Origin of the sequence: Sphaerotilus sp. FB-3, from assembly GCF_023706025.1 — a bacterium.
In the GTDB taxonomy this organism is placed as follows: domain Bacteria; phylum Pseudomonadota; class Gammaproteobacteria; order Burkholderiales; family Burkholderiaceae_C; genus Sphaerotilus; species Sphaerotilus sulfidivorans.
The window spans coordinates 56,718-100,216 of record NZ_BQWE01000060.1 but is presented as its reverse complement, the minus strand read 5'-3'; the positions used below and the strand labels follow the sequence as shown (position 1 = coordinate 100,216).

34 protein-coding genes (1 of these 34 only partly in view) are annotated in these 43,499 nt (G+C 71.1%); 17 read left to right on the top strand and 17 right to left on the bottom strand.

Going from position 1 to position 43,499, the window contains the following annotated elements:
- The 7 genes from NFT33_RS19025 to NFT33_RS18990 form a co-directional block, all read right to left on the bottom strand.
- Positions 1-190 (bottom strand): hypothetical protein (locus tag NFT33_RS19025; protein ID WP_251677713.1); only part of this gene is annotated, 190 nt, incomplete at its 3' end.
- A 242-nt stretch (positions 191-432) separates the two neighbouring features.
- Entirely contained in the window at positions 433-1,869 is a 1,437-nt protein-coding gene (locus NFT33_RS19020) for a GGDEF domain-containing protein (RefSeq protein WP_251677712.1), read from the bottom strand.
- Positions 1,870-1,991: 122 nt separating this feature from the next.
- Complete coding sequence (locus NFT33_RS19015; RefSeq protein ID WP_149503989.1) at positions 1,992-3,041, bottom strand: patatin-like phospholipase family protein; 1,050 nt, start codon at positions 3,039-3,041, stop codon at positions 1,992-1,994.
- 65 nt (positions 3,042-3,106) lie between these two features.
- Positions 3,107-4,150, bottom strand: coding sequence for an OmpA family protein (locus NFT33_RS19010; protein WP_251677711.1), 1,044 nt, complete (start codon positions 4,148-4,150; stop codon positions 3,107-3,109).
- Between the two features lie 6 nt (positions 4,151-4,156).
- A complete protein-coding gene (locus NFT33_RS19005; RefSeq protein WP_251677710.1) occupies positions 4,157-7,513 on the bottom strand; it encodes a hypothetical protein in 3,357 nt (1,118 codons plus the stop codon).
- A 50-nt stretch (positions 7,514-7,563) separates the two neighbouring features.
- Positions 7,564-12,255, bottom strand: a complete 4,692-nt coding sequence (locus tag NFT33_RS19180; RefSeq protein WP_259373352.1) for an SdrD B-like domain-containing protein — start codon at positions 12,253-12,255, stop codon at positions 7,564-7,566.
- A gap of 417 nt (positions 12,256-12,672) precedes the next feature.
- On the bottom strand, positions 12,673-13,122 hold the full coding sequence (locus NFT33_RS18990) for a hypothetical protein (protein ID WP_251677709.1): 450 nt from the start codon (positions 13,120-13,122) through the stop codon (positions 12,673-12,675).
- A 229-nt stretch (positions 13,123-13,351) separates the two neighbouring features.
- Between NFT33_RS18990 and NFT33_RS18985 the strand changes: the two genes are divergently transcribed.
- Entirely contained in the window at positions 13,352-15,748 is a 2,397-nt protein-coding gene (locus NFT33_RS18985) for a UvrD-helicase domain-containing protein (RefSeq protein WP_251677708.1), read from the top strand.
- A 17-nt stretch (positions 15,749-15,765) separates the two neighbouring features.
- Here NFT33_RS18985 and NFT33_RS18980 read toward each other — a convergent pair whose 3' ends face one another.
- Positions 15,766-16,086 (bottom strand): hypothetical protein, encoded by a 321-nt coding sequence (locus tag NFT33_RS18980; RefSeq protein ID WP_251677707.1) that lies wholly within the window; start codon positions 16,084-16,086, stop codon positions 15,766-15,768.
- 188 nt (positions 16,087-16,274) lie between these two features.
- Here NFT33_RS18980 and NFT33_RS18975 point away from each other — a divergent pair, with 188 nt between their 5' ends.
- Positions 16,275-18,509, top strand: a complete 2,235-nt coding sequence (locus NFT33_RS18975) for a PhoX family protein (protein WP_251677706.1) — start codon at positions 16,275-16,277, stop codon at positions 18,507-18,509.
- Positions 18,510-18,527: 18 nt separating this feature from the next.
- On the opposite strand, the gene NFT33_RS18970 is transcribed toward NFT33_RS18975, so the two are convergent.
- The gene (locus NFT33_RS18970; protein WP_251677705.1) at positions 18,528-19,262 is read right to left on the bottom strand and encodes a retropepsin-like aspartic protease family protein; all 735 of its coding nucleotides are present in this window, start codon (positions 19,260-19,262) and stop codon (positions 18,528-18,530) included.
- A gap of 204 nt (positions 19,263-19,466) precedes the next feature.
- On the opposite strand from NFT33_RS18970, the gene NFT33_RS18965 reads away from it, so the two are divergent.
- The 7 genes from NFT33_RS18965 to NFT33_RS18935 are packed head-to-tail and all read left to right on the top strand — an operon-like array spanning position 19,467 to position 27,549.
- Positions 19,467-19,916, top strand: a complete 450-nt coding sequence (locus tag NFT33_RS18965; protein WP_149503998.1) for a type IV pilin protein — start codon at positions 19,467-19,469, stop codon at positions 19,914-19,916.
- The gene (locus NFT33_RS18960) at positions 19,910-20,533 is read left to right on the top strand and encodes a prepilin-type N-terminal cleavage/methylation domain-containing protein (RefSeq protein ID WP_251677704.1); all 624 of its coding nucleotides are present in this window, start codon (positions 19,910-19,912) and stop codon (positions 20,531-20,533) included. Before NFT33_RS18965 ends, NFT33_RS18960 begins: the two co-directional genes overlap by 7 nt.
- Before the next feature lie 22 nt (positions 20,534-20,555).
- Entirely contained in the window at positions 20,556-20,984 is a 429-nt protein-coding gene (gene pilV / locus NFT33_RS18955; protein WP_251677703.1) for a type IV pilus modification protein PilV, read from the top strand.
- Positions 20,981-22,207 (top strand): PilW family protein, encoded by a 1,227-nt coding sequence (locus NFT33_RS18950; protein ID WP_251677702.1) that lies wholly within the window; start codon positions 20,981-20,983, stop codon positions 22,205-22,207. Before pilV ends, NFT33_RS18950 begins: the two co-directional genes overlap by 4 nt.
- Positions 22,204-22,797 (top strand): hypothetical protein, encoded by a 594-nt coding sequence (locus NFT33_RS18945; protein WP_139330729.1) that lies wholly within the window; start codon positions 22,204-22,206, stop codon positions 22,795-22,797. Before NFT33_RS18950 ends, NFT33_RS18945 begins: the two co-directional genes overlap by 4 nt.
- A gap of 37 nt (positions 22,798-22,834) precedes the next feature.
- Positions 22,835-26,917, top strand: a complete 4,083-nt coding sequence (locus NFT33_RS18940; RefSeq protein WP_251677701.1) for a pilus assembly protein — start codon at positions 22,835-22,837, stop codon at positions 26,915-26,917.
- On the top strand, positions 26,914-27,549 hold the full coding sequence (locus NFT33_RS18935) for a hypothetical protein (protein WP_251677700.1): 636 nt from the start codon (positions 26,914-26,916) through the stop codon (positions 27,547-27,549). Before NFT33_RS18940 ends, NFT33_RS18935 begins: the two co-directional genes overlap by 4 nt.
- Here NFT33_RS18935 and NFT33_RS18930 read toward each other — a convergent pair.
- Complete coding sequence (locus NFT33_RS18930) at positions 27,504-27,992, bottom strand: hypothetical protein (RefSeq protein WP_251677699.1); 489 nt, start codon at positions 27,990-27,992, stop codon at positions 27,504-27,506. The two genes, NFT33_RS18935 and NFT33_RS18930, sit on opposite strands and share 46 nt — an antisense overlap.
- A gap of 80 nt (positions 27,993-28,072) precedes the next feature.
- On the opposite strand from NFT33_RS18930, the gene NFT33_RS18925 reads away from it, so the two are divergent.
- From NFT33_RS18925 to NFT33_RS18910, 4 genes are all read left to right on the top strand, one after another.
- Positions 28,073-29,047 (top strand): MBL fold metallo-hydrolase, encoded by a 975-nt coding sequence (locus NFT33_RS18925; RefSeq protein ID WP_251677698.1) that lies wholly within the window; start codon positions 28,073-28,075, stop codon positions 29,045-29,047.
- Positions 29,048-29,353: 306 nt separating this feature from the next.
- Positions 29,354-30,436 carry an acyltransferase family protein gene (locus NFT33_RS18920; RefSeq protein WP_251677697.1) on the top strand — a complete coding sequence of 361 codons (1,083 nt, stop codon included), beginning with the start codon at positions 29,354-29,356 and terminating at the stop codon, positions 30,434-30,436.
- A gap of 45 nt (positions 30,437-30,481) precedes the next feature.
- On the top strand, positions 30,482-31,864 hold the full coding sequence (gene trhP, locus NFT33_RS18915) for a prephenate-dependent tRNA uridine(34) hydroxylase TrhP (protein ID WP_259373351.1): 1,383 nt from the start codon (positions 30,482-30,484) through the stop codon (positions 31,862-31,864).
- A gap of 25 nt (positions 31,865-31,889) precedes the next feature.
- Positions 31,890-32,996 carry an MBL fold metallo-hydrolase gene (locus NFT33_RS18910; protein WP_220786161.1) on the top strand — a complete coding sequence of 369 codons (1,107 nt, stop codon included), beginning with the start codon at positions 31,890-31,892 and terminating at the stop codon, positions 32,994-32,996.
- Between the two features lie 7 nt (positions 32,997-33,003).
- Here NFT33_RS18910 and NFT33_RS18905 read toward each other — a convergent pair whose 3' ends face one another.
- The 7 genes from NFT33_RS18905 to NFT33_RS18875 form a co-directional block, all read right to left on the bottom strand.
- On the bottom strand, positions 33,004-33,768 hold the full coding sequence (locus NFT33_RS18905; protein WP_251677696.1) for a LamB/YcsF family protein: 765 nt from the start codon (positions 33,766-33,768) through the stop codon (positions 33,004-33,006).
- A gap of 28 nt (positions 33,769-33,796) precedes the next feature.
- On the bottom strand, positions 33,797-34,852 hold the full coding sequence (locus tag NFT33_RS18900) for a 5-oxoprolinase subunit C family protein (protein WP_251677695.1): 1,056 nt from the start codon (positions 34,850-34,852) through the stop codon (positions 33,797-33,799).
- Entirely contained in the window at positions 34,849-35,631 is a 783-nt protein-coding gene (locus tag NFT33_RS18895; RefSeq protein WP_251677694.1) for a 5-oxoprolinase subunit B family protein, read from the bottom strand. The genes NFT33_RS18900 and NFT33_RS18895 overlap by 4 nt, the downstream gene beginning before the upstream one ends.
- 79 nt (positions 35,632-35,710) lie before the next feature.
- Positions 35,711-38,302 carry a bifunctional aconitate hydratase 2/2-methylisocitrate dehydratase gene (gene acnB / locus NFT33_RS18890; RefSeq protein ID WP_251677693.1) on the bottom strand — a complete coding sequence of 864 codons (2,592 nt, stop codon included), beginning with the start codon at positions 38,300-38,302 and terminating at the stop codon, positions 35,711-35,713.
- Positions 38,303-38,452: 150 nt separating this feature from the next.
- Complete coding sequence (locus NFT33_RS18885) at positions 38,453-38,968, bottom strand: hypothetical protein (protein ID WP_251677692.1); 516 nt, start codon at positions 38,966-38,968, stop codon at positions 38,453-38,455.
- A gap of 124 nt (positions 38,969-39,092) precedes the next feature.
- Positions 39,093-40,112: an HpcH/HpaI aldolase/citrate lyase family protein gene (locus tag NFT33_RS18880; protein WP_220786233.1), complete on the bottom strand. Its 1,020-nt coding sequence runs from the start codon at positions 40,110-40,112 to the stop codon at positions 39,093-39,095.
- Positions 40,113-40,264: 152 nt separating this feature from the next.
- Positions 40,265-41,251 carry a malate dehydrogenase gene (locus NFT33_RS18875; protein ID WP_149504013.1) on the bottom strand — a complete coding sequence of 329 codons (987 nt, stop codon included), beginning with the start codon at positions 41,249-41,251 and terminating at the stop codon, positions 40,265-40,267.
- A gap of 176 nt (positions 41,252-41,427) precedes the next feature.
- Here NFT33_RS18875 and NFT33_RS18870 point away from each other — a divergent pair, with 176 nt between their 5' ends.
- The 4 genes from NFT33_RS18870 to sdhA all read left to right on the top strand — a co-directional run.
- Positions 41,428-42,213 carry a GntR family transcriptional regulator gene (locus NFT33_RS18870; RefSeq protein ID WP_375139013.1) on the top strand — a complete coding sequence of 262 codons (786 nt, stop codon included), beginning with the start codon at positions 41,428-41,430 and terminating at the stop codon, positions 42,211-42,213.
- Between the two features lie 94 nt (positions 42,214-42,307).
- Positions 42,308-42,730 (top strand): succinate dehydrogenase, cytochrome b556 subunit, encoded by a 423-nt coding sequence (sdhC, locus tag NFT33_RS18865; RefSeq protein WP_220786150.1) that lies wholly within the window; start codon positions 42,308-42,310, stop codon positions 42,728-42,730.
- Between the two features lie 41 nt (positions 42,731-42,771).
- Positions 42,772-43,137 carry a succinate dehydrogenase, hydrophobic membrane anchor protein gene (sdhD, locus tag NFT33_RS18860; protein ID WP_037482624.1) on the top strand — a complete coding sequence of 122 codons (366 nt, stop codon included), beginning with the start codon at positions 42,772-42,774 and terminating at the stop codon, positions 43,135-43,137.
- Positions 43,137-43,499 carry the 5' portion of a succinate dehydrogenase flavoprotein subunit gene (gene sdhA, locus NFT33_RS18855; RefSeq protein WP_251677691.1) on the top strand. Its footprint extends 1,464 nt past the window's final position, so only the first 363 of its 1,827 coding nucleotides appear in the window; its start codon is at positions 43,137-43,139; its stop codon lies off the right edge, out of view. Before sdhD ends, sdhA begins: the two co-directional genes overlap by 1 nt.

The following is a 43,499-nucleotide window of genomic DNA, read 5'->3' as shown; positions in this document are numbered from 1 at the left end:
TTGATGCCCTCAAGTCCTGGCGGGCCAAGTCACCCGACTTGTTCAAGAAGCGGCCAAAGAATCTCCCGGGTCTTGACACATAGGCACCTGCGCTGTCGGTCACCGCCGACTTCTCGCCGGCGTCGAGCACGCCATTGCTGTTGTCGTCGCAGAAGACGGTCGCACCGGCGATCAGGTCATCGACCAGCACGCCGGACGAGGCCGAGGCGACCGGCACACGGCCGGCGCGCTGGTGCTGTCGCTGCCACCGCAGGCAGACAGCCCGAAGGCCAGGACAAGGGAGGCGGAGAGAAGGCGCATCTGGTGCATGACGGGAACTCCTGCATCTGGGGGGATCCAGTCGATGCTATCGATGCGTACCACGGCCTGATCGCGTGAAAGGCCGGCGTTCCACGGCCAATTCAGGGGGTATCTGCGCCTGCAGGCAGCGTGTCAGCGTGTCGGCGTGCCGTCGGTGCTGACCACGCAGAGCCGGTCGCGACCGGTCTGCTTGGCCTGGTAGAGCGCACTGTCGGCCCGCCGCAGCAGGCTAAGCTCGTCATGGTCGCGCGCCGGATCGAAGGCCGCAGCGCCGAAGCTGGCCGTCACATGCCCGGCCACCGGCGAGGCGGCATGCGGCAGCCGGCGCTGATGCAGCAGCTCGATCAGCCGCTCGACCAGCGCGGTGGCGCCCTCCAGGCCGGTGCCGGGCAGCAGCACCGCGAATTCCTCGCCGCCGTAGCGCGCGGCCAGATCGCTCTGGCGGGTGAAGACCGCCTTGAACAGCAGCGCGAACTGGCGCAGGCAGTCATCGCCGGCCGAGTGCCCATAACGGTCGTTGTAGGCCTTGAAGGCATCGATGTCGGCCATCACCAGCACCAGCGGCTGGCCGCTGGCGCGGGCCTGCTCGACCTGGTCGCGCAGCTGCTCGTCGAACAGGCGGCGGTTGGCCAGCGTGGTCAGCGCATCGGTGGCGGCCAGATGGCGCAGCCGGTTGCGGTCCTCATGCAGATCGGTCTCGTCGGACAGGCTCAGCAGCACCCCGCCGCTCATCGGTGCGATCTGCACCTGCAGGTAGCGCAGCCGGCCATCAGCGGCCATCAGCACCCGGGTGATGCGGCCGACCCGGCCGCTGCGCATCACCTGCAGGCATTCCTCCTCGGCATGCAGCAGCCGCCAGTCCGGCAGCACCCGGTGCACCAGCCGACCGGCCAGCGAATCGCGGTCGATCTCGAACAGCTCGGCCAGACGCGGATTGGCCATCAGCACCAGCCAGCCACCGCCCTCGTCCTGCGGTTCGCCGGCATCGGGCGTGTCGACCCGACGCAGCGCCAGCAGCGCATCGCCGCTGGCGTCGACCACGTCGGCATACAGCTCATGGCGCATCTGCAGCGGCCGGCAGTAGACCAGCACCCACTCGGCGCCATCGGACGGCGCCAGCGGCAGGATCAGCCGCTCCCAGGTGAAGACCGGCTGACCCCGCTCGGCGACATGGACCGCGTAGATCGGCTGGCCGCGCTGCAGCGCCTCGGTCTGCAGCGCGCCCAGCAGCGCGGCACGCTGCGGCCCGAGCTCCGACAACCGCGTGCCGGTGCGATCGATGCCGGTATGGCGGCAGATCTCGCTGCCGTAGTGTCCATAGACGAAGTCATCGCCCGCCCCGTCCGCGGGGTCGGACGCAGGCTCGCGCCGCAGCAGCATCAGCCGGCCATGCAGGCGATGCCACAGGCCATCGGCAAAGGCCGCCAGCGGCGCTCGCCCCTGCGCATCGCGGCTCTGGCGCCAGCGATCGCACAGCACCGCGATGTCCGGGCTGCCGGCCCTCGCCTCGATGTGCTCGCGGACCACCTGGTGCCAGCGGCCCGTACCGGTCTCGACACCCTCGACCATTGCTTGTGCCTGCGTCCTCTCCAGCGCCCCGACCGGAGCGCCACACCCTGGGACCACCCGGTTAGGGCGGGTATTTTTCACGAATCCCATGCCTGCCCGAAATGATACGGGAGGCTGCAGCCTCAGCCGAAGGCTTCGGTCAGATCGACCGTCGAACGTCGCCCGATCGCCTCACGGTGCTGCGCCAGCCAGTCCTGGGCGCGCTGTCGGCCCAGATCGCGCAGATGGGTCAGAAAGGGCTGATGCGCGATCAGACGGGACTCGCCAGGCAGTTCGGCCAGCTGCTGGCGCTCGTCGATCAGATGCAGCCGCAGTCCACGCAAGCGACGTGCCATCGGCCCGGCGGACCAGCCGCTGCCGGCGCGGGCATCCTGCCAGGCGCGCCCCAGCAGCCAGGCCTCGCGCTGGAAGGCCGCGCCGAAGGCGATGTCGAGCGAGCGCTCGCGGATGGCGCCAGCCCCGCCGGGCAGCTCGGCGAAGCGCAGCGGCATCAGCATCAGGATCAGCAGATCGGCCTCGGCCGGTCCGTGCTCGACCAGCGGCCACAGCGGCGGATTGGCGCTGAAGCCGCCGTCCCAGTGCGGCAGGCCGTCGATCATGACGGTGCGGTGCAGCGTCGGCAGGCAGGCCGAGGCCAGCGCCACCTCCACCGACAGCCGGCGGTTGTCGAACAGCCGCAGCCGGCCGGTGTCGGCCCGGGTGGTGGCGATGAACAGGCGCGGCGCATCCGCCTGGCGCAGCCGCTCGAAGTCGATGCGCTCGAGCAGCAGGTCGCGCAGCGGATTGAGGTCGAGCGGATTGAGCTGCTGCGGCGCGAACAGCAGCCGGCTCCACTGCATCGCCAGGCGCACGCCGCCGTGCAGGCTGGGCCGGCGCTCGTCACCGACGACGAACCAGTGGGTGGGCAGCAGCTCGCCGAGCCGGTGCCAGAAGGCGTCGAGCGCCTCGCGCGCACCGTCGGGGCCGTCGCGCAGCCAGCCATCGGCCAGCACCAGCGCGTTCATCGCCCCGGCGCTGGCACCGCTGATCGCCTGCGGCACGAAGCGGCCGCTCTCGAGCAGCGCATCGAGCACGCCCCAGGCATAGGCGCCGTGTGCGCCGCCGCCCTGCAGCGCCAGGCTCAGCGGCAGCGGTGTCCGGACACGCCGGCGCAGGATCGGGAGGTCGAACATCGCGCACAGACCGCGGGCAGCAGCCAAGTCATGCTGCACCGCAGTATGCACGCGGCCGGATGACCTCAGCGCGGCACGCCGGTGATGTCCAGCTCGACGCGGCGGTTCGGCTGCAGGCAGGCCCGCAGCGCCGCCGGACTCTTCTGGCTGCACTCGACCAGCGGCTGCTCGCTGCCGCGGCCGGTGGCGATCATCGACACCGCAACGCCGCGGCTGGCCAGATAGGCGCGGATCGTCTCGGCGCGATCCTGCGAGAGCTGGCGGTTGTAGGCCTCGCCGCCGAGCCGGTCGGTGTGGCCGATCAGCTCGAGGCGGTCGATGCGCGCATAGACCTTGTCCAGGCGCACCGCCAGCTGGTCGAGCTGGGCGCGGCCGCCCGGCAGCAGGTCGTCGATGCCGCGGCGGTCGAAGCCGAACAGCACGCTGGCGCTCAGCACGATGCGCTCGTTGACCACCGGCGGGGGCACCGGCGGGGCCGGCGGCGCAGGCGGAGCCGGAGGGGTCGGCGGTGCGGGCGGCGGATCGACCGGGCACAGCTCGGCCGCGCGCACCGCATCGCCGACCTGGTCCTCGGCGATCTGGATGTAGGGCCGGGCATGACGCCAGCCGAGCTGGTTGTGCTCGTTGCCGGCATGCACCAGCTCGACCTCGGCGCAGGCGGCGAGCTGCTGCGCGCAGGCCCAGCCGCGGTGCTCGCGCAGCGCGCCCAGCCGGGTCCACAGGTCCTCGCGCAGCCGCGCCGCGCCGTTGACCCGCGGCGTCTGGCGCGACGGATCGGCCTCGGCGCCAGGCATGCCGCCGCCGGCCAGGTAGCCGGTGATGCGGCGCGACTCGTGCAGCGCCTCGGCCGGGAAGGCCGAACGGTCGTTGCGGGTGTATTCGTGGAAGCTGACGTCGAGCCAGCACTGCGCCTTGGCCAGCGGATGGCTGCGCAGCGGGTGGCGGCCGGTGGCGTTCAGGTCGGCGATCGCCTGCTGCTGCGCGCGGTAGGCGGCATGGTCGGCGGCGAGCTGGCCGTCGGTGGCGGCATCGGCGCGGGCTGCCGCCGGTGCGAGCGTCAGCAGCGACGCCGCCGCCAGCGTGGAGAGGGAAACGCGGAGGTTCTTCATGATGGATCAGCGCGGCAGCGCGCGGTTCACGACCGGGTCGGCCCCGGCAAACAGGTCGGCGTCGAACTTGAAGCGCAGCCGCAGGTAGGCACCGCGTGCGGTGTAGTCGCTCGAGAGATCGCGGTCGCGGAAGCCGCTGGCGTTGTACCCGGCCGACAGCCACAGGTTGGACTGCACCAGATAGCCCACCTCCACCCCGACCGAGCGCTGCCAGGACGCGCCGCTCTGGCCGCTGGCCTGGCCTCGCATCAGGCTGAGCTGCAGCCCGAGGTCCCAGCGCTCGCTCAGGTCATGGATCAGCCGCCCGCTCGCCAGCCAGGCGCGGTAGCGGTCCTGAACCCCGCCCTCGGCGACCGGGAAGCGCTCGGACACCGTCTTGCCGGCCAGCCGCCCAGAGGCCCACCAGGCCCGCGCGGGATGCACATTGGCCTGCACCGCGCCGACATGCACCCGGCGCCACTCCTCGGTGGCGTTGATGTTGTCCTCGACCTTGTATTCGTACTTGCCCAGCACGTCGATGCGGTTGTGGTCGACCGGGCGCCAGGCCAGACCGACCTGGAAGCGGTCCTGCCAGCCGTTCGGCCGTGCGCCGTGGTTGTCGGTCGCCAGGTGGTAGTTGCGCGCCAGCGCGGTCCAGTCGCGGTCGAGGCGGCGCACCGCGGTCAGCGTCGTCAGCCAGCTGTCCTGCGCGGTCAGCGCCGAGCTGGTGGTCGTCGACGCGCCGCTGGCCTCCAGCCGGCGCCACTCCAGGCGGCCGGAGAGCTTCCACCACTCGCTGTCGGTCCAGTCGGAGCCCAGCGTCGCGGCGGTGGCGTTCTGGCCCGTGCCGTCGAGGATGCGCAGCCGCTCCAGCCCGGTGCTCATCGCCCAGCCCGGGCGCAGCTGCCAGACATTGCGCACGCCGGTGGCGACCTGCGAGGCGCGGCCGTCGCTGGCGTCGCGCAGGCGGTATTCGCTGAAGACATCGCCGCCGTGCATGTAGCGGCCGTCGATGCCCAGCGCGATCGCCTGGCCGCGGCTGCTGGCACCGTCGAGCGCATAGCGCGAGGACAGGCCGTCCTGGTGCTCGGCACGCGCATACAGGCGCGCCCGCTCGGCCAGCTGGTAGCTCGCCGCCAGCTCGACACGGTGGCGGTCCTGGCCATCGACCGCGGCCTCGGCCAGGCCCTTGAGCGTCCAGCGGTCGCTGGCCCGCCAGCTCGCGCCGGCAAAGGCGGTGGTGGTTTCCAGGTCGGGCACCGTGCCCGGCGCCGCGCCGCTGCCGTAGGACGCCAGCGCGCTGTTGGCATTGAGCAGCGTGGTGCTGCCGGCGCCGCTGAAGCCGCCGTCCGAGCCCGGCGCGTAATGGCTGCCCGCCGACGGATTGGCCGCCAGCCCGGCCAGCGCGCCGCGCAGGCGGCCGCTCTCCTCGATGCGGCGCAGGCCGACGCCGAGGGTCAGCGCCGGGCTCAGGCGGTAGTCGGCGCCGAGGCTGGCGCCGCTGGCCCGGGCCTCGGTGGCGGTGTCGCGGTCGCGCTGCAGATCGACGCGCAGCGCCCAGTCCTCGCCGGCCTGCCAGCGCACCGAGCCGCCCAGCTGCTCGCTGCCGGGCTGCACGCCGGCGGCGGTGTTGGCAAAGGCCGCACCGGTGCGCGCCGCACGCAGCCGCGCCTCCAGGCGCTCGCCACGGTGCTGGATCTCGACGCGGGCGGCCCGGCCGGTGGCGGTGCCGCTCTCCGGCAGCACCGGCGCGCCGACCAGCGAGGTGCCGACCGCCGACAGCGCCGCCTCGGTCTGCGCCGCCTCGACGACCAGCTCGGTGGCCGCACCCAGCTTCACGCCCGCATGCACGCTGGCGAGCCGGAACGGCGCCTGCGGATTGCGGTCCTCGATGATCGCGCCGCCCAGGCTGGCCCGCTCGCCCAGGTTGATCTGGCCATCGGCCCCGGCCAGCCAGAAGGCGTCTCCGCCCTGGTCGACCTCGTAGCTGATGCGCAGGTGGATCGGATTGCCGTCGGCATCCTGGCTCGGGATCGGGCGGGTCAGCAGGATGCGGCCGCTGAAGGGCTCGAAGCTGTAGTCGCTCAGCCGCACCAGCGTCGTCACCGACAGCACGGTGTTCAGGTTGTTGCGGTCGCGCACGATCAGCTGGACCTGCTCGCTGTTCTCGAGCGCCTGCGTGCCGCCGACCGCAAACGGACCGCTGGTGCCGTTGGCGGCGATCTCCTCGGTGACATGGCGCAGCGTGTCGCGGCTGGCGAAGAGGTTGACGAAGCCGTCCGCGCTCTCGCGGTGCAGCTTCACGCCGGTGAGCGTGCGCTGGTAGCTGCCGAGCTGGCGCAGCCGGGTGCCGGCCACCACGCCGCCGCCTGCGGCCGGCGTCACGCCCTCGCCGGAGGCGAAGTCGCCGTACATCACGAAGCTGCGGCCCTGGTCGACCCGCACATAGAGCTTCGAGGCGCTGCGCGCGTCGAAGCCCTTGACGCTGGCGTCGCCGTAGACCGGATACCAGGCCTCGGGGCGGATGTCGCGCAGCAGCCGGGCGCGGGTGTCCTTGTCGGAGTCGTAGGCCAGCGTCAGCAGCCGGTCGCCGCGGATCCTGCCCTTCAGGAAGACGCTGGCCCGCAGCGCCGCGCGGCTGCGGCCACTGTCGAAGTCGCGGCTCCAGTGGCGCAGCTCGGTCTCGAAGCCGTCGTCGACACGCGCCGGCGACACCGCGCCGTCGTAGCGCCGCGAGCTGCGGCCGATGACGCCCTCGATCAGGCCGGCGGCGATCATCTCGCGCACATCGGGATCGAAGCCGATGGTGCCGGCCACCTCGGCCTCGCCGGCGCTCAGGCGCAGCAGCACATCCTCGGGCTGGGCCGGCGCGATCAGGCTGAAGCGCGCCTCGCCGCCGCTGACCCGCAGCTGCGTGCCGGGCACACTGCGGTCAGCGTCGCGGCGGTCGGCACCGCCCTCGTCGGTGCGGGCCTCGGGCAGCAGCAGCCGGGCGCCGCCGCGGTGCTCGACGGTGACCAGCACCGGCTCGCGCAGCGGCCGGCCTTCGCGGTCGAAGACCCGCACGACGATCTCGACCGGCGTCACCCCGTCGGCCGGCGCACCGGCACCATGCACCTCGACCGCCAGCCGGCCGACGCGGGCATTGGCCGCGTACTGGCCGTCGAGCAGGATGCGCGGCGCGCCAGCCGGCTCGGGCAGCGTGAACAGCGGGCGGTAGCGGCCCGGGGCCTCGCCGAGCGGCTGCGCCGGATCGACATCGACCTGGGCGCGGGCCAGGCCGGCGCTCAGGGCCAGGCCGGCGGCCAGCGCGGGCAGCGCATGCCGCACGGCAAGATGCAGCGGCTTCGGCAGCAGCGCGGGCGACGACAGGTTCGGAAGCATCGTGGCAGTCGTGACAGATCGGTTCGTTCGGTCGGCGGGCAGCAGGCGGCTCATCGCACGTCCTCCTCGGCCGACGGCACGGTGGCGCCGGAGGACGCCGGATTGACCGAGACCGGCTCGCGCAGCGTCTCGCGGGTCTCGGTGCGGGCGCCGGCGGCGCCGGCGGTGCCGACCGCCTGACGCGGCTTGACCGCACCGGCCTCGCCCTGGCCGGCGGCGCGGCCGCGCTGGCGGGCGCTGTCGGTGGCCTGGGCCGGCGCGGTGACCGGCTTGCCATCGAACTTCAGCACCCGGCCGCCCTTCTTCTCGGTCTCGAGCGTCTGCGTCTCGCCGCGCGCGCGGCGGGCCTTGACCTGCTCGAGCACGGTGTTGGAGCAGCTGCCCTCGATGAAGTCGGCGCGGTGCAGCTCGCCGTTCTTCAGGTCGAGGAAAAGGCTGAAGGCGTCGCCCGCATTGCGGTTCGAGCTGGTGGTGAGCCGGCTGCCGCGCGGCAGCGTCGAGCCGTCGACCACCATGACGGTGGTGCGCGGCGCCAGGCCGCAGACGCTGTACTTGCCCTCGACATCGCTGATCAGCGAGGTGCCGTCGTTCAGGTAGAAGCGCACGCCCGGAATGCCCGGCTCCTCAGGCCCCTGCACATGGTCATGGTTGCAGTCGACGAAGACACGCCCGACCACGCAGGCCTCCGCGCCGAACACGCCGCCGGTGACCGTCACCCGGAACTGGCTGATGTTGGAGCACAGCGCATCGGCGCTGCTGCCGCAGACCGCGCCCGGCGTGCCGGTGGCCTGGGCCCGGTTGATGCCCGTGCCCTGCTGCGCGCCCACGCCGATGCGCACCCGGTAGCTCAGCGTGCTGCTGGCGCCGGCCGCCAGCGCGCCGATCCGGAAGCGCAGCACCGGGCCCGACGCACCGCTCGGATCGGCGATCTTCACGCCGCCCACCATCGCGGTGCCAGCGATGTAGCGGAAGCCCGCCGGCAACGTGTCGATGATCTCGACCGCCGGCAGCGTCGCGCCGCCGCTGTCGGTGCGGCGAACCGCGATGCTGTAGCGCACCGAGTCGCCGATCTCCGCCTGCGTGCGGTCGCCGGTCTTGACCACCAGCAGCGTGCCGCTGCTCGAGGGATCCAGGGGAATGTGGTTGTTGATCACGTCCGGACCGCTGGCCGGATCCAGCCGGATCGACAGATAGTAGGCGGTCGACTCGCTGCCCGAGGGCGGCAGCGCCTGCGACTGCACCGCACACACGCCGGCGCCGACCCCGCCGACGCAGCCGGCAGGCGGCACCAGCACGCCGGCCTGCGCCGGGATGCTGGTGCTGGCCAGGTAGCCGGCCGGCGGCGTGACCTGCAGCTGGTAGCTGCCCGCGCCCGGACAGCCTTCGGGTGCCGGACTGAGCAGCAGGAAGCTGTAGGCGCCGGCCAGCGCGCCGCTGGCGACGGTGGTCAGGCGGTTGATGCCGCCGACCACGCAGCTGGAGGGCACCAGCGCGCCGCCCGCATCGAGCAGCGCGACCGTGGCGCCGCCGAGCGCGGCGCGGCTGGCGCTGTCGTAGACCACGCCGGACGGATCCAGCGGCAGGCTCTGGTTGATGCGGGTCGCGCCCAGCGGCACGCTGACGCCCTGCAGCACGCCGGCCGCCACGACGCCGGTGGTGCCGTCGGCCGTCGGGTCGTTGCCACCGGCCGGATCGTTCGAGACCGGCCGGCCGTAGTAGGCGCCGCTGCCCGCGTCGCGGAAGCGGATCGTGTAGCTGCCGACCGGAATGTCGCGCACGATGTAGTCGCCCTGCGCATCGGTGAGCGCGCTGCCGACCAGCGTGCCGGCCGCGTTGATCACCTCGACGGTCACGCCGCTGGCGCCGCGCTCGCTGCTGCCCTGGCGACGGTCATGGTCGGCATCGATCCAGACCCGGCCGCTGACCGAGCCGGCCAGGCGCACCGGCGTGGCATCGCTGCCCTGGTTGTCGGACTGGCGCGAGGCGTGCTCGCCGCCGCCGGAGACGGTGGCGGTGTTGACGGTGGTGCACTGGCCGTTGGCATCGGGCGAGGCGCAGGCCGCGGCCGCCACGTTCACCACCAGCGTGATCGCCGGCGCGCTCTGGCCGACCGCCAGCACCTCGGCACGGCTGCAGCTCAGGCGGCTGGAGCCGACGACGGTGGCACTGCAGTCCCAGCCGCTGCCGCCGGGCAGCGCGGCGACCGTCATGCCGGCCGGCAGCGGATCCTCGACGCTGTAGGCGGCGCTGGTCGGCGCATCGCCCTCGTTGCGCACCACCAGCAGGTAGCGGCCGGTCTGGCCGCCGATGAACAGCGCCGGCTCATGCGACTTGGCCAGCCGCAGGTCCGGGCCGACCAGCACCACCACCTCGACCGAGGTGCTGTTGTTGCTGGCGTTGGTGTCGTTGGACGCGCCGGTGGTGGCCGGCACGGTCAGCCGGCCGCTGGCCGGCGTGGTGGCACTGATGTCGCAGACGATCGCCTGACCCGCGGCCAGGCTGGCCAGCGGCAGCGTGACCGCCGCGCCGCCGACCCGGCAGTTCGAGGTGCTGGTGCCGGCGCCGCCGGCACAGGTGGCCTGCAGCGCGGCATCCGGGCCGGCATTGGTGCAGGTCAGCGTGCCGGTGACGACAGTGCCCGGTGCGGCGGTCGGCGGCACGCCGATGATCGCGACCGACAGGTCGGCGGAAGTGGTCGACGGCGTGACCGTCAGCGTGGCGGTGTCGCAGGACGTCGCGTTCGGCGCCGGCGCGCAGACCCGGTAGAGCACGGTGCAGCTGCCGCTGGCCGGCACATCGAAGGTGGCGGTGCCATCGGCCGAGACCGAGGCATTGGTGCAGCTGCCGCCGATGCGGGAAAAGCTGCTGCCCGTCGGCCACTGGTCGTTGCCGCCGACCGGGCTGGTCTGGCCGGGCTGGCCCGGCGTGCGCGCGACCGCATCGTCGACCGCGTCGATCATCACCGCGTCCGCGGTGGTGGTGTTGTTGCTGGCGTTGCCGTCATTGGTGGCGCCGGTGGTGCCGGTGAAGGTGACCGGCGTGGCCACATCGTCGCTGCCGCCCTGGGTGAAGGGCGCGGTGTAGTCGAAGGTGCAGCGGATGGCGGCACCGGCGGCCAGCGTCGTCGCGCCTGCCGGGCTGCAGACGATGTTGCCGACGCTGCCGGCCGAGGCCGAGGGCAGGCAGACCGGCGCCTGCGCGGTGGTCGCGCTGGCGGCATTGGTGCAGGTCAGCGTCAGGCCGGTATAGGTCTGGCCGGGACCGAGCACCGTCGGCAGGCCGGTGAAGACCGGTGACAGATCGGCTGCGGCCACCGTGATGGTGGCGACCGCGGTGTCGCAGACCGCCGGCACCACCGCCGGATGGGCACAGACCTGGTAGGTGACGCTGTAGACGCCCGGCGCGGCGCCGGCCGGCACGCTGAACAGGCCGGTCGACGGATCGAAGCTGGAGCCTGCGGTGGGCGGGCTGACCGCGGCCAGCGAGACGGTGGCCAGGGTGGCCGCGCCACTGCCCCGGGCGTCGTTGCTCAGCACCTGCAGCGAGGCAGCACTGCCGACCGGTGTCGTCAGGCTCTCGTCGAGCGCGTCGATCAGCGGCGCGCTGGCGGTGGTGACATCGTTGGTCTTGTTGATGTCGCTGACCGAGCCGGTGGTGCCGGTGAAGACGACCTGGGTGGCCGCCTCGTCGGTGCCACCCTGCGTGCCGGGTGCGGTGTAGCTGAAGGTGCAGGTGATCGCACCGTCCGGCGCCACCGTGGCCGGCACCGCCGGGCTGCAGCTCAGCGCGCTGATGCTGCCGGTCGAGACCGTCGGCGCACAGCCGGTGGCCAGGGCCGATGCCGTGGCCCCCGGATTGGAGCAAGTCAGCGTCAGGCCGGTATAGGTCTGGCCCGGGCGGATGACGGTGGGCAGGTTCGAGAAGACCGGCTGCACATCCGGATCGGGAATGCCGACCTGGATGCCGAACTGGCGCGACTCGATGAAGTTGCCCGGGCCGGCCGCCGACACCTCGATGCCGAAGCTGAACTCCAGCGAAGTCTGGCCGGCCGGATAGATCGCCGACACCTGCACCGCCATGGTGTTGTTGAAGCCGGGATAGAAGGCATAGCCGCCGGCGCCGAAGGCGGTGCAGCCCGCCTCGGTGCCGTTGGTGCAGACCACCGGGCGGAAGGCCTGCCCGCCGCCCAGGCTGGTGCTGGGCTCGAGCTGTGAGCCAGGCAGCAGGGCTGCCGGCGTGCCGTGGAACTCGATGCGCTCGCGGAAGCCGCCGGTGGCGTGGTAGTTGAACCCGTCAGTGTCCAGGCTGGTCATGTAGACCGGCACCGGCAGCGCCAGCGGCGTGCTGGTGCCGGGCGCGACGAAGGTCAGGCGGTAGCGCACCTGCGACACCGCGCCGGCCGTCATGTCGCCTCGCACTTCGCCGCCGAGATGGTCCTGCGGCCCGGTGGAATTGCTGCCGAAGCCGCTGCGCGGCGTGTCCGGCGTGGCGCTGCCCTCCGCCGACACCCGGGTGAACAGGATGTCGCGCATGTTCGAGCCCGAGCCGATGCCGGGAAAGCGCCGGGTGCCGTTGGTGAGGCAGCCGTCGGTCGAGCCCTCGCAGGTGGAGGTGGCCCAGTTCCACTCGAAGGCCGCCGCCCGCACGGGCAGCGAAGCCAGCAGCAGCGCGGCCAGCAGCAGTGCGCCACCCGACAGGAGTCGCAGGAAAGAGCGGCGCCAGCCGCAGAAAGTCGCCAGCATGAGGTCAGCCTTGATTTCTGTTTCTTCTGATCCGGATCCGCCCTGCAGACCGTCCCGACAACGCATCGGGCAGGAACAGGTGAAAACCCTTGACGCACAGAGAAAGCCCGAGATTCCTTTCAAGGGGTATCTCAGTCCGCGAGCCAGTCATTGCGCCGGGGCTCCACAGGAGCGGCATGGCGCGAAGGCTAGCGTCTTCACCCGCACGCGGCATGTCGGCCGCGAACTTGAGGCCCGATTCTGCTAAGAAATCACGCTTTCATGCAACCTGATTCGACAACCAGCAACAGGCACAAGCACGGTACCCAGCCGCATAAAACCTGTTACATCGGCATCGGATATACGACCACTCCCACTTTGGAATGAACCGTACCTAGGTATCGTGAAATTCCCGAAATCCTGTTGTCGAGATATTCGTCAGCGCATCGGCGCGGCCAGATGCATCCACAGGGCGGCGCAGTCGGATTCGGTCGCGTCATAGCGCGGCATGGCGGGCGCGATGCGGCTGCCGTCGGCGCGAGCCCCCTCGCGCAGCAGCCGGCACAGGCCGGCCTGGCTGTCGACACGGGTCAGCAGGGCGCGCGGCAGCGCGGTGCCGCCATGGCAGCGCACGCAGCGCGAGGCCTGACCGTCGAGGCCGCGGGCCGCACCGGGCAGCCGGGCCTGCATCGCCCAGTCGCCCTGCCACAGCGCCCGGCCCTCGGCCTGCAGACGCTCGGTGCGGGCCTGCTCCGGCAGGGCCGCACCCTCCAGCGGCACCGGCAGGTCCGGCGTCGGCAGATCCAGATGCAGCACGGTCATCAGCAGCATCATGAGGCTGCCCAGCAGCGTGAACAGCAGCAGGCGGCGCAGGTCGGAGGTGTTCATGGGCGAAAAGGCTCGGGCGGCTCAGGCGGTTGTTCGTGACCGATCGCACGGATCGGCCGATGGCAGGCATGCTCTCAGCCCTCAGCCCACCCGCCATCCCCCCGGCCGGGTCGCGCGGCCACACGGGAATCCGGGGCCGCGCGACCGGGAACGCCGGCGTTCTTCGCCCTCGTTCAGCTCGGGCGGCGCACGGTGCCGGCGGCCTGGGGGCTCCCCGTAGAATTCCGCGATGCTTCCGTCGTCCTCGCCCGTCCCGGCCACGCTGCCGCCCGAATCCCGCCTGCTGGCGAACCTCAACCCGGAACAGCTCGCCGCGGTGACGCTGCCAGCCGAGCCCGCGCTGATCCTGGCCGGCGCCGGCTCCGGCAAGACCCGGGTGCTGACCACCCGCATCGCCTGGCTGCTGCAGACCGGCCAGGTCTCGCCCGGCGGCCTGATGGCGGTGACCTTCACGAACAAGGCCGCCAAGGAGATGCTCACGCGCCTGTCGGCGATGCTGCCCTTCAACGTGCGCGGCATGTGGATCGGCACCTTCCACGGCCTGTGCAACCGCTTCCTGCGCGCGCACTGGAAGCAGGCGAATCTGCCGCAGACCTTCCAGATCCTCGACGCGGGCGACGCGGTGAGCGCCGTCAAGCGGGTGATCCGCGCGATGCAGCTCGACGAGGAGCGCTTCGTGCCCAAGCAGGTCGCCTGGTTCATCGCCGGCGCCAAGGAGGACGGCCTGCGCCCGAAGGACATCGAGGTGCGCGACGCCCAGACGCAGAAGCTCGCCGAGATCTACCAGGCCTACGAGGACCAGTGCCAGCGCGAGGGCGTGGTCGACTTCGCCGAGCTGATGCTGCGCAGCTTCGAGCTGCTGCGCGACGACCCGCACCTGCGCGCGCACTACCGCGCGCGCTTCCGCCACATCCTGGTCGACGAGTTCCAGGACACCAACCGGCTGCAGTACGCCTGGCTGAAGATGTTCGCGGCGCAGCCGGGCGAGCGCGACGCGCTGGGCGAGGCGGCCACCGGCGCCCTCTTCGCCGTCGGCGACGACGACCAGAGCATCTACGCCTTCCGGGGCGCGCGCGTGGGCAACATGGCCGACTTCGAGCGCGAGTACCGGGTGCGCCATCGGATCAAGCTCGAGCGCAACTACCGCTCCTTCGGCAACATCCTGGATTCGGCCAATGCGCTGATCGAGCACAACACCGGCCGGCTGGGCAAGAACCTGCGCACCGAGGCGGGCCCGGGCGAGCCGGTGCGGGTGCACGAGTCGCCCAGCGACTTCGCCGAGGCGCAGTGGGTGCTCGAGCAGGCCGAGCAGCTGCACCGCGCCGGCACCGCGCGCGCCGAGATCGCCATCCTCTACCGCAGCAACGCGCAGTCGCGCGTCATCGAGACGGCGCTGTTCAACGCCGGCGTGCCCTACCGCGTCCACGGCGGGCTGCGCTTCTTCGAGCGCGCCGAGATCAAGCACGCGCTGGCCTATCTGCGCCTGATCGAGAACCCGGACGACGACACCAGCTTCCTGCGGGTGGTGAACTTCCCCGCGCGCGGCATCGGCGCGCGCTCGGTCGAGCAGCTGCAGGACATCGCGCGCGCCACCGGGCGCAGCCTGCACCAGTCGGTCGGGGCGCTGGGCGGCGCGGCGGGCACGAAGATGGCGAACTTCGTGCGCCTGGTCGCCGGCCTGCGCGAGGACACCCGCGGGCGCACGCTGCGCGAGATCATCGAGCATGTGCTCGACACCAGCGGCCTGATCGACTTCTACCGCGCCGAGCGCGAAGGCCAGGACCGGGTGGAGAACCTGGAGGAACTGGTCAACGCCGCCGAATCCTTCGTGACGGTCGAGGGCTTCGGCCGCGAGGTGGTGGCGCTGCCGGTCGACGAGACCGCCGGCCTGCTGCCGGATGCCGACACCGGCGAGATCATCTCGCCGCTGGCCGCCTTCCTGACCCACGCCGCGCTGGAGGCCGGCGACAACCAGGCCCAGGCCGGCCAGGACGCGATCCAGATGATGACGGTGCACGCAGCCAAGGGGCTGGAGTTCGACGCGGTCTTCATCACCGGGCTGGAGGAGAGCCTGTTTCCCCATGAGAACGCCGCCGCCGAGCCCGACGGGCTGGAGGAAGAGCGCCGGCTGATGTATGTGGCCATCACCCGCGCGCGCCAGCGCCTGTACCTGAGCTTCAGCCAGACACGCATGCTGCACGGCCAGACCCGCTACCACGCGCGCAGCCGCTTCCTGGCCGAGCTGCCTGAGGGCGCGCTGAAATGGCTGACGCCGAAGGAAGGCGGCTTCTCGGGTGGATTTGGCGGCGGGTTCGGCTCAGGCTTCGGGGGCGGGTCCGGCCGGGGCAGCAGCTACGGCGGCAGCCATGGCGGCGGCTCATCGGGCTTCGCCCGCAGCGCGGCCCCGACGCCCGCGCCCGCCCCGCTGCCGCCGAAGCGCGAGCCCGACCCCAGCGGCCAGGGCCTGCGCAAGGGCCTGCGCGTGTTCCACAACAAGTTCGGCGAGGGCGTGGTGCTGGCGCTGGAGGGCAGCGGCGCCGACGCGCGCGCCCAGGTCAGCTTCGGCCGTCACGGCACCAAGTGGCTGGCGCTGTCGGTGGCCAAGCTCACGCCGATCGACGACTGACGCCCGCCACGCCAGACTCAGCGCGCCGGCACGCTGGCGCCGGGCTCGCCCGGCAGCGGCGCCACGACGATGCCGCCCCCCTCGGCCGCGGCGGCAGCCGGCTCGCCGCTGACCGCGTCGATGGTCTTGCCGATCGCCTTGCCGGTCACCTTGACGCCGGTGGTGACCACGGTGGCGCCGACCGACACCGCCGCGCTGCCGACGGTGATCGCCGCGCCCGCCACCGAGCCGGCCACCGCCACCACGCCGCAGCCGGCCAGCGTCAGCGGCAGCAGAGCGAGCGCGGTCACGGGCAGCAGACGGCGCAGGTCAGGAGAGGTCAACAAGGCGAGGTTCATGGCGGACTCGGTCGGCAGGGAGCACACAGGGAGCACAAGGGACAAAGGGTGATTGTCGCGGGTGAAGCCACGGTGTTCACGCCGAGATCAGTCACTCAGCCGTCGTGAATCCGTCACGGATTTTTCACGCAAGCCGCACACCATCGCGCCGTCCGTTACCTCTCTTCACCCGACAGCAACCCTCCGCCATGAACAAGCCCGTCGATCTCAGCCACCTCGCCGCCCGCGCCGAAGAGGACAGCAACACCAGCGACAACCCGCATTTCGCCACGGTGCTCGATGCGCGTCTGAGCCGCCGCGGCCTGCTGCGCGGCAGCGTCGGCACCGCGGCCACCGCCCTGTTCGGCAGCGTCGCGCTGGCCGGCTGCGGCGGCGGCGACGACGACACCCCGGCCCCGACCACGCCGGACGCCGGCGCCCTGTCGAAGCTCGGCTTCACCGCCGTGCCCAAGAGCCTGGAAGACAAGGTGACGCTGGCCGCCGGCTACACCGCCACCGTCGTCTACGCGCTGGGCGATCCGCTGACCGCCACGACCGCCGCCTACAAGAACGACGGCACCGACACCGACTACGGCAACCGCGCCGGCGACCACCACGACGGCATGGAGTGGTTCAGCCTGGGCAGCGATGGCTCGGCCTCGACCACCGCCTCGGACCGTGGCCTGCTCGCCATCAACCACGAAGCCACGACCGATGAGACCCGGTCGTCGTTCTTCCTGCACGCCGACGGCGGCACCGCCACCCTGCCCCGCCCGGCCACCGAAGTGGACAAGGAAACCGCCATCCACGGCGTCTCGGTCGTCGAGATGAAGAAGACCGGCAGCACCTGGGCCTATGTCCAGAACTCGGCCTTCAACCGCCGCGTCACCGCGCTGACCGAAGTCGACATCAGCGGCCCGGCCAAGGGCCACGCGCTGCTGAAGACCAAGTACTCGATCGACGGCACCCGCACCCGCGGCACGCTGAACAACTGCGGCACCGGCAAGACGCCGTGGGGCAGCTTCCTGACCGGCGAGGAGAACTGGTTCGGCTACTTCACCCGCCCGGCCGGCGACGACCTGGCCCGCGGCAACGACAAGTCGGTCGTCGCGCTCAAGCGCTACGGCCGCGCCGAAGGCGCCGCCTCGCGCCACGGCTGGGAATCGGCCGGCACCGCCGACATCTACGCCCGCTGGATCAATGCCAAGACCGGCACCTCGACCGACGGCACCGACGACTACCGCAACGAGATGAACGGCATGGGCTACATCGTCGAGATGGACCCCTACAAGCCGACCAGCCGCATGGTCAAGCGCACCGGCCTGGGCCGCTTCGCGCATGAAAGCGCCGCGTTCTCGCTGCCGAAGGCCGGCGAGAAGCTGGCCGTCTACATGGGCGACGACGCGCGCAACGAATACATCTACAAGTTCGTCTCCGACACCGCCTGGTCCGCCGCCGACGCCAACCCGAGCGACCGCCTGGCCACCGGCGCCAAGTACCTCGACAGCGGCAAGCTCTACGTCGCCAAGTTCGCCGCCGACGGCACCGGCCAGTGGATCGAGCTGAACAAGGCCGCGATCCCGAGCACCTACACCGCCTACGCCTTCGCCGACGAGGCCGACATCCGCGTCAACTGCCGCCTGGCCGCCGATGCGGTCGGCGCCACGAAGATGGACCGCCCGGAGTGGTGCGCCACCCACCCGACCAGCGGCGAGATCTACTTCACGCTGACCAACAACAGCAACCGCCGCGTCGCCCCGACCACCGGCAGCGCCACCCAGCTGCAGCCCGACAGCGCCAACCCGCGCGCCTACACCGACATGAAGGGCACGACGGCGCAGCAGGGCAACCCCAACGGCCACATCCTGCGCGTGAAGGAAGCCGCCGGCAGCGCCGCCGCCACCACCTTCACCTGGGACATCTACCTGTTCGGCGCGCAGGCCGATGCCGACACCGGCCTGGTCAACCTCTCCAGCCTGACCGCCGACCAGGACTTCTCCAGCCCGGACGGCCTGGTGTTCAGCAAGTCCACCGGCATCTGCTGGATCCAGACCGACGACGGCGCCTACACCGACGTGACCAACTGCATGATGCTGGCCGGCATTCCCGGCACGGTCGGCGACGGCGCGAAGAAGACGCTGCCGCACAGCAGCGCGCTGAGCGTCGACACCTTCATCGGCAAGGCCCCGACCGCCGACACGCTCAAGCGCTTCCTGGTCGGCCCGAAGGACTGCGAGATCACCGGCCTGGCCGAGACGCCGGACGGCAAGACGATGTTCATCAACATCCAGCACCCGGGCGAAGGCACGAAGATGGCCGATGTCGCCGACCCGACGAAGTACACCAGCCAGTGGCCGTCGAACGCCGGCTACGGCGCCGGCCAGCGCCCGCGCTCGGCCACCATCGTCATCACGAAGAACGACGGCGGGCGCATCGGCAGCTGAGCGGCCTCAGGCCCGCTCTCACGGCGGCGGCGCCACCGACAGCGTCAGCCGCCCCTGTCCCCACTGCAGGTGAAAGTCCTGCAGGAAGCTGTTGCCGTACAGCACATAGGGCAGATCGACATCGATGACGACCGCGTCGACATCGCGCGCCTCCAGCGGCCCGAGCCGCACGCGGTCGATCCTCACCCGCCGCCCGACACTGCGTCCGGCAGCGGTCTGCACGTCGACCTCGCGGCCGCCCTGCTCCGGCAGGCCGAGCCGGCGCGCCTGCGCCGCCGGCACCACCATCACGCTCGCGCCGGTGTCGACCACGCCGCTGATCGCGCGGCCGTTGATCTCGCCCTCGCCGCGGTAGAGCCGGTCGCCGCCGGCCTGCAGCACCAGCCGCTCCGGCATCGGCATGCCGCGCGCGGGCGAGCCGACCCGCACCGGCGTGCTGCCCAGCCGCTGCGGCGCCCGGCCCGGGCCGGTCTCGAGCAGCAGCGCACCGCCGGGCGCGCGGCGCACCACCATGCCGTCGACCGCCTCGCCCACCCGGACCACCCGGGTGCGGCCGTCGATGATCAGCACCACCTGCTCGCCCATCGACCCGCCCAGCGCGACCGAGGCCCCGGCGCCATCGCCACCGCTCGACAGCACCCGCGCGCCAGAGGGCGCGGGCTGTGCGGACAGCACCCAGGGCTGGGCCGCGACGGCCAGCGCGAGCCAGCGCCAGCCATGCAGCCAGCGCCCGCGGGGGGGCTTCGGGTTCATCCAGGAGGCTCCGCTGAAGGCAGACGAAAAGTGAAGGCGGGACGATGAGACGAGAAAACGGCCCGAGGCTAAGCGCCACGCCGGGCGGGCACCGCCGGGATAAGCGCGGCACGCAGGCGTTTTCTTCCGCTCAAGTTCGGGGCCCGGACGGCCGTAAACCCGGGACGAGCCCCGCGCTCGCAGCCTGCCCGGAGAGCCGTGATCGTGAGCCCTGTTCCTTCCCGTCCCGATGCGCCCGAGGGGGTGCCGCGCGGCTTCACCCTGGTGGAGCTGATGATCGTCATCACCGTGATCGGCATCCTCGCGGCCTTCGCCTACCCGAGCTACCGCCGCCATGTGCAGCGCGGCGAGGTGGCCCAGGCCACCCGGGCGCTGTCCGAGGTGCGTGCGGCGATGGAGCAGCATTTCCTCAGCAACGGCAGCTACGCCGGCGGCCCCTGCACCGAGAGCCGCACGGTCGCCAGCTTCACGGTGGTCTGCGCCAGCGCGCCCAGCGCCTCGAGCTACACCCTCACCGCCACCGGCAGCGGCCCGACCGCCGGCTTTGCCTACACCCTCGACCAGAACGGCCGCGAGCGCAGCACCGCGCTGCCCGCCGACTGGGGCACCGCCCCGGCGGGCTGCTGGATCCTGCGCGCCGGGAGAACATGCTGAAGCCTGAGCCCTCCGTGCATCGGCGCGGGCCCGCCCGGCCCGGCGGCTTCACGCTGGTGGAGCTGCTGGTGACGCTGGGCGTGCTCGCGCTGCTGCTGCTGGCCGCCACCCCGCCGCTGGCCACCTGGGCGGCCAATGCACGGGTGCGGGGCGTGGCCGAGCGGATCGGCAACGATCTGCGCCTGACCCAGGCCGAGGCGCTGCGACGCCACCGGCTGACGGTGTTCGCGCTGACCACCAGCGCACCCGACCTCGGCTCCGCGCCCGGCGCGAACGGCAGCGCCTGGTTCGCTCAGGCCCTGCCCCGCCTGGCCGGCGAGGCGACCGGCGACAGCACGCTCTTCATCCTGGGCAGCTCGAAGGCCCGGCAGGAGCAGGTCACGCTGAGCGGTCCGGCGCTGCTGTGCTTCAACATGATCGGCCGGCCGGTCAGCAGCAGCAGCACCGGGCTGGGCGCGAACTGCAGCGCGCCGACCACGCTGACCCGCCCGATCGTCTATCGCGCCAGCGCCGCCGGCGCCGATCGACCGCTCGAGGTGCATGTCTTCGCCGGCGGGCGGGTGCGCGTCTGCGACCCGGCGCGCTCCCTGGCGGCCGGCCAGACCGACGGCTGCTGAGCCGGCCGGAAGGAGCAGGACGATGTCTTCCGCGATGCATTCCCCTCGCCCCGGCGCGGAACGCCGCCGCCCGGCCCGGGGCGTCTCGCTGATCGAAGTGCTGGTGGCGCTGCTGGTGCTGTCGATCGGCGTGCTCGGGCTGGCCGCGCTGCATGGCCGGGCGCTGCAGCATGCGGTCGATGCCGAGGACCGGCTGCGCGCGGCGCTGCTGGCCGAGCGCCTCGGCAGCGAGATGTGGCTGCGCGGCAGCGTCAGCCTGCCGGCCAGCGTGATCGCCACCTGGCAGGCCCAGGTGCAGGACACGGCCACCCACGGCCTGCCCAATGCGATCGGCACGGTAGGCACGCCCGACAGCGGCGGCGGCGTCACCATCACCGTGCGCTGGCGTCCGCCCTCGCGCGATGCGGCGCTGGCCAGCCACCAGTACCAGACCCGGGTGGTGCTGCCATGAGTGCAGGAACATCACGTCCGGGACAGCGGCCTCGGCGCGGGCATCAGGCCGGCCTGACGCTGGTCGAACTGCTGGTCGCGCTGCTGATCGGCGCCTTCATCACGCTGGCGGTGGTGGGCGTGCTGGGCGCCGGCGAGACCAGCCGTCGGCGCACGCTCGACGGCGGCGACACCCTGCAGGTCGGCGCGCATGCGATGTCGCAGCTCGACCGGATGCTGCGCAGCGCCGGCTCGGGCTATGCGCAGTCGGCCTCGCACCTGTTCGGCTGCCGGCTGCATGCGGTGCGATCGGGCACCCAGATCCTGCCGCGGCCGGCGGGCTCGCCGCTGCCGGCGCCCTTCGCCGCGGTCAGCACCGGCAGCAGCGGGGTGTTCCGGCTCGCGCCGGCGCTGATCGCCGCCGGCCAGACCACGCCCGATCTCAGCGGGCGCGCCTCCGATGTGCTGATCCTGATGAGCGGCCAGAGCGGGCAGTCCGAGATGCCGATGGGCTTCGCCGGCGATGCCAGCGCCACCACCCTGAACCTCGACAGCACCGTGGGCCTGAGCGGCGGCGCGCTGCTGCTGATCGGCGACCGCCAGCCTGCAGCCACCGGCACCGCGCCCTGCCTGATCAGCGAGGTCTCCGCCAGCTTCGACGCCAGCGCCGGGCGCGGCAGCGTGCCGCTGGCCGGCACCTACTACGCCGCCACCGTCGACAGCGCGGCGCTGACCGGCTTCTCGGTCTCGGCGACCGCGCATGCGATCGGCCATGTCGGCAACGGCAACCCGCCGCTGATGCAGCTCGTCGGCGTCGGCGACGGCGGGCTGCTGGCCACCTACGACCTGCTGCAGACCAGCACGCCGGCGCTGCAGGCCCTGGCCGACGGCGTGTTCGCGCTGCATGCCCGCTACGGCATCGACACCGATGGCGACCGGGTGCTCGACCGCTGGACCACCGCCGGCGGCGACTACGCCATCGCCGCGCTGATGGACGGCTCGGCTGCCGCCAACGCACGGCTTCGCACCATCGTGGCGATGCGCGTCGGCCTGGTGATGCGCTCGGCCCGACCCGACCCGGATGCCGACGAGAACAAGCCGCCCACCGACGCCACGCTGACCCTGTTCGCCGATCTGGGCAGTAGCCTGCGCCAGACGCTCTCGCTGACGAAGGCCGAGCGGCTCTTCCGCTACCGCACGCTGGAGATCACCGTGCCGATGCGCAACCTGCTGATGCTGCAATGAAGGCCCGCCCCCGTCTTCCCGGCCGCCGCATGCGGGGCCTGGCGCTGCTGTTCACGCTGATCGCGCTGGCGGTCATGCTGGCGGGCGCGCTGTCGCTGATCCGCGCGCTGGATGTCGGGCTGCTGCAGGCCGGTCAGTACGGCCAGCGCCGCGACCTGATCAACCAGGCCGAGCGCGGCTTCGCGCAGGCGCGGCTGCTGCTGGCCAGCGGCGCGCTGTCGACCGAGGCGGCCCGGCAGAGTTCGCTGGGCTCGGCCAACTACTCCGCCCGCCGCCTGGCCAGCAATGCCCAGGGCATTCCGACGCTGCTGCTGAGCGACGCGGCCTTCGCCGCGGCCGGCATGACCGGCGCCGATCTGGTCGACAGCGCCAGCGGCGTGACGGTGCGCTGGGTCATCGACCGGCTCTGCCTGGCCGAAGGCGAGGTGCTGGCCACCGCCTGCGCGATCGACAGCAGCCTGCTCGACAGCGCCGCCGACGACCGCTACCGCCTGGTCAAGTCCGAGGTGCGGCCGGTGCTGCGGGTGAGCGTGCGCGCCACCGGCCCGCGCGGCACCCAGGCCTTCTTCCAGACCACCCTGACACGATGACCCCGCCGAGCCTGCACGACCTTTCCGGAGCCGCCCCATGATGTCCGCCGAACGATCCCCGCGCTGGTGGCGCCGCATCGCGCCGGCCCTGCTCGCGCCGCTGCAGATGCTGGCCCTGCTCGCGCTGGCCCCTGCCCCGGCGCGTGCCATCGATCTGGCCGACGCACCGCTGTTCTCCGCAACCAGCGTGCCGGGCAACCTGCTGCTGGCGCTGTCGGTCGAATTCCCGACCGCCAGCACGCCGGCCTACCTCAACACCAGCGCCTACAGCAGCGCCACCAGCTACATCGGCTACTTCGATCCGGACAAGTGCTACCGCTACATGCACAACGCGACGACGCCGACCGACAGCCACTTCGCCCCCTACAGCCTGACGGCCACCCGCACCTGCGTCTCGACCGCGCTGCTGCCGCTGTGGAGCGGCAACTGGCTGAACTGGGCCTCGACCCAGACGCTCGACGCCTTCCGCTGGGCCATGACCGGCGGCACGCGCAAGGTCGACACCACCACGCAGACCATCCTGCAGAAGACCCGCCATCCCGGCTTGGGCTACTTCCCCGACAAGGTCACGCCCACCGCGGCCACCGTCAGCGGCGCCACGCCCTTCACCTCGGCCGCGGTCGTCACCGCGATCAACGGCCAGGGCGTGGCGATGACGGTCAGCACCGATGCGGCGCTGGAGTGCACCTTCACGCTCAATGCCGACGGCACCGGCTCGGCCTCGTGCACCACCAGCATGCGCACGCTGAGCTGCAGCATGGGCAGCCTGACCAGCTGCAGCAGCAGCGTGAGCACGCCCCAGCACAGCCTGTCATGCACGCGCAGCACCAGCAACGGCGGGTCTTCATACAGCTACAGCTGCACCAACACCCAGGGCAGCGCGGTGAGCTGCGCCACCAGCAGTCCGATCAGCCGCCCCTCGAGCGGATCGGCGACCGGCAGCTGCAGCGCCCCGCTGGCCGCGATCGTCGACTACAGCAACCAGTCAGGGCTGGGCGGCACGATCGCCAGCCGCACGCCCTACCGGATCTACATCCAGCCCCAGGTCTGCGATCCGCTGATCGGGCTGGAGAGCAACTGCACGAAGTACGGCACCACCGCCAGCCCCATCCACAAGCCCGAAGGCCTGATGCAGAAGTACGCCTCGAAGCTGCGCTACTCGGCCTTCGGCTACCTGAACGACAACAGCAGCGCCCGCGACGGCGGCGTGATGCGCGCGCGCATGAAGTACATCGGCCCGACCCAGCCGGTGCCCGGCTCGAGCGCGATCGGCAACAGCCGGGCCGAGTGGGACGGCAGCACCGGCATCATGCTGGCCAATCCCGACACCGCCGACACCAGCGCCACCATCGCCTTCGCGCAGGCGCAGACCGGGCTGACGCCGACGCTGCAGTACAGCGGCGTCATGAACTACCTCAACCGCTTCGGCTCGGCCACCGGCCTCTACAAGAGCTACGACCCGCTCGGCGAGCTGTACTACGCCGGGCTGCGCTACTACCGCAAGCTCGGCCCGGTGGCGTCCTACAGCAGCCTGAGCGGCATCGGCTCGACCGCGGCGCTGAACAACGTGATCGACGGCTTCCCGGTCATCACCCGCTGGGACGATCCGATCGTCTACAGCTGCCAGAAGAACTTCATCATCGGCATCGGCGACGTCAACACCTGGAACGATGCCAACCTGCAGGGCAGCACCATCCGCACCAGCGCCGAGCCGGCCCTGCCTGCCGAGGTCGCCGCCGACACCGGCATCGACGTCAAGAAGGCCACCGACATGGTCGGCCAGCTCGAGGGCATCGCCAACCTGGGCAGCTACTCGTCCGGACGCAACAACAGCTACTTCATCGCCGGCCTGGCCTACCACGCGCACACCAATGACCTGCGCAGCGACCTGAGCGGCGCGCAGACGGTCAACACCTTCTGGGTCGACGTGCTGGAGAACCAGTACTACCTGCCCAGGAACCAGTTCTGGCTGGCCGCGAAGTACGGCGGCTTCGAGGTGCCCGGCGGCTTCCAGCCCTACGCCAGCACCAATTCGAGCTCGACGCTCCCGCAGAGCGCCTGGTACACCAACACCGACACCGTCGGCTCGAACCTGCGCCCGGACAACTACTACACCGGCGGCCTGGCCGCGCAGATGGTCTCCGGCCTGACCAAGGCCTTCGCGAAGATCGCCCAGCAGGCCTCGGCCGCCACCTCGACCGCCTTCGCGTCGACCTCGCTGAACGAGGCGACCAGCGGCAACGCCAGCTACGCGGCCAGCTACGATCCGAGCACCTGGACCGGCACGCTGCTGGGGCTGTCGGTCAGCTACGCCAGCGATGGCACGCCCTCGTCCACCGAGGTCTGGAACGCGCGCACGCGGCTGGCCTCGACCCTGCCGACGAACCGCAGGATCGTGACCTGCTGCACCGTCACCGGCACCGCCCTGCCCTTTCGCAGCGCCAGCCTGGGCGCGGCGGCCCTGTCGCCGCGCACCTACTACGCCTCGTTCTCCGCGGTGCCGGGGGTGGAGGCCACCGCGCAGTCGGCGGCGAACTTCCTGGACTATCTGCGCGGCGACCGCACCCGCGAGCAGTCCGCCGGCGGCGTGTACCGCAGCCGCAGCGCGGTGCTGGGCGACATCGTCAACTCGAAGGTCAACGCGGTCGGCGCGCCCTCGGCGCCCTACTTCGACGCCACCAATCCGGGCTACAACACCTTCCGGCGCAGCCTCTCGGCAAGGCGCACCGTCGTCTATGTCGGCGCCAACGACGGCATGATGCATGCCTTCGACGGCAGCCTGAGCGGCACCACCGCCGGCACCGAGCTGTTCGCCTATGTGCCCAGCTTCGTCTACGGCAGCAGCAGCACCGCCGCGACCCGCGGCCTGGCCGCGCTGGGCAATCCGTCCTACGAGCACCGCCCGTATGTCGACGCCACGCCGCTGGCCTTCGACGTCGACTTCGCCCGCGTCGGCGGCGCCTCGCCGGCGGCGACCACCTCGGACTGGCGCACCATCCTGATCGGCGGCCTGGGCAGCGGCGGCCGCGGCTACTACGCGATCGACGTGACCCAGCCCGACAGCTGGACCAGCGAGGAGGTGGTCGCCTCCAAGGTGCTGTGGGAATACACCGACGCCTCGCTGGGCTACGGTCACGGCGACGCGCGGGTGGTCAAGACCGCCAAGTACGGCTGGACCGTGGTCATCGCCTCCGGCTACAACACGCCCGACGGCAGCGCCTCGATCCACCTGCTCAACCCGAAGACCGGTGCGCTCTACGAGAAGATCACGCTCTCGGGCAGCACGCTGGCCGCGCCCTACGACGTCGCGCATGTCACCGCCTTCATCCCGGACCTGACCGACTACACCGCCACCGCGCTCTACGCCGGCGACCTGCAGGGCAACCTCTGGCGCATCGATGTCAGCCGTGCCAGCGGCAGCTATCCCGCGGCGCTGAAGTTCGCGCGGCTGACCGATGCCTCGGGCATCGGCCAGCCGGTGACCACGCCGGTGCGGGTGATGGTCGAGCCGAATTCCGGCAAGCGCTACCTGCTGGTCGGCACCGGCCGGCTGCTGGCCGACAGCGACATCGCCAGCACCCAGACCCAGACCTTCTACGCGATCATCGACGGCACCGCCAGCGCGATGTACACCGACTCGACCCTGCCGGCCGGCGTGAGCTTCCCCGTGACCCGCGCCAAGCTGGCGGCCAACACCGACCTGCTCGTCGGCATCGGCAGTGCGCCGACCGCGCCGATGGGCTGGTACCGCGACCTGGGCAGCGGCCCGACCGGCATCGCCGAGCGCGTGACCCTCGCGCCGACCGTCACCCAGGGCCTGGTCGGCGTGGCGCTGAACCTGCCCGGCGGCGATGCCTGCACGCCTTCCGGCACCAGCCGGGTGCTGGCGGTCAGCTTCGCCGACGGCAGGAGCATGCTGACCGACAGCAGCGGCAACGCGGTCGCGCTGAGCGCCTCCAGCGACGGACTGGCCTCGGACATCAGCTTCAAGAACATCGGCGGCAAGGTGCGGCTGGTGGCCGGACGCAGCGGCGGCGGCGTGAGCAACCAGCCCGGCACCTTCGGCCGCGGCGGCACGCTGCGCCGGCTGAACTGGCGCGAAGTGCCGATGCAGCAATGAGGCCGTCCGGCCTGCTGCTGGGCGCGCCGGTGCTGCTGCTGCACCTGCTGGTGCTGCAGCTGGTCCCTCATCCGATGCCACCGCCGCCAGAGCAGCCGCGGCCGGCGGGGCCGGACACCGCGTCCCGGCCGCTGCAGATCCGGCTGGCAGCGACGCCCCCACAGCCATCCGAGAGGCCAGCGGATCGGCCAGCGGATCGGCCAGCGGAGATGCCCGCGACGGCCACGCCGCCGAGCACGCGGCCAGAAGCCCCGCCACCACGCCACGCCGCGCCGGAAACCGCCGTCGCCGGGCTCGATCTGCCGCCGCGGCCGGTCTCGGCGCCCGACACCACGCTGCTCGAGGCGCTGGCCGCTCAGCCGCTCAGCGGACTGCCCTTGCGCCTGGCGCTGGACATCGATGCCTCGGGCCGGCTGGTCGGCCTGGAGGTGCTGCAGATCGAGCCGATCGACACGGTCGCGCTGCCGGCGCTGCAGCGCATGTTCGAGGCCACCCGCTTCCTGCCGGCCCGGCGGGACGGCCGCGATGTGGCGGCACGGCTGGAGATCGAGCTGCAGCTCGGGCCGGTGCCCGCGGCCGGCGAGGATCAGGGCAGCGCGCCCGGGCCGGCCGCCGGCGCCGCCTCGTCCTGAGATCCCGGCCAGTGCAGATGCAGCCGTGCCAGCGCAGCGGTGCCGATCTGCACCACCGCCTGGCGGCTGTGGCCACCGCTGCGGGCCTGCACGGTGTAGCGCCCGGCCGGCAGGCGCACATCGACATAGGGGCCGGCATCCGCCAGGCGCAGCCGCTCCTGCCCACGCGCATCGACGATGGACAGCTCGGCCCCCGCGACATAGGAAGAGCGCCGCCCCTCCGAGAGCAGGATGCGCAGATTGAACTGGCGCAGCCGGCGATCGAGCACCATGCGCGACTCGGCGCCGTCGCCGCCGCTCTGGTAGGGCGTGCCCTGCCAGTCCTTCACGCCAGCATCCGCGCCGACCTCGGCGGCATGCGGCACGTCGCCCGGCGGCGCGGCCACGGCGGCACCGGCCACCAGCATCAGGATCGACAGGACAGGACCGGGAAACAGCGTCATGCCGGCAGCTTAGCGAGAGTGACAGCCGCGCCGGCGCGTGCGTGGCATGCTGTTTCAACAGTCACCTCCGCCGCCCACCCATGAACCTGCCCACGCACACCACCGACCTCGGCCACGGCATCTTCGCGATCGACACCGGCTTCGAGCGCGAGGACTTCGATGCCGCCTACCTGATCGTCGACACCGGCCGCGCCGCCTTCATCGACACCGGCCACAACGCCGCGGTGCCGCGGCTGCTCGAGGCGCTCGACGCCATCGGCCTGCCGCGCGAGGCGGTCGACTGGGTCATCCCGACCCATGTGCATCTGGACCATGCCGGCGGCGCCGGCCTGCTGATGCGCCATCTGCCCGGCGCCCGTGCGCTGATCCATCCGCGCGGCGCCCGGCACCTGATCGACCCGGCCGCGCTGGTCGAGGGCGCACGCGCCGTCTACGGCGTCGAGGTGGTGCGCCAGACCTACGGCACGATCGAGCCGATCGAGGCCGCACGCGTCGTCGAGAGCCATGACGGCCAGCGCATCCCGCTCGGCTCGCGCGAGCTGCTGCTGATCGACACGCCCGGGCATGCGCGCCACCACCACTGCATCTGGGACGAACGCAGCCGCGGCTGGTTCACCGGCGACACCTTCGGCATCAGCTACCGCGAGTTCGATGGCGCGGACGGCGCCTGGATCTTTCCGAGCACGACGCCGGTGCAGTTCGAGCCCGAGGCGCTGCGCAGCTCGGTGCAGCGAATGATGGCGATGCAGCCGCAGTGCCTGTACCCGACCCACTTCGGCCGGGTCGGCGGCGTCGAGCGGCTGGCGGCGCAGTTCCTCGCCACGCTGGATCGCTTCGAGGCCGACGGCCTGGCCCTGCTGGCGCGCCTGCCCGACGACGCGCCCGCCCGGCTGGCCGCGCTGAAGGAGCAGGTCGCCGCGACGCTGGTCGCGTCCGCGCTGGCCGCCGGCTGTCCGGTGAGCCCCGCGCGCGCCCACGAGCTGCTCGCGCTCGACATCGAGCTCAATGCCCAGGGCATGGCGGTGTGGCTTTCTCGCATCGGGCGCACCCCCTGAAGTGCAGGGGCCGGCCCCCGGCGCCTGCAACATGTGCATCTTTGTGAAACAGTGATTTTTTGTATCTCTGGCACGCGATTGCCACTTCCGGCACGGCAAAGAGAGACCCAGCGGTACCAATTCAAACCAAGCTGAAGACACGCTGAAGCCGGACTGACGGCACCCTGAAAACATCCATCAGATCAATCACTTGCGGAAACATCTGCCTCACCCCGCGATCCTGCGGGCGAGGTGATCGGCGCGGATTTCGACTCCTAGACTTGGCCTCGGACTGAAACCGATGGCCGCAGCGCCAGGAGAGAAAAGATGGCTGGACAGGGCAATGGCAACACCTCGGGCGGGCATCGCAGTCGTCACGACTGGGTGGACTTCGCCAAGGGTTTCTGCATTGTCGCGGTGGTGACGATGTGGGTGGTCGGCGAGATGCAGGGCTATGTCAACCGGGGCGAAGCCGGCTGGCTGGGCTATTTCGCGGTCTTCGCCAAGCCGTTCCGGATGCCCGACTTCTTCCTGATCTCGGGCCTGTTCCTGTCGCGGGTGATCGACCGGCCCTGGCGCCACTATCTGGACACCAAGGTCGTCCACTATCTGTATTTCTTCGTGCTGTGGACGCTGATCGTGGTGCCGGCGACCTGGCTGCTCGGCCATGACACGCCGGCCACCGCGACCGAAGCCCTGACCGCTCTGGCCTGGCGGCTCTACGACCCCTTCCAGATGCTGTGGTTCGTGATGATGCTGTCGGTCTACTTCGTCGCCACCCGGCTGCTGCGCCGGGTGCCGGTCTGGCTGCTGATGCCCGCGGCCCTGCTGCTGATGCTCTTTCCGCTGGAGACCGGCATCTATCACGTCGACCGCTTCGGGGTCTATTTCGGCTATTTCTATGCCGGCCATGTCTTCGCCGGCCGCTTCTTCGCGATGGCGGACTGGGCGCGTGCGCACCGGCGCCGCGCGGTGGCGATCGTGCTGGTCTGGGCGCTGATCAACGGCACGCTGGTCAAGCTGCAGCTCACCGAGAGCATCCTGGCCACCACCGTGCTCGGCTTCGCCGGCATCAGCGCGGTGGTCGTCATCAGCGCGCTGGTGAGCGAGCAGCGCTGGGCCGGTCTGCTGAAGTACCTGGGGCGCACCTCGATCACCGTCTACCTCGGCTTCTACCTGCCGATGATCGTGCTGGTGCCGCTGCTGCGCGGCTCGGCCATCGGCCAGCAGCACAGCCTGGTGGGCACGCTGGCGCTGGTGGGCTGCATCGGCGGCGCGGTGCTGATGGCGGAGATCGCCCGCCGCATCGGCCTGGGCTTCCTGTACGAGCGCCCGTCCTGGGCCCGGCTGGCGCCAGCCCGCGCCACGCCGCAGGCGACCGACGAGCGCAAGCGCCAGCAGCCGGCCTGACCCCCTGCACGCCACCCGGGCACGCGCAGCGTGGACAATGGCGGGGTGAAACCCGTCTTCTCCCCCGAACTGCTGCTTCCCGCCGGCTCGCTCGCCAAGATGCGCGCCGCCTACGACTTCGGCGCCGATGCCGTCTATGCCGGCCAGCCGCGCTACAGCTTGCGAGCGCGCAACAACGAGTTCCGGCTCGAACAGATCGGCCAGGGCATCGCCGAGGCGCATGCCCGGGGCCGCAAGTTCTTCGTCACCAGCAACCTGATCGCGCACAACGACAAGGTGCGCACCTACCTGCGCGACATCGAGCCGGTCATCGACCTCAAGCCCGACGCGCTGATCATGGCCGACCCCGGCCTGATCATGCAGGTGCGCGAGAAGTGGCCCGAGGTGCCGATCCACCTCTCGGTGCAGGCCAACACCACCAACTCGGCGACGGTGAAGTTCTGGCAGCGCGCCGGCATCAGCCGCATCATCCTGTCGCGCGAGCTCAGCCTCGACGAGATCGAATCGATCCGCCAGGACTGCCCGGACATGGAGCTGGAGGTCTTCGTGCATGGCGCGCTGTGCATCGCCTACTCGGGCCGCTGCCTGCTGTCGGGCTACTTCAACCGCCGCGACCCCAACCAGGGCACCTGCACCAACGCCTGCCGCTGGGACTACAAGACCCACGCCGCCGACGACCAGGCCAGCGACGCAGGCGACGCCCAGCCGACGAAGCTGGAGAGCGACTTCGACTTCGCCGCCGCGCAGCAGGAGGCCGAGAGCGCCTTCGCCGCCACCTCGACCTGCGGCGGCGGCTCGCGCCATCCGCTGGCCGACCGGGTCTACCTGCTCGAGGAAAAGGAGCGACCGGGCCAGCTGATGCCGATCATGGAAGACGAGCACGGCACCTACATCATGAACAGCAAGGATCTGCGTGCGGTCGAGCATGTGGCCCGGCTGGCGAAGATCGGCGTGGACTCGCTGAAGATCGAAGGCCGCACCAAGAGCCTCTACTACGTCGCGCGCACCGCGCAGGTCTACCGCCGCGCGATCGACGACGCGGTGGCGGGCCGGCCCTTCAATCCCGAGCTGCTGCTCGAGCTCGAAGGCCTGGCCAACCGCGGCTACACCGGCGGCCTGCTCGAGCGCCGCCCGAGCCAAGACTACCAGAACTACATCACCGGCCACTCGGTCGCGCACCGCAGCCAGTTCGTCGGCGAGGTGAAGAGCGTGCGCGAGGACGGCTGGGCCGAGGTCGAGACCAAGAACCGCTTCGCGGTCGGCGACACGCTCGAGATCATCCACCCCTCGGGCAACCGCCGCGTCAGGCTCGAACGCATGACCAGCCTGGAGGGCGCACCGGTCGAGGTCGCCCCGGGCAGCCCGGTGCGGGTCTGGGTGCCGCTGGAGGGGCCGAGCGAAGGTGCGCTGATCGCGCGCATGCTGTGATCCGGCGTGACCTGAGCCGCGTCCGATGAAGCGCCTCATCTTCGTGCAGCGCCGCCGACGTCGGCTCTGGCCGGCCGGCCTGGCACTGCTGGCCGCACTCGGTCTGGGTTCGGCCTGGTGGGCCGCTGCCGGCGACCGGGAGCACGCGCCGGCCGTCGCCACGCCGCCCGCCCACCACACCGCCGAGGGCTTTCGCAACCGCGACGGCAGCACCATCGACAAGTCGCAGTGGGAGGTCTGGCGCTGGCAGCTGAGCCGCCGGGATCCGCCGCGCCCGCAGCCGCCGCTTCCGGTGGTCGCGCCCGACCTGCAGGCGCCCGAGCCCAACATCACCTGGATCGGCCACTCGACGGTGCTGGCGCGGCTCGGCGGCCTGGCGGTGCTGACCGACCCGCAGTTCTCCGAGCGCGCCTCGCCGGTGTCCTGGGCCGGGCCGAAGCGGGTCGGCGCGCTGCCGCTCACCCCCGCGCAGCTGCCGCACATCGACGTGGTGCTGGTCTCGCACAACCACTATGACCACCTCGACGAGGCCTCGGTGCGGGCGCTGGCGGCGCAGCCGGGCGGCGCGCCGCTGTTCATCGTGCCGCTGAAGCTCAAGGCCTGGTTCGACGACCTGGGCCTGGCCGGACTGCGGGTGGTCGAGCTGGACTGGTGGCAGTCGCATGTCGAGCGCGGCGTCGAGTTCATGCTGACACCCGCCCGGCACTGGTCCAGCCGCACGCCCTTCGACCGGCAGCAGACCCTCTGGGGCGGATTCGCGGTGCTGGCGCCGGAATTCCGGCTGATCTACACCGGCGACACCGGCTACAGCGGCGATTTCGCCGACATCCGCCGGCATCTCGCCCACCGCGGCAGCTTCGACCTGGCGCTGATCCCGGTCGGCTGCTACGAGCCGCGCGAGTTCATGCGCGCGCAGCATGTCAATCCGGCCGACGCGGCGCAGACCCATCTCGACCTGGGCGCCCGGCGCTCGGTCGGCGTGCACTGGGGCACCTTCGAGGGCCTGTGCGACGAGCCGCTGGACCAGGCGCCGCGCGACCTGGCCGCGGCGCGGCGCCAGCTCGGCCTGGCCGACGAGGCCTTCACCGTGCTGAAGCACGGCGAGACGCTGCGGCTGCAGGGCGCGCGCTGAGTCCGCGCTAGAAGGCGCGCACCGCCACGCCAGCGGCTGCCAGACCGGCGCGGATCGCGTCGGCCGCGGCCACCGCGTCCGGTCCGTCGCCGTGAACGCAGATGCTGTCGATCGGCGTCGGCAGCCGATGGCCGTCGATCGCGATCAGCGCGCCGGCCTCGAGCATCGCCAGCACATGCGCCCGGCAGGCCTCGGCGCCGTGGATCATCGCGCCGGGCTGGCGGCGCGGCACCAGCTGGCCGTCGGGCCGATAGGCGCGGTCGGCAAAGATCTCGTGGGCCACCGCCAGCCCGGCGCGCTCGCCGGCGCGGGCCAGCGCCGAGCAGGCCGGCGCCAGCAGCACCAGCTCGCGGTCGAGCACGCGCACCGCGCGCGCCACCGTGTCGGCCAGCGCCTCGTCCGCGCAGGCCAGATTGCTCAGCGCGCCATGCGGCTTGACATGGCGCACCCGGCCGCCCTCGGCCGCGGCCAGCGCCTGCAGCGCGCCGATCTGGTAGATCAGCATCGCCTCCAGCTCGTCCGGCGCCAGGTCCATCCGGCGCCGGCCGAAGCCCTGCAGGTCCGGGAAGGACGGATGCGCGCCCAGCGCGACGCCGCCGGCCAGCGCCCGGCGCACCGTGCGGCGCATCACCAGCGGATCGCCCGCATGGAAGCCGCAGGCGATGTTGGCGCTGCTGACCCGCGCCAGCATCGCGTCGTCGTCGCCCATCGTCCAGGCACCGAAGCTCTCGCCGAGATCGGCATTCAGGTCCACGCTGGCAGGCAGGCTCATGGTCGGTCGAGGCAAGGAAGGAGAAGGTTCAGGGCTCGGCGCGCAGCATGCCGGAGATCAGGTTGTCGCGGTAGAGCGCCTGCTCGTCGATGCCGCCGGGCGGACGCGCCGGCCGCAGCGCCGCGCACCAGGCCTGCCAGCGCACACGCAGCCGAGCCAGGGCCGCACGGGCGCCGGCCCCGTCGACCGCGGCGAAGGTCAGCCGCTCGCCCGGGCGCGCCTGCGCCAGCCGCGGCAGATCGGCGCGGATGACGGTGGCGATCTTCGGGTAGCCGCCGACGGTCTGCGCATCGGCCAGCAGCACGATCGGCTGGCCGTCGGCCGGCACCTGGATCGCGCCGGGCACCACGCCGTCGGAGACGATGTCGGCCGCCGCCGCATCGACATGCGCCAGCGCCGGCCCGGCCAGACGCAGGCCCATGCGATCAAGCGCCGGCGTGACCTGCCAGGCACTGGCCAGCAGCCGCGCCCAGGCCTCGGCAGAGAAATGATCCTGCTGCGGACCGGGCAGCACGCGGATCGGCCCGGCCTCCAGCCAGTCCGGCGCGGCCGCCGCGCACCACAGCCGCCGGTCCTGCGGCGCCAGCGCGCTGCAGCCGAAAGCATCGCCCGGCTGCAGCATGCGCCCGTCCAGCCCGCCCATGCGGGTGCGCAGATGGGTCGCGCGGCTGCCCAGCACCGGCGCCACCCGCACCCCGCCGCTGACCGCCATCCAGGCGCAGCCACCGGACAGCGCCGCCAGATCCAGCATCGCGCCCTCCTCCAGCAGCACGCTCTGCCAGGGCGGCAGCGGCTGCGGGCGCGCCTGCGCGTCGGGGGCCCAGGCGGCGGCGCCGCCCGCCACCGCCACCCGCACCGGCCCCTGCGCTACCCGCAGCCGCAGCGCAGGACCGCGCCATTCCAGGCAGGCCGCCTGCGGCAGGTTGCCCGCCAGCGCATTGGCCGCGCCCGCCATCCAGCCGTCCAGCCAGCCCGACAGCGCCACGCCCTCATGGCGATGACCGACGCGGCCGGCATCCTGCACCGTGCAGCCGGCACCGCCGCGGACCACCTCGAGGCGGCCGTCATGCGCGTCCGGGTTCATGCGTCCTCCGGCATCAGGAAGTCCTCGCGCCGCAGCCGCCCGGCGGCCCAGTCGGCCGCCAGCGCCGCGTGGGTCGGCGCATCGACCGGCTGCCAGCTCAGCCGGTCGCCGGCTGCCAGCCAGGCCGGCGCCTGCGGATGATCCGCCTCGAACAGCGGCAGCGGCAGATGCCCGACCAGCCACCAGCCGCCCGGGCTGTCCCAGGGATAGACGCCGCACAGGCCGGCCGCCAGCGCGACCGAGCCCGCCGGCACCCGGGTGCGCGGCGTGGCGCGACGCGGCAGGTGTAGCGCCTGCGGCAGACCGATCAGGTAGGGAAATCCGGGCATGAAGCCGATCAGCCCGACCCGCAGCACCGCGCGGCACAGGCCGTCGATCACCGCCTCGGGCCGCAGGCCCACGCGTTCGGCCAGCTCGGCCAGGTCGGGCGCGAAGGCCGGCTCGGCGCACAGCGGCAGCCGCCAGTGGCGCCCGGCCGGCAGATCGGCGCCGGGCGCGCCGGCCAGCGCCAGCAGCTGCGCGCCCAGCGCCTCGGCCTCGACCGCCTCGGGCTCGAAATGCACCGTCAGCGAACGCAGCGTCGGCACCAGATCGACCACGCCGGGCAGCCGGGCCGCGCGCACCCGCGCCGCCAGCCGCGCCACCTGCTCGGCCAGCGCCGGATCGAGGCGGCGGCCGAATTCGAGCGTCCAGGCGGCGTCGCCCAGCGGCAGCAGTCGCGGCGAGGTGGGCGGCGATGTGATTGCACTGGGGTCTGCGCTGCCGTCTGCGTGGCTCATGCCCGTTCCAATGAAATGAAAAAGCCCGCCGGGCAGAGGCTCCGGCGGGCTGGATCGGTCAGGGAACCGGTGTCAGGCCTCAGGCGTTCACGCTCTTAGCGTTCTCGACATATTCCTCGATCTGGTCGAAGTTCATGTACTTGTAGATCTGGTCGGCCTTGGCGGTGATCACGCCAGTGGCGGCCAGATATTCCTCCTTGGTCGGCAGCTTGCCCAGCTTGGAGGCCACGGCGGCCAGCTCGGCCGAGCCCAGGAACACGTTGGTGTTCTTGCCCAGGCGGTTGGGGAAGTTGCGGGTCGAGGTGGAGATCACCGTCGCGCCTTCGCGCACCTGGGCCTGGTTGCCCATGCACAGGGAGCAGCCGGGCATTTCGGTGCGGGCACCGGCGGCGCCGAAGTTGGCGTAATGGCCTTCCTTGGTCAGCTCGGCCGCGTCCATCTTGGTCGGCGGTGCCACCCACAGCTTGACCGGGATGTCGCGCGCGCCGCCCAGCACGGTGGCTGCAGCGCGGAAGTGACCGATGTTGGTCATGCACGAGCCGATGAAGGCCTCGTCGATCTTGGTGCCGGCGACTTCGGACAGGAACTTGGCGTCGTCCGGATCGTTCGGGCAGCAGACGATGGGCTCGGTGATCTCGGCCAGGTCGATCTCGATCACGGCGGCGTATTCGGCGTCCTTGTCGGCTTCGAGCAGCTCGGGCTTGGCCAGCCAGGCCTCGACCTTCTCGATGCGGCGCGCCAGGGTCTTCGCGTCCTGGTAACCGTCGGCGATCATGTTCTTCATCAGAACGATGTTCGACTTCAGGTACTCCTGCACCGGCTCCTTGTTGAGCTTGATCGTGCAGCCGGCGGCCGAGCGCTCGGCCGAGGCGTCGGACAGCTCGAAGGCCTGTTCCACCTTCAGGTCGGGCAGACCTTCGATTTCCAGGATGCGGCCCGAGAAGATGTTCTTCTTGCCGGCCTTGGCCACGGTCAGCAGACCGGCCTTGATCGCGTACAGCGGGATGGCATGCACCAGGTCACGCAGCGTGACGCCGGGCTGCATCTGGCCCTTGAAGCGCACCAGCACCGACTCGGGCATGTCGAGCGGCATCACGCCGGTGGCGGCGCCGAAGGCCACCAGGCCCGAACCGGCCGGGAAGGAGATGCCGATCGGGAAGCGGGTGTGGCTGTCGCCGCCGGTGCCAACGGTGTCGGGCAGCAGCAGGCGGTTCAGCCAGCTGTGGATCACGCCGTCGCCCGGGCGCAGCGCCACGCCGCCGCGGTTGGCCATGAACTTGGGCAGCTCGCGGTGCGTCTTCACGTCCACCGGCTTCGGATAGGCGGCGGTGTGGCAGAAGGACTGCATGACCAGATCGGCCGAGAAGCCCAGGCAGGCCAGGTCCTTCAGCTCGTCGCGGGTCATCGGGCCGGTGGTGTCCTGCGAACCCACGGTGGTCATCTTCGGCTCGCAGTAGGTGCCCGGGCGCACGCCCTGGCCTTCCGGCAGGCCGCAGGCGCGGCCGACCATCTTCTGCGCCAGCGTGAAGCCGGCCGTGCTGGCGGCCGGAGCCTTCGGCAGACGGAACAGCGTCGAGGCCGGCAGACCCAGCGCCTCGCGGGCCTTGGCGGTCAGCGAGCGGCCGATGATCAGGTTGATGCGGCCACCGGCGCGCACTTCGTCGAGCAGCACGTCGCTCTTCAGCGAGAACTCGGCGACGGTCTCGCCGGCCTTGGTGATCTTGCCGTCGTACGGCAGCACCTCGATCACGTCACCCATTTCCAGCTTGGAAACATCGACTTCGATCGGCAGCGAGCCGGAGTCTTCCTGGGTGTTGAAGAAGATCGGGGCGATCTTGCCGCCCAGCGTCACGCCGCCGAAGCGCTTGTTCGGCACATAGGGAATGTCCTGGCCGGTCGCCCAGATCACGGAGTTGGTGGCCGACTTGCGGCTGGAGCCGGTGCCCACCACGTCGCCCACATAGGCCACGAGGTTGCCCTTCTTCTTCAGGTCCTCGATGAACTGGATCGGGCCGCGCTTGCCATCCTCTTCCGGCTTGAAGGCCGCGTCCGGACGGGTGTTCTTCAGCATCGCCAGATAGTGCATCGGGATGTCCGGGCGGGTGGTGGCGTCCGGAGCCGGCGACAGGTCGTCGGTGTTGGTCTCGCCAGGCACCTTGAACACGGTCACGGTGATCGACTTCGGCACTTCCGGACGGCTGGTGAACCACTCGGCGTCGGCCCACGACTGCATCACTTCCTGGGCCTTGGCATTGCCTGCCGTGGCCTTGGCGGCGACGTCGTTGAAGTAGTCGAACATCAGCAGGGTCTTCTTCAGACCGTCGGCGGCGATGCCGGCGACTTCGGCGTCGTCGAGCAGCTCGATCAGCGGCTGCACGTTGTAGCCGCCGACCATGGTGCCGAGCAGCTCGGTGGCCTTGGCCTTGCTGACCAGCGCGACCGACAGCTCGCCATGGGCAACCGCCGCCAGGAAGCTGGCCTTGACCTTGGCGGCATCGTCCACGCCCGGGGGCACGCGGTGCGTCAGCAGCTCCACCAGGAACGCCTCCTCGCCGGCCGGCGGGTTCTTGATCAGCTCGATCAGTTCGGCGACCTGCTTGGCATCGAGTGCGAGCGGCGGAATGCCGAGGGCGGCGCGTTCGGCGACGTGTTGGCGATAGGCTTGCAGCATGAAGAGCTCCGTGCGGTGTGGCGGTGCCCCGGCCGACTGTCGGGCCGGGTGACCCTGGGCTGGGGTTAGTCCGGTATTTTATGTCTTATATAAGACTTGCCAAGAGGCGGGATGGATCAGATCGGGATCGAGGGGTGTCACTGCAACACCTCAGCGGGCCTGCGCCACCGGTTCAGCCGCCGAGACCGCCGAGGTGACCGGATCGACCGGCACCGCCGGAGCCGGCGCGGACTGCGGCATCTTCTGGTTCGGATGCACGCACTCGTCGACCAGGCGCTGACCGGCCCGGGCATTCATCAGCATCGACTTGTTGGCGATCTGGATCCAGACCAGACCGTTCTTCTTGTCTTCGAGGCGGACTGCGCCGGTGGTGGTCGGCTCCGGCGCCATCGTGTACTGCTTGCCCTTGAAGTTCAGGTGGAAATAGCCGTCCTTGGCCTGGTGGCGCTGCACCTTGACCTGCTGGCGGAACTCGCAGTCCTGGTCGCCGACATGCACGCGCTCGGCGTTGGCGACCTGCTCGGGCGCCAGATCGGCCAGCGGCGCCTCGACCGGCGCGGCCGGCTTCTTCTTCGCGGCGGTGGAGGCGCTGGCCGGCAGGCTGCCGATCAGGCAGGCGGCACCGAACAGGGCCAGGACAAGGGGGCGGTGGGCGGACAGGGACATCGGGAACTCCGGGACAGGCAGCTTCAAAGGCCGGAATTGTGCCCAAGCCCGCCCGTGTCGATCCGTGCTTTACAGCCGGGAACGCGACCAGGCGTGACAGGCGCCCGCCCTGCCTCGGGGCCGCTCAGGCACGGGCAAAGAACCGGCGCTCGATCTCGGCCGGCAGCGGGCCGGTGCGATGCGCGCGCTCGAGCACATGCCAGAAGTAGCGGAAGCTGGCGCGGTCGTGCAGCGTGTCCTGGCCGTGATGCCGATGGCGGATCGGCCCCCAGCCGGCGGCCTGCGCGGCCAGCAGGATCTCGGCGGCCTGATCGACCTCGGCGGTGGTCGGCGAGAAGGCGTCGACGATGGTGCGGATCTGGTCCGGGTGAATGCTCCACATCCGGGTGTAGCCGAGCTGGCGGCAGGCCTGGGTCGCCGCCGCCTCCAGCGCCGAGAGATGCTTGAACTCGGTGACGACGCAGTGCGAGGGCACCTTGCCCCAGCCGTGGCAGGCCGCCGAGATCTCCAGCTTGGCGCGCATCACCAGCGGATGCTCGAACTGGCCCTTGACCGACATGCCGCTCTGCGGGATGGCGCCGCGGTGGTCGGAGACGAAGTCCATCAGGCCGAAGGACAGCGACTCGATGCGCGGATGCGCCGCCAGCGCCTGCACCTCGCGCAGCGCACCGTGCGTCTCGACCAGCGCATGCACCGGAATCGCCCGTTGGAGGCCGTGGCGGGCAATGGCGTCGTCGATCGCGGCGACCGCACGCTCGACATCGGCCAGGCCGCGCGGCTTGGGCACCATGATGTAGGCCACCCGCGCGCCGGCGCGGGCGACGATGGCGTCGACCATCGCCTCGAAGGCCGGATGGTCGACGGTCTGCACCCGCGCACCGACCCGGTCGAAGCGGTTGGCACCCGAGTCGATCATCTCGGCGATCAGCTGCGCATGCTCGAGTTCGCCGCCGACCGGCGCGCCGTCCTCGCCATCGAGCGTGATGTCGAAGACCGGCCCCATTTCAGCCTGCAGCTCCAGGCTCTTGCGCATGCGCACCTCGACGCCGGCATAGTGGTCGCAGACCGGCAGGTCGGCCGGCAGCAGCTCGCCGGCATCGAAAAGCGCGTCGCGCGGATGAACGGAGTGCGGGGCGGTGGACATCGTGCTCATGATCGGAATCCGGGGCGTGGAGTTCGGAACGGAAAAAGGCCGGCGCTTGTGGCGGCCGGCCTTTCATTGCGGACCGGCCGGGATCGGCTGGTCCGTGCCGCGATCCGGTCAGGAACGCGGCGGACACCTGCGCTGGCAGCGCGTCAGAGCATGCCCTTGACGGCGTCGGCCTCGTCGGTCAGTTCCTTCAGGGTGATGGCGATCTTTTCCTGGCTGTAGGCGTCGATCTCCAGGCCCTGGATGATCTTGTAGCCGCCGTCCTTGCACTCGCACGGGAAGCCGAAGACGATGCCTTCCGGGATGCCGTAGGAGCCGTCCGACGGCACGCCCATCGTCACCCACTCGTCCGAGCCCAGCACCCAGTCGCGCACATGGTCGATGGCGGCGTTGGCGGCCGAGGCGGCCGACGACAGGCCGCGGGCCTCGATGATGGCGGCGCCGCGCTTGCCCACCGTCGGCAGGAACACGTCGTTGTTCCAGACGGCGTCGTTGACCAGGGCCTTCACGCTGTCACCGTTGGAGGTGCAGAAGCGGTAGTCGGCGTACATGGTCGGCGAGTGGTTGCCCCACACCACCAGCTGCTTCAGGCTGGCGACGTCGCGGCCGGTCTTGGCAGCGAGCTGGCTCAGCGCGCGGTTGTGGTCCAGGCGCAGCATGCCGTGGTAGTTGGCCGGGTTGGTGCGGCCGACCTTCTTGGCGGCGGCAGCGGCGATGTAGGCGTTGGTGTTGCAGGGGTTGCCCACGACCAGCACCTTGACGTCTTCCTTGGCGTTCTCGGCGATGGCCTTGCCCTGGACCGTGAAGATCGCGCCGTTGGCGGTCAGCAGGTCGGCACGCTCCATGCCCTTCGAACGGGGACGTGCGCCCACCAGCAGGCAGACGTCGGCATCCTTGAAGGCCACGTTCGGATCATCGGTGGCGAACATGCCGGCCAGCAGCGGGAAGGCGCAGTCCTCCAGTTCCATCATCACGCCCTTGCAGGCGTTCTGGGCCTGCGGCAGGTCCAGCAGCTGCAGGATGACCGGCTGGTCCTTGCCCAGCATCTCGCCCGAGGCGATGCGGAACAGCAGGGAGTAACCGATCTGACCGGCGGCGCCGGTGACAGCGACGCGAACGGGGGACTTGCTCATGGGCGAGGCTCCTGGAATGGGGTACGGCGAGAGTGCTGCCGGGGGTGGGGTCTACTTGAAAAGCACCGCGCAGTCTAGGTGCCGACCCGGGCACTGTCAACGATCTTATGTCTTATATAAGACATCTTGTAGAACAGCGTTGCAACCCGACACCCGCTTGTGCTGCAATGCCGGCCATGCCGCAATCCGCCCCTTCATCAACGCCGATGAATGCCCCCCCGGACTCCGCGGGGGATGGTGGCGCGCCCTCCTTCAGCCCGCTCTACCAGCAGATCAAGGCGCTGATCATGCGCGGCCTGCAGGCCGGCGAATGGAAGCCCGGCGAGGCGATTCCCAGCGAGCTGGAGCTGGCCGCGCGCTTTCGCGTCAGCCAGGGCACGGTGCGTAAGGCTATCGACGAACTGGCCGCCGAGAATCTGCTGGTTCGCCGCCAGGGCAAGGGCACCTTCGTCGCCACCCACAGCGAGCAGAAGATCCAGTATCGATTCCTGCGACTGCAGCCCGAGGGCGGCGGCGAGCCGGTGCCGATGCAGCGCCAGTTCCTGGACTGCCGCCGCATTCCCGCGCCGGCCGACGTCGCCCGCGCGCTGGCGCTGCGGGCCGGCGAGATGGCGGTGGAGGTCCGTCGCACCCTGTCGCAGAACGGGCGCCCGATCGTGCTGGACGACATCTGGCTGCCGGCCAGTCTCTTCAAGGGACTGACGGCGCAGCGCATGGGCGACTACAAGGGGCCCCTGTACGGCCTGTTCGAATCCGAGTTCGGCGTCAGGATGATCCGGGCAGAGGAGAAGATCCGGGCGGTGGCGGCGGATGGCGAGGTGGCAGGCGTGCTCGGTGTTGACGCGGGAAGCCCCCTGCTCAGCGTCGAGCGCCTGTCGTTCACGTATGGTGACAAGCCTGTGGAACTGCGCCGGGGCTTCTACGACACCTCGACGCATCACTATCGCAACGAGCTGAACTGAACTGAAAAGAGCGGCTGGCAGTGTCGGCACCCGTGCCTTGACTGCTGCGTTGCAATAAAATTCCGCGGTTTCTTCGTAATTACAAAGGCATCTCATGGCAGACACCCTCAAACAGCGGCCAGGCCCGATGCGTCTCATCGACGCGACCCAGTACCGGCTTCCCCTCGCGGCGAAGCTGTCGATCCTCCACCGCGCCAGCGGCATCATCATGTTCGTGCTGCTGCCGTTCATCATCTGGATGTTCGACAAGAGCGTCAGCTCGGAAGCCTCCTACGAGGACTTCACTGCGGTCTTCACGCACGGTTTCGGCCCGTTCCCCGGGGTGTTCGTCAAGCTGGTGGTGCTGGCCCTGATCTGGTCCTACCTGCATCACTTCTGCGCCGGCGTGCGCCACCTGTGGATGGACGCCACCCACAGCGTCACCAAGGAGCAGGGCCACTCCTCGGCCGTCGTCAGCTTCGCGATCAGCCTGCTGCTGACCGTCGCCCTCGGCGCCAAGCTGTTCGGCCTGTTCTGAGCCCGTCCGACCTTTAGAGACGTCGAGAGACGCTTTTTTCCATGTCCAAGAACTACGGTTCCAAGCGCATCGTCACCGGTGCGCACTACGGCCTGCGCGACTGGCTCGCGCAGCGTGTCACTGCGGTGCTGATGGCGCTGTTCACCATCGTGCTGCTGGTGCAGGTGCTGTTCGGCGGCCCGCTGGGCTATGACAGCTGGTCGGGCATCTTCGCCGCGCAATGGATGAAGACGCTCACCTTCACCGTGATCGTCGCCCTCGCATGGCACGCCTGGGTCGGCGTGCGCGACATCTACATGGACTACGTCACCAAGTCGGTCGGCCTGCGCCTGACCCTGCAGGTGGCCACGGTCGTCTGGCTCGTCGGCTGCGCCGGCTGGGCAGTGCAAGTTCTCTGGAGACTCTGATGGCGTCGATCGCTACTTCCGCCAGCTATTCTGGTTCCCTGCCGCGCCGCAAGTTCGATGTCGTCATCGTCGGCGCGGGTGGCTCGGGCATGCGCGCCTCGCTGCAGCTCGCGCGCGCCGGCCTGAACGTCGCCGTCCTGACCAAGGTCTTCCCGACCCGCTCGCACACCGTCGCCGCCCAGGGTGGCGTCGGCGCCTCGCTGGGCAACATGTCGGAAGACAACTGGCACTACCACTTCTACGACACCATCAAGGGCTCGGACTGGCTGGGCGACCAGGACGCCATCGAGTTCATGTGCCGTGAAGCGCCGAAGGTCGTCTACGAGCTCGAGCACTTCGGCATGCCGTTCGACCGCAATGCC

What these genes read in the sequence shown, in the direction of transcription:
- NFT33_RS19020 (WP_251677712.1), bottom strand. Translation starts at nt 1,869, where the DNA reads ATGGTCGAGGGTGTCGAGACCGGTACGGGCCGCTGGCACCAGGTGGTC.
- NFT33_RS19015 (WP_149503989.1), bottom strand. Translation starts at nt 3,041, where the DNA reads ATGTTCGACCTCCCGATCCTGCGCCGGCGTGTCCGGACACCGCTGCCG.
- NFT33_RS19010 (WP_251677711.1), bottom strand. Translation starts at nt 4,150, where the DNA reads ATGAAGAACCTCCGCGTTTCCCTCTCCACGCTGGCGGCGGCGTCGCTG.
- NFT33_RS19005 (WP_251677710.1), bottom strand. Translation starts at nt 7,513, where the DNA reads ATGCTTCCGAACCTGTCGTCGCCCGCGCTGCTGCCGAAGCCGCTGCAT.
- NFT33_RS19180 (WP_259373352.1), bottom strand. Translation starts at nt 12,255, where the DNA reads ATGCTGGCGACTTTCTGCGGCTGGCGCCGCTCTTTCCTGCGACTCCTG.
- NFT33_RS18990 (WP_251677709.1), bottom strand. Translation starts at nt 13,122, where the DNA reads ATGAACACCTCCGACCTGCGCCGCCTGCTGCTGTTCACGCTGCTGGGC.
- NFT33_RS18985 (WP_251677708.1), top strand. Translation starts at nt 13,352, where the DNA reads ATGCTTCCGTCGTCCTCGCCCGTCCCGGCCACGCTGCCGCCCGAATCC.
- NFT33_RS18980 (WP_251677707.1), bottom strand. Translation starts at nt 16,086, where the DNA reads ATGAACCTCGCCTTGTTGACCTCTCCTGACCTGCGCCGTCTGCTGCCC.
- NFT33_RS18975 (WP_251677706.1), top strand. Translation starts at nt 16,275, where the DNA reads ATGAACAAGCCCGTCGATCTCAGCCACCTCGCCGCCCGCGCCGAAGAG.
- NFT33_RS18970 (WP_251677705.1), bottom strand. Translation starts at nt 19,262, where the DNA reads ATGAACCCGAAGCCCCCCCGCGGGCGCTGGCTGCATGGCTGGCGCTGG.
- NFT33_RS18960 (WP_251677704.1), top strand. Translation starts at nt 19,910, where the DNA reads ATGCTGAAGCCTGAGCCCTCCGTGCATCGGCGCGGGCCCGCCCGGCCC.
- pilV (WP_251677703.1), top strand. Translation starts at nt 20,556, where the DNA reads ATGTCTTCCGCGATGCATTCCCCTCGCCCCGGCGCGGAACGCCGCCGC.
- NFT33_RS18950 (WP_251677702.1), top strand. Translation starts at nt 20,981, where the DNA reads ATGAGTGCAGGAACATCACGTCCGGGACAGCGGCCTCGGCGCGGGCAT.
- NFT33_RS18945 (WP_139330729.1), top strand. Translation starts at nt 22,204, where the DNA reads ATGAAGGCCCGCCCCCGTCTTCCCGGCCGCCGCATGCGGGGCCTGGCG.
- NFT33_RS18940 (WP_251677701.1), top strand. Translation starts at nt 22,835, where the DNA reads ATGATGTCCGCCGAACGATCCCCGCGCTGGTGGCGCCGCATCGCGCCG.
- NFT33_RS18935 (WP_251677700.1), top strand. Translation starts at nt 26,914, where the DNA reads ATGAGGCCGTCCGGCCTGCTGCTGGGCGCGCCGGTGCTGCTGCTGCAC.
- NFT33_RS18930 (WP_251677699.1), bottom strand. Translation starts at nt 27,992, where the DNA reads ATGACGCTGTTTCCCGGTCCTGTCCTGTCGATCCTGATGCTGGTGGCC.
- NFT33_RS18925 (WP_251677698.1), top strand. Translation starts at nt 28,073, where the DNA reads ATGAACCTGCCCACGCACACCACCGACCTCGGCCACGGCATCTTCGCG.
- NFT33_RS18920 (WP_251677697.1), top strand. Translation starts at nt 29,354, where the DNA reads ATGGCTGGACAGGGCAATGGCAACACCTCGGGCGGGCATCGCAGTCGT.
- NFT33_RS18910 (WP_220786161.1), top strand. Translation starts at nt 31,890, where the DNA reads ATGAAGCGCCTCATCTTCGTGCAGCGCCGCCGACGTCGGCTCTGGCCG.
- NFT33_RS18905 (WP_251677696.1), bottom strand. Translation starts at nt 33,768, where the DNA reads ATGAGCCTGCCTGCCAGCGTGGACCTGAATGCCGATCTCGGCGAGAGC.
- NFT33_RS18900 (WP_251677695.1), bottom strand. Translation starts at nt 34,852, where the DNA reads ATGAACCCGGACGCGCATGACGGCCGCCTCGAGGTGGTCCGCGGCGGT.
- NFT33_RS18895 (WP_251677694.1), bottom strand. Translation starts at nt 35,631, where the DNA reads ATGAGCCACGCAGACGGCAGCGCAGACCCCAGTGCAATCACATCGCCG.
- acnB (WP_251677693.1), bottom strand. Translation starts at nt 38,302, where the DNA reads ATGCTGCAAGCCTATCGCCAACACGTCGCCGAACGCGCCGCCCTCGGC.
- NFT33_RS18885 (WP_251677692.1), bottom strand. Translation starts at nt 38,968, where the DNA reads ATGTCCCTGTCCGCCCACCGCCCCCTTGTCCTGGCCCTGTTCGGTGCC.
- NFT33_RS18880 (WP_220786233.1), bottom strand. Translation starts at nt 40,112, where the DNA reads ATGTCCACCGCCCCGCACTCCGTTCATCCGCGCGACGCGCTTTTCGAT.
- NFT33_RS18875 (WP_149504013.1), bottom strand. Translation starts at nt 41,251, where the DNA reads ATGAGCAAGTCCCCCGTTCGCGTCGCTGTCACCGGCGCCGCCGGTCAG.
- NFT33_RS18870 (WP_375139013.1), top strand. Translation starts at nt 41,428, where the DNA reads ATGCCGCAATCCGCCCCTTCATCAACGCCGATGAATGCCCCCCCGGAC.
- sdhC (WP_220786150.1), top strand. Translation starts at nt 42,308, where the DNA reads ATGGCAGACACCCTCAAACAGCGGCCAGGCCCGATGCGTCTCATCGAC.
- sdhD (WP_037482624.1), top strand. Translation starts at nt 42,772, where the DNA reads ATGTCCAAGAACTACGGTTCCAAGCGCATCGTCACCGGTGCGCACTAC.